This is a genomic window from Lysinibacillus sp. NPDC097231 (assembly GCF_044761885.1).
GTDB lineage: Bacteria > Bacillota > Bacilli > Bacillales_A > Planococcaceae > Lysinibacillus.
Genome location: NZ_JBIWDH010000001.1, coordinates 68,926 through 126,596, shown reverse-complemented (window position 1 = coordinate 126,596; position 57,671 = coordinate 68,926). Strand labels below are relative to the sequence as shown.

Here is a 57,671-nt window from a genome sequence, read left to right as displayed (position 1 = left end):
TGTCGATCAAATGGAACAACGCGGTATTGTCGGGCCTTCAGAGGGTAGTAAACCTCGACAAGTACTTATTCATCAATACGAATAGTTAATATTCATTAACAATAAACATCTTCTGAATTTTGAATTCAATTCAAAATTCAGAAGTAATTACGTTAAAGCGTAATTGATTTCATTCTGCAAAAATGTTATATTATGAACGATTAGTAGGAATGTTGTACATCAGATGTCTGATCTCTGATTTTGGTGGTGATATATTGACTATTAAAGCAGATCATCGTCATCTCTATCTTCAAGTAATTGATCGTTTAAAGTCTGACATTGAGACAGGCGTTTTCAAAGAAAATGAAAAACTGCCTTCAGAGTTTGAATTATCGAAATCACTAGGAGTCAGTCGAGCAACACTTAGAGAAGCGCTTCGACTGTTGGAAGAGGAAAATGTGATTGTGCGACGACATGGTGTAGGTACGTTTGTAAATCCTAAGCCGTTATTTACATCAGGTATTGAGCACTTATCAAGCATTTCTTCTATGATTGAGACAGCTGGTATGGAGCCAGGCTCGCGCTTTTTAAAGGCGACAGAAAACATACCTTCTGAGGAAGATTTAAAACGCTTCCAATGTGATGACGAAGATAAAATACTCACGATTGAACGTGTCAGAACAGCAGATGGCGAGCCAGTAGTTTACTGCATTGACAGATTACCAGCTAGCTTCTTGCCAACTGACTTTGTAGAAAAAAAAGAAGTTTCACTTTTCTCTGCACTTGAACAATCCGGTAAAATTCATGTTGCCTATGCTGTAACATATATTGATCCGATAGGATATCATGAGCAAGCGTCACCGATTTTAAATTGCGGACGTGAAACAGCACTTTTAGTATTAAAACAGTTGCATTACGATGATCAAGATCAAGTAGTGCTATATTCAAAAAATTATTTCCGAGCTGATAAATTCAGCTTCCATGTAGTTCGTAAACGGGTGTAGAACATTTCTAAATATTTTTTCCTGCTAATTACAATACCTTTGGGGGGTTACTACAATGAAAAAACGTAAATTTGGCTTAGTATTATCATCAGTGTTAGCTGCAAGTGCAATTTTAGGTGCATGTGGCGCGAAAGATGAAGAAGAACCTGCAAAAGAAAATAACAATAATGCATCAACTGAAGAAGGCAACAAAGAAAATGCATTCTCAGTAGCAATGGTTACTGACGTAGGTGGCGTTGATGATAAATCATTCAACCAATCTGCTTGGGAAGGTGTTCAAGCTTACGGTAAAGAAAATAGCCTATCAAAAGGTGACGGTGGTTTCGACTACTTACAATCAAAATCAGATGCAGACTATGATTCAAATTTAAACCTATTATTACGTCGTGACTTCAATTTAATATTTGGTATTGGTTTTATGATGGAAGACGCTATGACTGCAATAGCTGAAGAAAATCCAGATAACAAATTTGCCATCATTGACGCTGAAGTAAAAGCAGACAATGTAGTATCTGTTATGTTCAAAGAGCAAGAAGGTGCTTTCTTAGCAGGTGTAGCTGCTGCGAAAATGTCTAAATCAGGTAAAATTGGTTTTGTAGGTGGCGTAGATATTCCAGTTATTAACCGCTTCCACGCTGGTTTCGTTGAAGGAGCAAAAGCTGTAAATCCAGATATCGATATTAAAGTAAAATACACTGGTGCATTCGATAAAGCTGACCTTGGTAAAGTTACTGCAAACAGCATGTATTCTTCAGGTGTAGATGTTATCTTCCACGCTGCCGGTGCAACTGGTAACGGTGTATTTTCTGAGGCAAAGGAACGTAAGAAAAAAGATCCTAATGCAAACATTTGGGTAATCGGAGTAGACGCTGACCAATACGAAGAAGGTAAAGTAGATGATAAAACAAATGTAACTTTAACTTCTATGTTAAAAGGTGTTAACACAGCAGTAGTAGATATTTCAAATAAAGCGAAAAACGGTGAATTCCCAGGTGGTCAAACGCTTACTTATGGTATTGCTGAAGACGGTGTGAAACTTGCAGATTCTCGTGGCGCGATCCCAGCAGATGTTCAATCTGTAATTGACGAATATAAAGAAAAAATTGCTAAGGGTGAAATCGTAGTTCCAGAAAAAGTGGAAAAATAATTCATCTTTGATCATCATAAGGGACTTTTAGAAGACCCTTATGATGATTTTTCAATATATCGTTATATTTTGACTATTCGTAATACTCTATTTAACAATCACAATCTTCACAATTACCATAGAGGTAGTAATTTAATAGTTTATCGCAAGTTTAATAGTAAGTTAATAGAAGAAAGGTTTCTAACGATGACCTTTCCTGTATTAATTTATTTTCATTTGCTTGTAGTGAAAATGCAACGCTAGCTACACAATATCTATCTCAATCGGTGGGATAAGACGTAAGTGAATTTTTGTTAATTGAGTAAAAATAGTGCTTACTGAACTAAGATAGATCCTCTGGCTGATGTTATTCGTTATGACAACAGTTAGTATTTTAGATTGGTTTGTAAGGAGTAGTTAAATAACATTTCAAAAACTGGACGTATTGTTTATCTGTACAAAAGTCATAGCGCAGATACTAATACGGCAAAAATTTATATAAAAGTGCCTATTAAGGGAGTGACAAAATTGGAATATGTGATTGAGATGCTAGGAATCCGTAAAGAATTCGGTGATTTCGTGGCGAATAATAACATCACCCTCCAACTGAAAAAAGGCGAAATCCATGCATTGCTAGGCGAGAATGGTGCAGGTAAATCGACATTAATGAACGTCCTTTTTGGTTTGTATCAACCAGAGGGTGGCGAAATTCGAGTTCGAGGGAATGCAGTTAAAATTACAAACCCGAATGTTGCCAATGATTTAGGGATTGGTATGGTGCATCAACACTTTATGTTGGTGGAAAACTTTACAGTAACAGAGAACATTATTTTAGGTTCTGAACCAACAAAAATGGGGATTGTCAACATTAAAGATGCGGCAAAGAAAGTACAAGCACTTTCTGAAAAATATGGTTTAGATGTTGATCCATATGCCAAAATCGAAGATATTACTGTTGGGATGCAACAGCGTGTTGAAATTTTAAAAACACTATACCGTGGTGCAGAAATTTTAATCTTTGACGAACCTACTGCATCTTTAACACCACAGGAGATTACGGAGCTTATTCAGATTATGCGCCGCTTAATTGCAGAGGGCAAATCGATTATTTTAATTACCCATAAGCTAAAAGAAATTATGGAAGTCTCTGACCGTGTAACGATTATCCGAAAAGGTGAAGGGATTGGAACAGTTATAACTGCTGAAACAAATCCTAACCAATTAGCTGAAATGATGGTAGGTCGTCAAGTTGAGTTTAAGACGGAAAAAACAGAGGCAAAACCAACTGAAGAAGTGCTTACAATCGAAAACTTGGTTGTTACAGACTATCGAAATATCGATAAAGTAAAAGGCTTAAACTTAAAAGTACGCAAAGGTGAAATTGTTGGTATCGCGGGTATCGATGGCAACGGACAATCTGAGTTAATCGAAGCCATTACTGGTCTACGTAAAATAAAGAGTGGTAATGTTAAATTAAATGGAAAAGATATTACAAATATGAAACCTCGAAAAATTACTGAGGAAGGCGTTGGACATATCCCACAAGACCGCCATAAGCACGGTTTAGTATTAGATTTCCCAATTGGCCATAATATCGTACTGCAAACATATTATCAGTCTCCAATCGCTAAGGGCTTTGTCATGGACTACAAGAAGGTATCTGAAAAAGCACGTCAAGTCATTGAAGAATATGATGTGCGTACTGGAAATGGTGAAATGACACCAGCACGTGCGCTTTCAGGTGGTAACCAGCAAAAAGCGATTATCGGTCGTGAAATTGATCGTAATCCAGATTTATTAATCGCGGCGTTACCAACACGTGGGCTAGACGTAGGTGCTATTGAATTTATTCACTCCCGCCTTATCGAGCAACGTGATAAAGGAAAAGCAGTACTGTTAATTTCATTCGAATTAGATGAGGTCATGAATGTTTCGGACCGTATCGCTGTTATTTATGACGGTCAAATTGTTGAAGAGTTAAATCCGAAAGAAACATCAGAACAAGAGCTTGGTCTATTAATGGCAGGACAAAATAGTAAAAATCACATGAATGATGCGAAGGAGGGGAACGACTAATGTCAAATCGTGTCATTAATATACTCGTTCCTATCATCTCTATCATTATCGGTTTAATTGTTGGTGCTATCGTAATGGTAGTCAGCGGTTATGACCCAGTTCAAGGTTATATCGCCCTTTGGACAGGTATTTTTGGAGATTCATATTCAATCGGGAACACAATCCGTCAAATTACACCATACCTATTGGCAGGTCTTGCAGTGGCATTTGCCTTCCGCACAGGTTTATTCAATATCGGTGTTGAAGGTCAGCTGATTTTAGGTTGGCTAGCAGCAGCTTGGGTAGGATATGCATTTGAACTACCTAAAGTCATTCACTTACCATTAGCATTACTTGCGGCAGCAGCTGCAGGTGCATTTTGGGCCTTTATTGCAGGTTTCTTAAAAGCGAAATTTAAAGTTCACGAAGTAATTGCGACAATTATGTTAAATTACACTGCGCTTTATATTGCGAACGCAGTGATTAAAAAATTGTCTGACGGTAGCTTTAAAACAGAACGAATTCATGAATCAGCTTCATTACGTTCTCCGTTTTTAAGAGAGCTTACAGACAATTCAAGTCTTCACTATGGGATCATTGTTGCACTATTAATGGTAGTAGTTATGTGGTTCATTTTAGAAAAAACAACACGTGGATATGAGCTTAAAGCGGTAGGGTTTAACAAGCATGCTGCAGATTATGCTGGTATGAGCGTAAATAAAAATATTATTTTAGCTATGACGATTTCGGGTATGTTCGCAGGTCTTGGTGGTGCTATGGAGGCACTGGGTACTTTCCAAAATGCTTCTATTAAAGCAGGCTTTACAGGTGTCGGTTTCGATGGTATCGCCGTTGCCTTACTTGGTGCAAACACGCCACTAGGGGTTGTATTCGGGGCTTCATTATTCGGCTCACTTAAATACGGAGCACTAAATATGCCAAATGCTGCGGGTATTCCCGAGGAGATCGTATCTATTATTATCGCATTAATTATTTTCTTCGTAGCATCAGGCTATATTATTCGAGTAGCATTACAAAAGTTGAGCAAGAAAAAGGAGGGACAATAACATGAGCTTTTTAGAAATGTTATATTTCATCATCCCTTCTGCAATTTTTTATGCAACACCTTTAATTTTTACTGCAATCGGTGGTGTATTTTCTGAACGTTCCGGTGTTGTAAACATTGGACTAGAAGGTTTAATGATCGTTGGTGCCTTTGTTGGTATTTTTGTCAATCTAGAATTTGCTTCAACATTTGGGGTAGCAACCATTTGGGTGGCCATGCTTGCAGCGGTCATTGTTGGAGGAATCTTCTCTCTATTACATGCCGTAGCTTCGATTTCCTTCCGTGCCGATCAAACGGTATCAGGGGTTGCCATCAATTTATTAGGTTTAGCGGTAACTGTATTCTTAGTAAAGATGATTTATGATAAAGGTCAAACGGATATGATTACCCAACCAATAGGGCGTTTCGCTATCCCTTATTTAAAGGATATTCCGTTCTTTGGTCCATTGTTATTCCGTGATGTCTATAGTACGTCGATTTTAGCTTTTGCAGTAGCTATTGGAGCATGGTTTGTCATTTATAAAACACCATTTGGGTTACGTTTACGTGCTGTTGGTGAGCATCCAATGGCTGCAGATACGATGGGAGTAAACGTTAATAAAATGCGCTATATTGCTGTTGTCATCTCAGGCGCATTAGGTGGCCTTGGTGGTGCAGTATACGCGCAATCAATTACTGGTGATTTCTCACATGCAACAATTGCTGGTCAAGGGTTTATGGCGATTGCTGCAATGATTTTCGGGAAATGGCATCCAATTGGTGCATTGGGTGCAGCATTATTCTTTGGAGTAGCACAAACGCTAAGTATTGCGGGGAGCGAAATTCCTTATATTCAAGACATTCCTGCAGTATACCTACAAATTTTACCATATGTATTAACGATTTTTGCCTTAGCAGGTTTTATCGGTAAAGCAAGTGCACCAAAGGCTAGTGGACAGCCTTACATTAAAGGTAAACGCTAGAAAAGGACTGACAATTGTCTAAACAAAAAGACTGAGCGAAAATGCTCAGTCTTTTTCCTTGTACATATCTTAGATGTTTAGGAAAATAATATACATACTTTGGATTCTTTTTGCAATTATAGACAATAGACATGTATAGTATGTGTAGTACATTGTTATATTAAGAAAGATAGGAGGGTTCCATATGTTTAAAACAATACCTTTTGCAAAAGGTGTCAATTTGCATATCAGACAAACGACCCAATTTAAAACCGTAAATTTTTCATTTAAATGGAGAAGAGCATTAACGGCTCAAAATGCGTCTGAACGCACAGTGTTAACCAATGTATTGCAACATAGCAACGCCAAATATACGACAACAGCTGCTTTCCGAAGCTTTTTGGATGATTTGTATGGCTCAGTATTGTATTTTGACACATCCAAACGTGGCAATGAGCATACGGTACTGATGAATGTAGAAGCTGTTAATGATCATTTTTTAGCAAATACAAGTGTTTTAAACGAGGTACTTGATTTATTGCACACTGCAATATTTGAACCGAATTTAGAAAATGGTGTATTTAAGGAATCCATAGTAGAACGTGAAAAGAAAACGGTTATTCAGCGTATCGAATCCATTTTTGACGATAAATCTCGTTTTGCGCAGCAACGCCTTCAGCAAATTTTACGTCCGAATGAAGCAGCGTCTATTTCAGCAAATGGAACTATCGAGGATATTCAAAATATTACTCCTGCTTCATTGTTTGAGGCATATCAATCCATGCTTGCAAACGATGAAATAGACATTTATGTCGCGGGTGATATAAATGAAGATGAGATCGTGGCGAAGCTCAAAAAAGCGCTACCATTTACTGATCGTACACCAGAAGATATCCCTGCTGTGCTTCCGCAACAGCATCCACAGAACGATTATGTACGTGAACAACAGGATATGAAGCAAGGAAAGCTGCATATTGGCTTTAGTACACCGGTACGATTTGGTGATCCAGATTTCGCAAAAATGCAAATCTTTAACGGTGTATTTGGTGGTTATCCGCATGCTAAATTATTCATGAATGTTCGTGAAAAGGAAAGCTTAGCATACTATGCATCTAGCTCTTATGCTTCTCATTATGGCCTAGTCTTTGTTGTGTCTGGGATTGAACCAAAGAATGAAGAAAAAGCGCTATCGCTTATAAAAGAGCAGCTCGCAGTTATGCAAGCAGGCGATATGACCGATTTGGAATTAGAGCAAACAAAGGCAATGTTGACGAACCAGCTAAAAGAATCATTGGATTCCGCTCGAGGACAAATAGAAATTTTTGACCAATATAAAGATTTACCCGAGGAGTTCTCTGTTGAAACTTGGGCAAATAAATGGAAAGCTGTCACAAAAGAAGATGTTGTCGAAATGGCGAAGCAAGTACAGCTAGAAGCGGTCTATTTCTTATGTGGGAAGGAGCAAGCCGCACAATGAAAACAATTGAATTCAAGCAATTAGATGAAACACTATATTATGAAAAACTAGAGAATGGCTTAGATGTCTATATCTTACCGAAAAAAGGATTTTCAAAAACATTTGTGACCTTTACAACTAAGTACGGATCTGTTGACCGTACATTTGTGCCAATTGGTGAAAAAGAAAGCATTACAGTACCAGATGGCATCGCACACTTTTTAGAGCATAAAATGTTTGAAAAAGAAGATGGGGATGTATTCCAAAAGTTCAGTGAATACGGCGCTTCAGCCAATGCATTCACATCATTTACACGTACAGCATATTTATTTTCCTCGACAAATCATATTTATAAAAGTACTGAAACATTATTAAATTTCGTCCAAGAGCCATACTTTACAGAAGCAACGGTTAACAAGGAGAAGGGGATAATTGGTCAGGAGATTACAATGTATGACGATCAGCCAGATTGGCGACTATATTTTGGTACAATCGAAAATATGTATCATACTCATCCAGTAAAGATTGATATTGCTGGTACGATTGAATCGATTGATGGCATTACTGCTGACCATTTATATACGTGCTACAATACATTTTATCATCCATCCAATATGTTGTTATTTGTCATTGGTGCAGTAGACCCGAATGAAATGATGACGTTTATTCGTGAAAATCAAAACAAAAAAGAATTCCCTGAACCAACACCAATTCAACGCTTCTTTGATGAAGAGCCGACTGAAGTTGCTATTAAAGAGCGTACTTTGAATATGGATGTCCAAAAACCAAAGGTATACATTGGTCTAAAAGCAAAAGAAACAAATTTTTCCGGTCGTGATATGTTAAAGCATGAACTATCTGTTCAAATTGCTTTGGAGCTTATTTTTGGCCGCACATCTAAATTTTATGAACGTGTCTATGAAGATGGCTTGATTGATGAAACATATGCATTTGATTTTACATTAGAAAATGGTTTTGGCTTTGCTATGATTGGTTCAGATTCAACTGAACCAGCTGCATTGGAAAAGGCTATTAAAGAAGAATTGGCAAAGAATGAGGGAGATGCCCAATTTGCAGTTGCCGATTTAGAACGAATAAAACGTAAAAAAATTGGATTCTTTTTGCGTGCATTAAACTCTATTGAATTTATCGCTAACCAATTCACTCGCTATTCATTTAATGAAATGAATTTATTTGATGTTGTGCCTGTATTAGAGGAATTAACGATTGAAGATTTAAAAAAAGCATTTGCATCAATTCAAGGAGAATCTCAACAAACTGTTTTTAAGATTTTACCTACAGAGAAGGGTGCACAGTGAAAAAATTTGCCCTTGTTTTAGGTGCATCAGGTGAGATTGGTCGTGCTATTTGTCAGAGCCTGGCAGAAGACGGTTGGTCCATCTATGTTCATTATTCAAACAATGAGAAAACTGCTCAGGATTTATATTGTTCCCTTTCTGAAAACTTCCCTGCACAGGAGTTTATGCTTGTACAGGGGGATTTTTCAAAAATAGCCGGGGCAGATTTGTTAGCATCACAAATTTTTAATGTACAGGCGATTGTCTTTGCTAGTGGTCAGGCCCATTATTCTTTACTTGAAGATACTACTGTTGAGGATATGGATGCACTATGGCGCGTACATGTACAAAATCCGATGCGTCTAACTGCATTGCTATCATCTAAGCTTCGAGCTCACAATGTCAGCTATGTTCTTTTTATTGGCTCCATTTGGGGAGAAGCAGGATCAGCAGGTGAAGCACTTTATGCTACTGTAAAGGGTGCCCAGCATGCTTTTGTGAAGTCATATGCGAAAGAAGCTGCATTGTCACGGATTCGTGTGAATGCGATTGCACCAGGTTTTATTAATACATCGATGAACAATCATTTAAGTAAAGAGGAGCTTGATTACATTTTGGAGGATATTCCCCTAGGTATTATTGGTGAAACAATAGACGTGGCTGAAATGGTGCGTTTTTATCTTTCAGGAAAAGCTGATTATGTAACAGGACAAATAATTCGTTTAAATGGTGGTTGGTACATATAATATTCTTTTTTGCACATACTACATGTGTAAAGGAGGAGGAACATATGACCATTTTAGAAAACTGGCAAAAATGGACATCGTTTTTAGGACAAAATGTTATGAAGGCAGAATCAAGCGGAATGCCAAAGCAAATGATTCAACAAGCTGCTGTACAAATTGGTGAATATTTGGCGTCAAATGTCGATCCTAAAAACGAACAAGAGCGAGTGCTGTCGGATTTATGGGGCGTTGCCTCTGAAGATGAAAAAGAAGCATTGGCGAATTGTGTCATTAAACTTGTACAAAATAAACATGTGCAGTAAATAAAAGAGGAGAGCTTCTCCTCTTTTTTCTATATAAAGGGGAACGTATGTAAGCCTATTTCGAATGGTTAAAAAAGTTTTTAAAAATAACGCCTTAATTCCATATATTCTAACTTTCCATTACATAAAAAATCAGCTATGATGGAACTTATAAAGGATTTTTTACGTTAACTAATAGGAAGGGAACGAGTGTGTTTGAGCGATTGGTACTTTGAATATGAAATTCAGGTGAATCGCCCTGGATTATTAGGAGATATTGCTTCACTTTTAGGGATGCTTCGTGTCAATATTATTTCAATAAATGGTGTCGATGAGGATCGGCGTGGTATGTTAGTGCATTCAGACAATGATGAGGCAATTGAGCGTTTTCGTACAATTGTTTCGACAATGGAACATATTAACGTGACCAAATTTCGACAACCTAAACTCCGTGATCGATTAGCTATTAGGCATGGTCATTATATTCCTCGAGATGCAGATGAAAAAAATACTTTCCGTTTTGTACGAGATGAACTTGGTATTTTAGTTGACTTTATGGCAGAACTCTTTAAAAAAGAGGGACATAAGCTCATAGGAATACGTGGTATGCCTCGTGTTGGAAAAACTGAATCGATTGTAGCGGCAAGTGTATGTGCCAATAAAAAGTGGATTTTTTTGTCGTCTACAATGATCAAGCAAACTATTCGCAATAAACTCGCTGGTGATGAATTCAGTGACAATAATATTTTTATATTAGATGGCATTGTGACACGTCGTTCATCTGATGAGCGGCATTTACAACTAGTGCGTGAAATGATGAATATGCCTTCTATTAAGGTTGTAGAGCATCCAGATATGTTTGTTCAGCATTCAGAATATAAGATTGAGGATTTTGATTATATCATTGAACTACGTCATCACCCAGATGAAGAAATTACTTATGAAATAATGGAAAAAAATCATATGATGTCCGAATCCAATTCATTTGGAGGATTTAATTTTTAATTTGATATTAAAGTAGGTGTTATGAGTGGCAGAATTAGGGACTCGACTGAAAGAGGCGAGACTGTCTAAAGGCTACAGTTTAGACGATTTACAAGAAATAACGAAAATTCAAAAACGTTATTTAGTAGGTATTGAAGAGGGCAATTATTCGATTATGCCTGGTTCGTTTTATGTACGAGCCTTTATTAAACAATATGCAGACGCTGTTGGTTTGAATGCAGAGGAAATTTTAGAAAGCTATAAAAGCGAATTACCAAGTACACCAAACGATCAAGTAAGCCAATCAATGACAAATAGCCCAAGTAGAAGAAAAGTTTCCAAGGGCCCTTCCAATAAAATGATGGAGGCAATGCCGAAAGTAATCGTTGGTTTATTTATCATTGTCATTATTGTGGCTATTTGGGTGCTATTGCAATCTAAAAAGGATGCAGGGCCAAGCGCTACTGACAATAAAACGCCAGAAATGCAGTATGACAAACAAGTAAAACCGATCGATAGTGAAAAAGATAAAGCAGAAGCAGATAAAAAAGCCCAAGTAAATGGCGAACTAGACTCAACAGATTCAACAAAAGAAACACCTGATGAAGATGAAACTGAAGAGATTAAACAAGCGATTTCAGCGGGTACGATAGAAGCAGATGGGGCAACAACTTCTTATACGTTAACAGGTACAGACACACTTAAATTACGTATTGAAGTATCAGGTCCTACATTCGTCGGTATTCGTAACCAACAGCAACAAGAATTATTAACAGATACACGTGTATATAATGCAGGGGAAGTATTGGAATTTGATGCAACTTCTCAAAACTACGTTCGTATTCGCTTAGGTAATTCAACACAAGCTAAGATATATATTAATGACGAGCTTTTAACGTATGCACAGCAAATTGTAACGCAAAACATCGTCATCAATTTCAATAAAGAACAGTAGTCATCAGGTGATGGCTACTTTCTTTCATCATGAAAGGTGTTAGAAAAAATGAACATTCCAAATAAAATTACCATCTCTCGAATCTTACTTATTCCGTTCTTTGTCATTGTTATGATGTTTGATTTCGGCTGGGGAACAATGTCGCTTTTTGGTGCGGAGATGCCTGTTCATCATTTTGTAGGTGCACTTATTTTTATCTTTGCTTCAACAACTGATTGGGTGGATGGTTATTATGCACGTAAGTATAATCTTGTAACTACGTTTGGGAAATTTTTAGACCCGCTAGCTGATAAATTACTTGTTTCAGCTGCTTTTATTTTAATGGTAGAGCTTGATATGGCCTCTGCCTGGATAATAATAATTATTATTAGTCGTGAATTTGCAGTAACTGGCCTACGCTTAATATTAGCAGGTGGGGGAGAAGTCGTAGCGGCGAACCAGCTTGGTAAAATAAAAACGTGGGCGCAAATCGTTGCCATCGCTGCAGCACTTTTACACAATACCATCTTTACACTTATTGGCATTCCATTTGATACGATTATGTTATACATTGCATTGTTCTTTACACTATGGTCTGGATGGGATTATTTCTATCTAAACCGTCGTGTTTTACTTGACTCTAAATAAGGAAGGTCTTGTGAATCATGAATGCTGAAATTATTGCGGTTGGTTCAGAGTTATTGCTTGGTCAGATTACAAATACAAATGCAAGATTTATTTCTAGTCAATTGTCTGAGCTAGGGATAAATGTGTATTACCACACTGTTGTTGGCGATAATGTTAAACGTTTAGATGAGGCCATTTCCATTGCGGAGTCTCGGGCAGATTTAATCATTTTTTCTGGTGGGCTTGGTCCTACAAAAGATGATTTAACAAAAGAAACGATTGCTCGTCATCTTGATGTGACGCTTGAATTTGATGAAGTCGCACTGACATATATTGAGCAGTTTTTTGCAAAACGAGGACGTCCAATGACGGAAAACAATCGTAAGCAGGCATTAGTATTAGCCGGTAGTGAAGTGCTAGCAAACCACCATGGTATGGCGCCTGGTATGATGTTAACAAAAGATGGGCGTACATATATGTTGCTTCCTGGACCACCTAAAGAGCTTGAGCCAATGTTCCAATTTGAAGCAAAGCCAAAGCTCGGTGCGATGTTAAATGCCGGAGGGGTTATTGCATCCCACGTTATGCGTTTTTATGGTATTGGAGAGGCAGAACTTGAGGTATGTATCCAAGATATTTTAGATACGCAAACAAATCCAACTGTTGCTCCACTTGCATCTGACGGTGAAGTTACATTGCGTGTAACTGCCAAGGCAGAAACGGAGCAAGAAGCGCAGCAGCTTATTGCAGCAAAAGTAGCGGAGATTCAGGCGCTTGTTGGTGACTATCAATATGGTGTAAATGATGATTCACTCGCTTCTAAAACAGTAGAAATGTTACTAGACAATAAGTTAACAATATCTGCGGCAGAAAGTCTAACTGCTGGGTTATTTCAGTCAGAGCTTGCTGAGATACCAGGTGTAGGAAATGCCCTTGTTGGTGGCGTCGTTACGTATACAGAAGAGGCTAAAATAAAGCAGCTCGGTATTCCGAAAGAATTACTAGATAAATATGGTATAGTAAGTGGTGAATGTGCAGCCGCTATGGCTAGTACTGTACGCCAAAAATTCGGTACCGCAATCGGTATTGGATTAACAGGTGCAGCAGGTCCTACAGCTCATGATCATCAACCAGTAGGAACGGTTTGGATTGGTATTGCTATTGCTGACGAGGAGCCGATAACGTATCTACTTCAATTATCAGGCATGCGCAATACAAATCGACTTCGTGCTGTGAAGTTTACTTGTCATTACCTAATGCAGCTTTTGGAAGAAAGAGGCTTTACAAAGCGTTATTAAATATAGTGTTGAAAATAGGAATTTGGGTAGGGGAAAGTTGCCCAAATTTTTATTTTGAAGAAAAATAGAATAAATGTTCGCTTTTTTCTTGCGTGTTCTCTCAAAAACAAGTATAGTAGAGATAGAGAAAAACAGTGAACAGTTTTCGAAGGAGGAAAATGAATGAGTGATCGTAAAGCAGCCTTAGAACAGGCGTTAAAACAAATTGAAAAGAATTTTGGTAAAGGTTCTATCATGAAACTTGGCGAAAAGACCGATTTAGAAATCGCTACATCTTCGAGTGGTTCGTTAGCACTTGATGCTGCATTAGGAGTTGGCGGTTATCCACGAGGACGTATTATTGAAGTATATGGTCCTGAATCATCAGGTAAAACAACGGTTGCTCTTCATGCCATTGCAGAGGTACAAGCAAATGGTGGACAAGCAGCATTTATCGATGCTGAGCATGCACTAGATCCAATTTACGCACAAAAATTGGGTGTCAATATTGATGAACTATTATTATCGCAACCAGATACAGGAGAGCAGGCTCTTGAAATTGCAGAAGCACTAGTACGTAGTGGTGCTATTGATATTATCGTCATTGACTCTGTAGCAGCATTAGTTCCAAAAGCTGAAATTGAAGGTGATATGGGTGACTCCCATGTTGGATTACAAGCACGTTTAATGTCTCAAGCATTGCGTAAGCTTTCAGGTGCTATTAATAAATCAAAAACGATTGCCATTTTCATTAACCAAATACGTGAAAAAATTGGTGTTATGTTCGGAAATCCGGAAACAACACCAGGTGGACGTGCGCTTAAATTCTATAGCTCTGTTCGTTTAGAGGTTCGTCGCGCAGAAGCTATTAAACAAGGCAATGATATTATGGGGAATCGCACAAAAGTTAAAATTGTGAAAAATAAAGTAGCGCCACCTTTCCGTACAGCAGAGGTAGACATTATGTATGGTGAAGGTATTTCTAAAGAAGGCGAAACAGTCGATTTAGGTGTAGAACTAGACATCGTTCAAAAAAGTGGCTCTTGGTATGCTTACGGTGATGAGCGTTTAGGACAAGGTCGCGAAAATGCAAAACAATATTTAAAAGAAAATCCAGCTGTTATGGAAGAAATCGCAAATAAAATTCGATCTTCTTATGGTATTGCTTCTTCTTCGTATACGATCGCCGCTCATGATGATGAGGAAGAAATGGATGAAGAATTAATGCTTCTTCTTGAAGATGAATAGTATACATGCATTGTTCCTGCTCTTTAGAGTAAGAACAATGCATTTTTTTGTCTAGATTCCATATAATGGTGGGTATACTCATTAAGAGAACGTTAGGTGGAAAATTTGCTTATAAAAAAAATAAATTAAAATGAGCCTTTACGGAAATTACTACCTTTGCACTGACTGTTCCTTAATGTGTAAAATAGTTAAATTTAAATCTAGTGTAAAAGTATTAGGTAATTTATTGACCTATTGGATATGACTTACTTTTTTTCTTGAGAAGGGCGAACAGGTGCCCGACTATCCTTGACAGAGCTTGAGGCTAGCTATACAATTAAATATGTATAATTTCTGAATTATGACTTTAAATAGGCACATTTTTTGTATGCGCCGACTGAAACTGTATTACCCAAATAGCAAGAGGAGGTGTTCATATGGATGGAATTACTATCATCTCCGCTTTGCTTGGACTCATCGTTGGTGCCGCTGTTAGCTATATCTACATGAAAAAAGTGAATGACTCAAAAATCACTGGTGCTAAACATGTCGCTGAAACAATCGTTGAAGAAGGAAAACGAGAGGCGGAGGCATTAAAGAAAGAAGCACTACTTGAAGCCAAAGATGAAACTCACAAATTTCGTACTGAAGCAGAAAATGACATTCGTGAACGTCGTTTAGAACTTCAAAAACAAGAGAACCGTTTATTGCAAAGAGAAGAGAATCTTGATCGCAAGGATGATGCTCTAAATAAGAGAGAAGCAGGCTTAGAGCGCAAAGAACAAGCTCTAGCCGAAAGACAACAGCATATTGAACAGATGGAAAGCAAAGTGGACGAGCTCGTTGACGCGCAAAAAACCGAGCTAGAACGAATTTCTGCTTTAACTAGAGATGAAGCCAAGACTATTATCTTAGGAGAAGTAGAAAAAGAGCTAGCAACTGATATTGCTGTGATGACGAAGGAAGCTGAGACACGTGCAAAAGAAGATTCTGATAAAAAAGCACGTGAAATTTTATCTTTGGCACTACAACGCTTTGCAGCAGACCATGTTGCAGAAACAACAGTATCTGTCGTGAACCTGCCAAATGATGAAATGAAAGGTCGTATTATTGGTCGAGAAGGTCGTAATATCCGCACTTTGGAAACGTTAACAGGTATAGATTTAATTATTGATGATACTCCAGAGGCAGTTATTTTATCAGGCTTTGATCCAATTCGTCGTGAAACGGCTCGACTGGCACTTGAAAAACTTGTACAGGATGGCCGCATTCACCCAGCTCGAATTGAAGAAATGGTGGAAAAAGCTCGTCGTGAAGTGGATGAACAGATCCGTGAAACAGGTGAGCAAACAACATTTGAAATTGGCATTCATAACTTACATCCGGATTTAATGAAAATTTTAGGTCGAATGAAATATCGTACAAGCTATGGACAAAACGTTTTAAAACATTCAATCGAGGTCGCACATTTAGCAGGTTTGCTTGCTGCTGAACTTGGTGAAGATGTAGCATTAGCTCGTCGTGCAGGCTTATTACATGATATTGGTAAAGCGATTGATCATGAAGTTGAAGGTAGCCACGTCGAAATCGGTGTGGAATTAGCAACAAAATATAAGGAACATCCAGTCGTAATAAACAGTATTGCTTCTCACCATGGTGATACAGAAGCAACATCTGTCATCGCGGTATTAGTGGCTGCAGCTGATGCATTATCAGCAGCTCGTCCAGGTGCTCGAAGTGAGACCCTTGAAAACTATATCCGCAGACTTGAAAAGTTAGAGGAAATTTCCGAAAGCTATGATGGTGTAGAAAAATCCTTTGCCATTCAAGCAGGTCGTGAAATTCGTATTATTGTACAACCTGAAAAAATTGATGACTTGGCTTCACATCGCTTAGCGCGAGATATCCGTAAGAAAATTGAAGAGGAACTTGACTACCCAGGTCATATTAAAGTAACAGTCATTCGTGAAACACGTGCAGTGGAGTATGCGAAGTAATAAATAAAGCGCTCCTTGGACTTCGATCTGACCCAAAAAAGTTAGATAAACATCCTAAGTAGCTTTCAAGATCTAAGTTCAGTAGTCTACTGGACTTAGGTCTTTTAATTTTGCCTTTTTTCGTTTGTGATTGTAATTGAAAAATAAAGTATATTTGCACTAATTTGAATACAAACGACAAAAATAAACCGTAAAATTTGTAATCCACGATACATTCATTTCGTCTGCGAGGAAATCGTGATAATAGAGTTATAGACCGATTTTACTAACCATTGCCCCGAAAAGAAAAATATTTCTTCATATACACACTTCATACAATCCCCATATTTTTTGCATTTACGTTAACTGTTAAATTCATTAAAGCATCAAAGTATATATAAGCGAAAATCGCTATCGTGAATAAACTAAGAAGCATAATAATATAATGAAAAATAAATTAATGCTTATGTTACGGCTAACTAGTAGATGTTTAGACAAGGAGAGAGAGTTTTTGAAAGAAACTATTACCATGCAGGATGTATTAAAAATTGTACGAAAACGACTGCTTTTTATTATAAGCTTTGCACTTTTTGCAGCATTGATAACCGCTTTTATTATACTTTTTATCATTAAGCCTACTTATCAAGCAGAAACACAGCTATTAGTTAATCAAAAAAGTACAGAACCATACTTAGGTATACAGAATGTGGAAACAGATCTACGATTAATCAACACGTATAATATCATCATCAAGAGCCCAGCTATCCTATCAAAGGTTATTAGTGAGCTAGAGTTAGATATGACACCAGAAATATTGATGGAAAAAATTAATGTATCAAGTGCCAACAATTCTCAGGTAGTAAATATTAACGTCAAAGATAAGAAGTTGGAAACGGCTGTCGATATTGCTAATACATTAGCAAAGGTATTTCAAGAGGAGATTCCTATATTAATGACGGTGGATAATATTAATCTTTTATCAGTGGCAAAAGTAAGTGAAAAGGCTAAGCCTGTCGCGCCAAATAAATTATTTTATATTGTGGCAGCTTCTCTCATGGCCTTCATTGTAAGTACAGTTTTTGCAGTGTTGCTAGAAATTCTTGATACAACGATTAAGACAGAACAAGATATTGAGGAAGCAGTAGGATTACCGATTATTGGTCTAATAAGTCAAATAAGCGATCAGCACGTAAAAAGCACCAGAATGAAAACCTGAAAACAAGAAGGGAGAATAGCAATGTTTCAAAAAAAACATAAAAAATTTATAAAAAGGAATCGAAAACTTGTAACAGTTGCAAATACTAACTCTATTGTATCTGAGCAATTTCGCACCATACGTACAAATATTACCTTCTCTTTACCCAATCAAGAAATAAAAACAATTTTAGTGACATCTGCGACTCCAGGTGAAGGAAAATCTACAAATGTAGCAAATATAGGTGTTGTATTTGCACAGGAAGGTAAAAAAGTATTAATTGTTGATGCAGATTTACGCAGACCGACGATGCATTATACATTTCGAGTGCAAAATACAAAAGGTCTTTCCAATTTACTGATAGGGAAATATGATGTTTTGGAGGTGGTAGATAGTACGGAAATTCCAAATCTATTTGTCATGACCAGCGGACCTATTCCACACAATCCTGCTGAATTGCTTGCCTCTAAAACAATGGATTGTATAATGGTAGAATTAATGCGTGCTTTTGATATCATTTTGTTCGACGCACCTCCTGTTTTATCAGTGACGGATGCACAGATTCTAGCAAATAAATGCAATGGTACATTGTTAGTCGTTAATAGTGGTGCTGTAGAAAGAACAAACGTTATCAAAGCAAAAGAAAGACTAGAAGCCTCGAAAGCTAAAATTTTAGGAGTTATCTTAAATAATTACAAATTGCCGCATAGCCTCTATTATGATCAATATTACCATTGACCGGAGTGACACAGGATGATTGATATGCATAGCCATATTTTAGTAAATGTAGATGATGGTCCAAAGTCATTAGAAGAAACAATGTGTCTATTTGAACAGGCAGTTGCCGAGGGAATTACAACTATTATTTCAACCTCCCATGCTTTTCATCCTTCTTATCATGTACAGTTCGAAACAGTGAATGCACAAATTACACAATTACAAAAGGAAATAAATGAACGTAACTTATCGTTAACATTGTATCCTGGACATGAGGTCCGTTTATCAGGAAACATCCTAGAACTTTATGAAAAAAAGCAACTTCACACATTAGCGCATTCAAATTATTTACTTCTAGAGCTTCCTTCGAGCATCGTTCCAAAATATACGAGAGAAATTATTCATGCTTTATTAGCAATTGGCATTACGCCAATCATTGCACACCCAGAGCGAAATAGAGCTATTGCCGAAAATCCAAGCTATTTGGAGCAACTAATACGTGATGGGGCACTTGCACAAATAACGGCAGGAAGCCTAGCCGGTTTTTTTGGAAAATCCATTCAACAGCTTTCTATAAGATTAGTTCGTTCAAACCTTGTTCATACTTATGGTTCTGATGTGCATAACTTACAAACTCGTCCTTTTTTATTTGAAAAGGGTCTTAGATATTTAGAAAAACAAAAGGAATTAAATGCAGTAGACTGTTTTCTTGAAAATAATGCAAGAATACTAGAAAATGTTCCATTAATAATATATGAGCCAGAAGAGACTTTCACAAAAAAATGGTGGAAGTTTTTTTGAGAAAACAAGAAATGTGGTGGACATAAAAGATAGAGATTGCACATAAATTTTTAAAGATTAGATGAGAAAATTAATAGTCTGAGGGGACAGTGTCTTATGAGAGTTGTTTTTATGCGTAGTAATCCTGTTTCGCCAGATCCAAGGGTTGAAAAGGAAGTAGATTGTCTCGTGAAAAATAATTACAATGTACAAATTTTAGCTTGGGATAGGGACAGTGAATACAGGGTTAAACAACAGCAATTAACGCCCACAAACGTTATTGAAATTACAAGATTTGGAATTCCAGCGACTTATGGAAGTGGGTTTAAAGGAAACTTTTTTCCGTTATTAAAATTTCAACTAAGACTTTTCAAATGGCTGTATCGCAATAAAAATACCTTTGATGTCATTCATGCATGTGATTTTGATACAGCACTAGTAGGGATGGTATGCGGAAAACTTTTTCGAAAAAAAGTGATTTATGATATGTTCGATTCGATTACAGCACCTTTTAATGGACCGAACAGTATTGGAAAGATTGTAGCTAAAATTGATGAGGCGATGATGAATCGTGTAGATGCGGTTATTATTTGTACGGAAAAACGCCGAGAACAAATTGCGAAATCATCACCAAAGAAAGTAGAAGTCATTTATAATACCCCGCATTATGTAAATATCAAGAATACGAAAAATTTAAATCCGAACAAAATAAAACTAGTGTACGTTGGTATTCTTTCGAGAGATCGATTCATTAGGGAAATGGTAGAGGTCGTCAAGAAGAATCCTGATTATGAATTGCACATTGGTGGCTTTGGAAAGTTGGCTGATGAATTGAAGCACATCTCTGAAGAACATGAAAATATAATATTCTACGGCAAAATTCCTTATGAACAAACACTTGAATTGGCAAATAGCTGTGATATTATGACGGCTATCTACGATCCTAATGTTCTCAATCATTACTACGCAGCGCCAAACAAATTTTATGAGGCAATGATGCTAGGAAAACCCTTGATAATGGTAAAAAACACTGGGATGTCTGAAGTGGTAGCGGAGCATAATCTTGGAGAGCTCATGGATTTTAATATAGAAAGTTTACAGCAGTCCATTGAAAACTTAGTGAAACGAAAAAATGAATGGCCAGATATTTCTAAGAAGATGAAACAACTATACGAAGAACATTACAATTGGGATATTATGGAGAAAAGATTAGTTGAATTATACAGTAATTTTTCTTAGTTATAGACAGTCATGAATGATGTTAAACAATATCAAATTCTGCCATCGTTTTGATATAACAAATACCCTTGAAAAAGTTGTTCAACAATAATGATTTTCTAGGAGGGACTACATGAAAATTTTGTTTGTTGCACAGAATTTTCAGATGGGTGGTATTCAAAAAGCTCTAATTAACACACTCAAGGAAGTCAGTTCAAGTGATGAGTATGAAATAGATGTTTTCACATTTGGAAAAGGTGTTTTCATGAAGGACATACCTCCCACAGTTAATGTAATGGTAGGAAGCTTGTTATTACAATTAATTGCAACACCTTTTGCGGAGGTGAAAAAAGAGAAAAATTTACTATATATAGTATTACGTATCATGTGCATGATCATCGTTCGAATTATAGGTTCGACACGATTGTATTCTATTTTGTTAAAAAAGCATCGACTTGATGAACGTTATCATATAGCCATTTCTTATTTTAATGATGTGCCAGGCAACTATTTTAATCAAGGCACCAATTTATTTGTAGACAATTTTGTCAAAGCAGACAAAAAGTTTGCATGGATACATACTGATCCTATAGAAGCGGCTTTTGACTATGAAACATGTGTTAACGTCTATAAGAATTTTGATCGACTTCTATGTGTATCTAAAGCTTGCAAACAAAAAATGATTGATTTTATTCCACAATATAAACATAAAATACAGGTTGTCTATAATTTTTTCCCAATAAATGAAATCAACGAACAGGCATTGCAATATACACCATTCACGAAAGGAACTACAGATATCGTATCCGTTGGACGGGTTGATAATTTTACAAAAAGATTTGACCTTATCCCGCAGCTCTGCAAATTATTAAAAGATTCATCCATATGTGATTTTCGTTGGAGAGTTTTGGGCGATGGCCCAGACTTACTCTCAAATAAAAAGCTAGCTGTTACATTAGGCGTAGACGATGTGATTGAATTTATAGGACAATGTGATAATCCATACCCCTATATCAAGCAAAGCGATGTACTTATATTAACCTCTGCATTTGAAGGCTATCCAATGGTCATTGGGGAAGCGCTCATTTTAGAAACCCCAGTGATTACAACAAACTTTGCGGCAGCAAGTGAACAAATTAGTGACGGCCATAATGGATTTATAACAGGTAGACATCTAGAAGATATTTATCCGGTTGTTGCAAGTGTCATTGAGAATAAGGACATTTTACAAATGATGAAACAATATTTAGCAGAAAACCATTACACAAATCAAAAAGCGTATGAGCAACTAGTATTGGAGTTTGTGAACAATGATTAGGATAAAAAATCATTTAAGTATTATAGTTTGCCTCTTTGCCAGTATCTTTGTCGTACTAAAAATGTACACAGGTAGCAATATATTTCTTGTGATTTTTTTTCTAATTACGTGTACATCGATGCTTTTTGATAAGCAACAAAATCGTTTTGACTATTTATTATTTTTTATTTCATGGGTGTATGTCATAAAATTTGATTTAACAAGCTTTTCGCTATTTGTCTTTTTAAGTTCTTTTTATATTATTTTAAGCCTCCTAAGGATTTTGTTACGAAATGATCATATACAGACGATGCTACTCATTACATTTGTTCTTTTTTCATTATATACGGTGAATGTAACGCTGTTGAGCAATGGCAATTTAATCGGGGCAATAGGTTTTGTTTTGAATTATAGCGTCATCTTTTTTGCTGTACATGCCATTAAAGATAAAACGTATTTTCGACGATATACGTATATTTATTCACTAGGATTACTTGCGGCATCTATGGTTCGCTTCATTAGTTTTTACGTTCCTGAAATTGGTCATTTTATTGAATCGATGACCGTAGTCAATACAGTTAAAACGATGAATGATGCAGTTAATACAAGATTTGCGGGCTTAGATTTAGATCCTAATTATTTTAGTTTACAAGTTTTAATCGCCATATCATGTTTATTAGTTTTATTTTATGTGGAAGGAAAAATGGAGAAAAGATCGAGCGCCTTAATCATTAGTTTAGCTACTTTTGGTATGCTTAGTTTTTCGAAGATGTTTATTATTACATTAGTTTTCCTCATCACCCTGACCATTATTTTTTTCTTTAAACAACAAATGAAGACAGCTGTGAAATTGACTTCCTTTGTAGTTATTATTGGTGGCATTGGCCTATACTATTTTTATGAGCAGTTGTATGAAATATACTGGAATCGTTTTTTTGGAGCTGGTATCACTTCTGATGCCATTACGACGGGGCGCGTTAAGAACTGGGGGATATTTGCTAATGAAATTGTTCAGAATACGAAAATATTTGTTTTTGGGGCTGGATTTGGAACGGACTTGACCAGTGGAGTAATGGCCCATACCATGTATTTGTCAACACCGTATTATTTAGGCATATTTGGTGTAGTTTTTGCTTTATTATACATTTGGCAGTTGTATAACGCATTGCAAAAAAATATAGGTGTTATAGGAATTGGGAATTTCCGATTTTTAGCAGTAACAAACCTTCCACTCTTCATTATGTTATTTGCGAATATGGTTCTCGATTCGTTCATAATGGATTATTTTCCATTCCATATATTATTAATTATGCTTGCCTTATCTATGAAGAAAAATGAAGAATTTACATTAAGCGCGAGCTAAGGATTACACAGTTTGTTATGAGATAATAGATTATTTACTGTTGATAATGAAAAGCTAAATGACATGTCGGATTTTGTTTTGCGGTTCACCGCGAAAAAGTGGTAAACTAAAGGGTGCTAATTAATGAAAGAGTGGTTATGTAAAATGAAAGTTTTATTTATAGGTGATATCGTAGGTTCTATCGGACGAGATGCAGTGGAAAAATATTTACCACGCTTAAAGAAAAAATATAATACAGACGTTGTCATTGCTAATGGTGAAAATGCAGCAGCAGGTCGTGGCATTACTCGTAGTATTTATAATCAGCTATTGCAAATGGGTGTAGATGTAATTACGATGGGGAATCACACTTGGGATAACAAAGATATTTTTGACTTTATTGATGATGCAGATTATTTAATACGCCCTGCAAACTTTTCAAGTGAGGCGCCAGGTAAAGGTATGGTACAAATTTCAAAAAATGGTGTCACATTATCTGTTATTAATCTACATGGTCGTGTGTTTTTACCACCTCATGAGGATCCATTTGCGATGGCAGAGAAATTAATTGAAGAAGCGCATCAAACATCACCGCTTGTATTCGTGGATTTTCATGCGGAAGCGACAAGTGAAAAAATTGCACTTGGATGGCATTTAGATGGTAAGGCGTCAGCGGTTGTGGGTACACATACACATGTACAAACAGCTGATGCACGTATTTATCCAAATGGCACTGCCTATATTACAGACGTTGGTATGACTGGCCCATACGATGAAATATTAGGAATGACCAAAGAAAGTGTCATTTATAAATTCCAAACAAATATGCCAGCTCGTTTTGAAGTGCCGAAAAATGGCCGTGAAGTGTTAAGTGGCTTCTTTGTGGAAATTGATGATAAGACTGGGAAGGCTCTACAATGTGAGCGAATTTATATAAATGAAGATTATCCGTTTCAAGGATAAGGAGAGACTATTGTGTATTAAAAAATGCACAATAGTTTTTTCGTTTTGAAAACCTGTTAATTTAATGAGATTAGAGCATCATATTCAATAAAAAATGACTCTTTTTGAAGCTAAATAGGTCACTTTAATTTCATTGAAGTAATACTATTTAAGTGTATTCCGATTACTTCCACATGAATTCGTCATTATTTTTTGATTGTTCGCAATATATCGGAAATGAAAATAGTCTATTTTCTTCTTACCGAGCATAAAATGACCTACGGACAATAACTTGGGGTCCAAAAAGGGGGACATAAGTTGTTGAGCGTAAACACTATTCGCGAAACGGGGAGGAATAATTGTGGATTCATTAAAAGTATCATCACGCTCTAATCCAAATTCAGTTGCAGGTGCATTAGTCGCGGTAATCAGAGAAAAAGGGCAAGCAGAAATGCAAGCAGTTGGGGCAGGTGCACTTAACCAAGCCGTGAAAGCAGTGGCCATTGCACGCGGATTTGTAGCGCCAAGTGGCACAGATTTAATTTGCGCACCGGCGTTTGCCGATATTTTAATTGCTGGTGAGGAGCGTACAGCCTTAAAGCTTCTAGTGGAAAAACGTAATCGATAAAAAGTAATGAATTAAAATGCCTTGCACATAATATGATGCAAGGCATTTTTTCGTTTATCTTTATTCAGTAGATGTTTACTGTGCGAAAGCGAAGCGACAGCAACACGGTTTTATCTGTGCGAAAGCGAAGCGACAGCAACAACAACAACAACAAAGACTGAGTGACCAACATCAAGTTGGCCTAAAGCCTTCAGACGCAATTACCCAAGGCGAAATTGATATAGACAATATAGATGTAGATGTGGCTGCATAGTTCAGGAAAGAAGACTTTGCCCTCATATTTTACATGTTAAATGTCACTTGAAAGTAGCAAGTTAATTTTTTATACTTAATTGATTTGAAAATTACAACTTTTTGAACGGTATTTTCAGTCAAAGGTCTGATTTTCAGTTAAATCGTGGAATAACAATAGTGTAGAAGGTTTCTTCGTGTTAAACTTATGAAGGAAAAATAATAGTACACATTGGATTTAAGGAGTTGTTGACATGTTACATCAGCTTTCATGGAAAGTCGGTGGGCAACAAGGTGAAGGGATTGAAAGTACAGGTGAGATTTTCTCAATGGCAATGAATCGTTTAGGTTATTTCCTATACGGTTATCGTCACTTCTCTTCTCGAATTAAAGGTGGCCATACGAATAATAAGATTACAGTTCGTCCAACAGAAGTACGCTCTATTGCGGATGATTTAGATATTTTAGTAGCTTTCGACCAAGAAACAATCGACGTCAATTATAAAGAACTAACAGAAAAAGGCGTAATTTTAGCTGATTCAAAATTTGAGCCAGTGAAGCCAGAAGATTCTAAGGCACCATTATTTGCAGTACCATTTACAGAAGTTGCAGCAGAGCTTGGTACTTCATTAATGAAAAATATGGTGGCAATTGGCGCAACTGCATCATTGCTAAATTTAGAAAACGAAGTATTCCAAAATGTTGTCGATGATATTTTTGGCAAAAAAGGTGAAGAAGTTGTTCAGAAAAATATGGAGGCCATTGCACGAGGTCGTCAAATTATGAATGAGCTTTTAGGTGATCGTGTCGGTGAATGGGCATTAGCACCAGCTGATGGCAAACGCCGTATGTTCATGATTGGGAATGATGCAGTAGCGCTTGGTGCACTTGCAGCTGGGACACGCTTTATGGCAGCTTATCCAATTACGCCAGCTTCTGAAATTATGGAATACCTGATTAAAAAATTACCGAAATTCGGTGGTGCGGTTATCCAAACAGAAGATGAAATTGCTGCAGCAACAATGGCAATTGGTGCAAACTTTGGTGGTGTTCGTGCCTTTACAGCTTCAGCTGGTCCTGGTCTTTCATTAATGATGGAGGCAATTGGTCTTTCAGGTATGACAGAGCAGCCATTAGTTGTTGTTGATACACAACGTGGTGGTCCATCAACAGGGTTACCAACAAAACAAGAGCAATCAGATTTAATGGCGATGTTATATGGTACGCATGGTGAAATTCCAAAAGTAGTCATTGCACCTTCTACAATGGAGGAAGCATTCTTTGACACAATCCAAGCGTTTAACATTGCGGAGGAGTTACAATTACCAGTTATCTTAATGACTGATTTACAATTATCTTTAGGTAAACAATCTGTTGAACCATTTGATTACAATAAAATTGAAATTCGCCGCGGTAAAATTGTCACTGACGATATTGAAGAAGCGGCTGATAAAGCATACTTCAAACGTTATGAAGATACGGATGATGGCATTTCGCCACGTGTGCTACCTGGTACGTTAAACGGTATTCACCATGTAACAGGTGTTGAGCATGATGAAACAGGTAAACCTTCTGAAGCAACTGGTAATCGTCAAGTACAAATGGATAAACGTTTCCGTAAGCTATCTGCATTGAAATTTGATAATCCAGTATACGCAAATGTACCACACGAAGAAGCAGATATTTTATTAGTGGGCTTTAACTCGACTCGTGGAGCGATCGAAGAAGTACAAGAACGATTAAATGCTCAAGGTATGAAGGTGAACCATGCACATATTCGCTTAATTCACCCATTCCCATCTGCTGAGGTGGCACCACTTGTAGCGAAAGCGAAAAAAGTTATCGTTGTAGAAAATAACTACACAGGGCAATTAGCAAATATTATGAAGATGAATGTTGGTGGTCACGATAAAATCGAGACTATTACAAAATACAATGGTACACCGTTCTTGCCAGGTGAATTAGAAAATCGTGTGAAGGAGTTGACTCGCTAATGGCAACATTTAAGGATTTTCGTAATACAGTGAAACCAAACTGGTGCCCAGGCTGTGGAGACTTCTCTGTACAAGCAGCCATTCAGCGTGCCGCTGCTAACGTTGGCATTGAACCAAACGAGTTAGCTGTCATTTCTGGGATTGGTTGTTCCGGACGTATTTCAGGATACATTAATTCTTATGGATTCCACGGTATTCATGGTCGTGCCTTACCGATTGCACAAGGCTTAAAAATGGCAAACCGTGATTTACACGTTATTGCTTCTGGCGGTGACGGTGATGGCTTTGCAATTGGTATGGGTCACACAATTCATGCCATCCGTCGTAATATTGACATCACGTACGTAGTAATGGATAACCAAATTTATGGTTTAACAAAAGGGCAAACATCCCCACGCTCAGCTGCAGGATTTATTACTAAATCTACGCCAGGTGGTGCGATTGAGCCATCATTAAAACCATTAGAAGTAGCGTTAACAAGTGGAGCTACATTTGTGGCACAAGGCTTCTCAACAGATATTAAAGAATTAACAGCATTAATTGAAGCAGGTATTAATCATAAAGGCTTCTCGTTCATCAACGTATTCTCTCCTTGCGTTACGTATAACAAAGTAAACACGTACGATTGGTTTAAAGAGAATTTAACAAAGCTTGCTAATATCGAGGGCTATGATAATTCTGACCGTGGTATGGCAATGCGTACAGTAATGGAGCATGAAGGTTTAGTAACAGGTATTATTTATCAAGATACTGAAACAACTTCATATCAAGAAAAAGTACCAGGCTATTCAGAGCTACCATTAACGGATATTGATATTAAAATCAGCGAAAATGATTTTAATGATTTAGTGAAAGAATTTATGTAAAAATGATAGAAAAGCATTTGGGATGATGACATTCCAAATGCTTTTTTTGCATTCGCGGGTATTCAGTGCCCAATCGCGGGTAAACGGATAGCTTCCGCGGGTATTTGATGCAGAATCGCGGGTAAACGCACAGCTTCCGCGGGTATTCGCTGTTGAATCATGAGTAAGGCATAGCATTTATTGCTGATAGCAATACATATAAAGTGGTGAATCCTTATAAAATCCTTATAATCATTTTTTACACTAGAGTCATCGAAAGGATGATGACTTCAAATGAATGATATTATTTTACAAACAGAAAATCTTAGTAAAAGCTTTAAAGGACAAAAAATTGTAGAGGATCTGACATTGACGATACCCCGTAATACTGTTTATGGCTTGCTTGGTCCTAACGGTGCAGGGAAATCAACAACGTTAAAAATGATTACGGGTATGCTGCGTCCGAATGCAGGAAAGATACTTTTTAATGGACATGTATGGAATCGTAATGATTTAAAAGACATTGGTGTATTAATTGAAACACCACCACTTTATGAAAATTTAACGGCAAGAGAAAATCTCAAGGTTCGAACGATTACCCTCGGTTTGCCACAGTCACGTATTGATGAAGTATTAAGAATTGTTGACTTGACCGATACAGGGAAAAAACGAGCTGGACAGTTTTCGTTAGGAATGAAACAACGTCTAGGAATAGCTATTGCGCTATTAAACTATCCAAAGCTTTTAATTCTTGATGAACCAACGAATGGTCTCGATCCAATCGGCATTCAAGAACTTCGAAAGCTGATTCGATCTTTTCCGGAGCAAGGTATTACAGTGATATTATCTAGCCATATACTTTCCGAGGTAGAGCAGGTCGTTGATGAAATTGGTATCATTGCAGGAGGTAAATTAGGTTATCAGGGAGTTGCTCCTCAAGGTCAGGAACTAGAATCGTTATTTATGCAGGTAGTGTCTGCCAATAGAAAGGCAGGCAAGTAACATGATTTCAATTATGAAGGGTGAAAGATTAAAATGGAAAAAGACTTTTATTCCTAAATTAGTTTGGCTAGCACCCATTGTGGCGATCTTACTACCCGCCGTATTAATGGGAGGAAGCTTTTTTCAAAGTGGCGCTTATAATTGGTGGTATACAATGCTCTTACCAGGCGCACTGACGATATGTTGTGCATTGGTGATAGAAAAAGATGCTAAATTGAAATATCATAGTATTCTCGCCATGCCGGTAGACCTAAAGAAGATTTGGTTTGGTAAAATACTTTCATGTAGTGCCTGGTTGTTATTAACAACACTTATTTTCTTTGCTGGTATTACTGTTGGTGGAATACTATTTGGTAATAGCTATTCTTTCATTAATAGTCTTATAGGTAGTTTGTTAATTTTCGTCACGTTTTTATGGCAAATTCCACTTTGTTTATTCCTTGCGGCAAAATTAGGAACTTATATGGCGATTTTTATAAATATAGTTGGCAATTTTGCTGGTATGGTTGCATTTGCAAATGGAGAGTTCTGGTATAGTGTTCCTTATGCCATTACAGCAAGACTAATATGTCCGACATTAAAGATTTTACCAAATGGTCTGCCAGTGCCTGAGGGCAGCCCGTTATTAAGCATGTCGGTAATAGTTCCAGGTATATTAGTCACTTTAGCGTGGTTTGCAATAATCAGCTACCTTACTGCACGTTGGTTTCAGAAAAGGGAGGCGAAATAGTGCATGGTAATGTTAAGATTACTGAGAGCAGAGTTTCTTAAAGTAAAAAGAACGCCATTTTTACTAATTCATCTCCTTGTACCGAGTATTATTTCTGGGCTGTTTTTAGCATACTATTCTTATTCACCATGGAATTTTGATTGGAAAATATCCGGTTATTTTCAGGCTCTTTCATGTGGGTTTCCAATTATTATTGGATTAGTTTGTGCAATGGCAGCGGAGCAAGAAGCAAATGCAGGACATTTTCAGGAGATGCTAACAGCTTCTAAAACAAAAATAATTGCCTTTTTAAGCAAGCTACTACTCTTATTATTGTTTAGTTTTGGGGCAATATTATTGTCCATGGGTATTTTTAGTGTTGGTTTTATTGAACTTTTGCATGAAGATACTTTTGGTTATCAATTTTATTTCATTGCTGGATGTATTCTGTTTGTTAGCTTTGCATTTTTATATATTTTACATTTTTTTATTAGTCTTCATTTTGGTAAAGGTGCCTCAATTGGGCTGGGTATTGTGGGATCATTAATGGTAGCCTTACTCCTTACTGGACTAGGTAATGGTATTTGGTCATTTATACCTTATGGTTGGGGTGGTCACTTTGTTTCGTTATGGGAAATGAAGGCGTCAGGGCTTGATCTATCGACGGTGGAAATAGGACTACAGGAAGGTATTATTGCTTCAGTTTGCGGGACATTACTCGCATTAGTCCTATCTTGTTTATGGTTCTGGAAATGGGAAGGAAGAAAATCAGAAAGTTAGGGTATGCTGAAATGATGAGGGTAGATGTATGGCAAAAATATTAGCAGTAGATGATGAAAAAGATATTTTAGTATTGATAAAAAATGCATTACTAAAAGAAAAACATTTAGTAACGGCAGTCTCTGATGCAACAGAAGTAAGTAAAATGAATCTTGGTGCCTTCGATTTAATTTTGCTGGATGTGATGATGCCCGAAATAGACGGATTTACTTTATGTGGACAAATACGTCATGCTGTAGATTGTCCTATCCTTTTTTTAACGGCTAAATCGTTGGAGGAGGATCTAATGTATGGTCTAGGTCTCGGTGCAGATGATTATATTATTAAGCCGTTTGGAATTGGTGAGCTCCGTGCAAGAGTGAATGCGCATTTGAGACGCGAAAAAAGAGAGCGACGTAGTATTCTTTATGTAGATAACGTTCACTTCAATTTATCTGGCAAAGAGCTGTTTGTTAATGAGGAGAAGGTAATGCTGACAAAAAGCGAATATGAAATATGCGAATTTCTAGCTAGAAATCGAGGACAGGTGTTTTCTAAAGAAAAGATTTATGAAACGATTTTTGGATTTGATGGGAAGAGTGACAGTACCGCTATAACTGAGCATATTAAAAATATTCGTTCAAAGCTACATGCCTTTAATATGGACGCCATAGATACTATTTGGGGGATCGGTTATAAATGGAGACAATAAAGCCCATTAAAGGAACGCGCCTACATACTTTTTTTCTGCGATATCTCCTTTTCCTAAGTTTAGGCACCATTCTGTTAGTAGTACTGCTGATCGGTTTAACAATGTTTGCCCTTTCTACCAACATCGTATTACCAGCAAATTATGCAGAAACTCAAATTTCATTATCAAGGGATCGTATTGCGTCTAGTAGTTCGGTTACAGCTGATATTATTCCAGCCCTTGTTGATTACGCAGTCTTTTCTAAAGAAGGTAAATTCCTTACAGGGAATCTTTCAGAGAAGGACGCTTTTAAAGCTTGGGATGCAATGAAAAAAGAGCAAACTAGAGGTATCACCCAATTTTACTCATTTATAGAGCGAGAAAATGAGATTTGTATATTACGGTATGATATATTGCCAAAGTATCGTTCGGCTATTATGAGGAAGTATTTACCTAATCCACAACTATTAGAGATTCTATTATTTATTATAGGGGTTATAACTCTAGTAACTGTCCTTGCGATCCAATTTGGAAGAAAGCTTAAGAAAAAAATGTTTGGTTTGCAGGAAGCAATCGAAAAAATACAAAATCAAAATTTGGATTTTACGATAAACCCTTCAGGAATTCGTGAAGTAGATGAAATATCCTTTTCTCTTGAGCAGATGAAAGAGGCCTTAAACAGCTCTTTAACACAACAATGGGAATCAGAACAGGCACGTAGAGAACAAATTTCTGCTCTTGCTCATGATCTGAAAACACCCCTTACAATTATTCGCGGGAATGCAGAGCTTTTACAGGACACTACTCAAGACGATATACAAAGAGAATATAATGACTATATTTTGAAGAATACGATTGAACTAGAAAAATTCACGAAAGAGCTAATCGACTTAGCGAAAATGGAAAAAAGTATCGTGCGTGAAAAAACGGACGTTACAACGGATACATTTATTACCGAGGTAGACAATCAAATGAGGGCTCTTTCGTTAGAAAAACAGCTTCAAGTGAATGTACAAAAGGAAATGCTTCCTGCTTGTATTTTTATCGATAAAGAGCAGTTCTATCGAGCAATTTTAAATGTCATTGCCAATGCCGTAGAGCACACACCTGAAAATGGCGAAGTGACATTATCTGTTCAAGGTGCTGTTGATTTTATTCAATTTACCGTTACCGATAGTGGCTGTGGATTTTCTCCGAAGGATTTAAATGAGGCTACTAAACAGTTTTATCGTGGAGATCCGAGCAGAAATGCAGGAAGCCACCATGGTATGGGACTTTATATTGCTCAATCAATTGTTCAGAGTCATGGTGGAACACTGCTAATTGACAATGATATATCAGCTGGTGGAGGAAAAGTGACCATCACAATCCCGCTAAATACTCGTAAAGAATAGTTTTTTAAGAATGATGTTGGCATATGGCTGATATCATTCTTTTGTTTTTTGTCAGAAGGAAAATTAGGGAATATGTTCGGGCAATATTATTTTTGTAAAAAATGCTACAATAAAAGAAAAAAGAAGAGGCGATGCACGTGAGTAACGTCATTGATTTTATTGCAAAGAAAAGAGAACGTGAAGAAAGGCAACGTGCGCAAGATTTAGAGAGGTACGTTGCAACACAATGTAATTTTCATCAACCAGAAAATATTGATGCGCTTGTTGATGGAAAAATGATTGAAGTGAAAGATCATACGTTGTTTTTAGGCTTTCTCTCAATATTAAAAGATGAAAAAATTGATCCACTTGATATTTTTCAGGATGTCTTTACATTAGAACCTTCTCGCTTTGAGATGTCTTACAATATGAGATGGTGGTCAGTTGTACAGCTTGCATTTACATTTTTAACAATTTTAAAGGAAAACGAGCCGCATACATATGCAGATTTTCTTGGTTTATCTGAATAATCTAGTGTGTGTGCACGTCTAGGAAAGATACTCAAACGTGCGCATACATAACTGGATTCCTTCCTAATCCTCACTTAAACAAATAATCATCTTTACATTACCCCTCTTAACTCCATAATTGTTCACACATTTTCATAATGGTAAGAACCGGCGAAGCGACCGAAAGAATCATCAAAGCTATGGAAAGAAAGGTCGAAGTGACGGAAAGAATTCAAAGCGGCGGATAGAACCGGCGAAGCGACGGAAAGAATCGTCAAAGCGATGGAAAGAAAGGTCGAAGTGACGGAAAGAATTCAAAGCGACGGAAAGGATGGTCGAAGCGACAGATAGAATCGTCAAAGCGAAGGAAAGAAAGGGCGAAGGGACGGAAAGAATTCAAAGCGACGGATAGAACTGGCGAAGCGAAGGAAAGAATCGTCAAAGCGAAGGATAGAACTGGCGAAGTGACGGAAAGAATTTAAAGCGACGGATAGAACCGGCGAAGCGACCGAAAGAATAGTCAAAGCGACGGATAGAACCGTCAAAGCGAAGGAAAGAAAGGTCGAAGTGACGGAAAGAATTCAAAGCGAAGGATAGAACAGGCGAAGTGACGGAAAGAATTCAAAGCGACGGAAAGAACCGGCGAAGCGACAGAAAGAATCGTCAAAGCGAAGGATAGAACGGTCGAAGGGACGGAAAGAATTCAAAGCGACGGATAGAACTGGCGAAGCGAAGGATAGAACCGTCAAAGCGAAGGAAAGAAAGGTCGAAGTGACGGAAAGAATTCAAAGCGAAGGATAGAACCGGCGAAGCGACCGAAAGAATCGTCAAAGCGAAGGAAAGAAAGGTCGAAGTGACGGATAGAACTGGCGAAGCGAAGGAAAGAATCGTCAAAGCGAAGGATAGAACTGGCGAAGTGACGGAAAGAATTTAAAGCGACGGATAGAACCGGCGAAGCGACAGAAAAAATCGTCAAAGCGACGGATAGAACCAGCAAATTGACAGATAGAATCAACAAAGCGACGTATAGCCCCAACAAATGAAAAGACTCGTTTGCAACCTAACGAAAATATACATCTAGCTAAGTAATTAAGTCTAAACCACGACATTTAGTACGCAAACCTTGTAGGATATAGCAATCATTCAGTATAATAGTAAAATGGGAATTCATTTGTATGGAATTCGTTTGAAAGGAGTTACCTGATTGCGATGAATGAGGAACAACGCTTAGCTAATCAACAAGTCGATCAGCCAAAAAAAGAAGACAAGCCTGAAAAGGATTATAGTAAATATTTTGAAACGGTTTTTACTGCCCCTTCATTAAAAGATGCAAAAAAACGTGGAAAAGAAGAAGTGAAGTACCATAAGGACTTTAAAATTGCACAAGAATTTGCAGGTATGGGTACAGGCCGTACATTTTATATTCGTACTTATGGCTGCCAAATGAATGAGCATGATACGGAAGTAATGGCTGGAATTTTTATGCAGCTTGGCTATACGCCTACAGATGTAATTGATGAAGCTGACGTCGTGTTACTGAATACGTGTGCTATTCGTGAAAATGCAGAAAACAAGGTATTTGGAGAACTTGGTTTCCTGTTGAAATATAAACGTAAAAATCCTGAAATGATAATAGGTGTTTGTGGCTGTATGTCACAGGAAGAAACTGTTGTCAATAAAATTTTAAGAAGCTATCCACATGTTGATATGGTGTTTGGCACTCACAATATCCATCGTTTACCGCACATTTTAAAAGAGGCTTATATGTCTAAAGAAATGGTCGTGGAGGTTTGGTCTAAAGAAGGCGATGTTATTGAAAATCTGCCGAAGAAACGCCTTGGCTCCATTAAAGCGTGGGTTAATATTATGTACGGTTGCGATAAATTCTGTACATATTGCATCGTACCTTATACACGTGGTAAGGAGCGTAGTCGCCGTCCAGAGGAAATCATTGCTGAAGTGCGCGATTTGGCTGCAGCTGGCTATAAAGAGATTATGCTGCTAGGCCAAAATGTCAACGCTTACGGTAAGGATTTTGAGGATCTTAATTATCGTCTAGGTGATTTAATGGACGAATTACGAAAAATTGATATCCCTCGTATTCGTTTTACAACGAGTCATCCACGCGACTTCGATGATCATTTAATCGAAGTACTTACAAAACGTGGGAACTTAGTTGAGCATATTCACTTACCGGTACAGTCTGGTTCAAATGAAGTGCTTAAAATTATGGCACGTAAATATACACGGGAGCATTTCCTTGAGTTAGTGGCAAAAATTAAGGCTGCTATTCCTGAAGTAACATTAACAACTGATATTATCGTAGGCTATCCAAACGAGACAGAGGAGCAATTTGAAGAGACACTGTCTTTATACCGTGAAGTTGGCTTTGAGGCAGCCTTTACGTATATTTATTCTCCTCGTGAAGGTACACCTGCTGCCAAAATGGTGGATAATGTACCTGAAGAGGTGAAAAAAGAACGTCTTCAACGATTAAATGAAGTTGTAGGAGAATATTCTCGCAAAGCTTTAGAGCGCTTAAAAGGTGAAATCGTAGAAGTATTAGTTGAAGGGACAAGTAAAAAGCGCGATGATGTGTTAGCAGGCTATACGCGTAAAAATCGTCTTGTAAACTTTAAAGCACCAAAAGAATTTATTGGTCAGTTAGTGAAGGTTAAAATAGTTGAGGCTACTTCCTACTCACTGAGTGGTGAATTTATAGAAGTTGTAAAAAATGAAAAGGTGGAAGCGTAAATGACACAAGTAATTTATACAAAAGAAGATTTAATTAAGAAGTCACATGAAATTGCGCATATGATTGCCAATACATCAGAAGTTGAATATTTCAAAAAAGTAGAAGCGCAAATTAATGAAAATCAACATGTACGTGAACGTATTGCTAGTCTAAAGAGCTTACAAAAGCAAGCAGTTAACTTCCAGCACTTAGGGAAAGAAAAGGCATTGAAAATGATTGAGGATAAAATTGCTAAAATCGAAGAAGAAATCAATGCAATCCCAGTGGTACAACAATTTAAAGAATCTCAAAGTGATGTAAATGATTTGTTACAATTAGTATCGAATACTATTGCTAACAATGTTACGAATGAGATTATTCGCTCAACAGGTGGCGATGTATTACGTGGTGAAACTGGCTCATACGTAGCAAATACGAAACCAGGTAGCTGCTCATAAAAATAATAATTGAAGGAATAGCTCGAATGATTTCATCCGAGCTATTTCTATTTTTGTTGTTCAATGAAGTTGAAGTTTTATGGCTCTTCGGTAAAACAAATGGTTGATATCCATTCAGATTATCTCGGTCTTTTTTTGGTTATATTGAACAAAAAAGTGGTGGACAGATTGTTACCATTCTGATTTTTGTTATCGTAAGAGGATTATGGTGGTTATTAGAAAAATAATTAGCTTCTTTATCCGGATAGAAATATACTCTATCTGGATCTTTTATTTGGGGTTTTCCATTATCTAATGACTTTCCATGTCACATAAAATATCCATAAATAAGAAAATATAGTATAAAAAAACGAATTATGTAGTTCTCTGAAAATATATGTTCACCCAATAGGCGCTACCTGCATATGATGTTGTGAAAAGAGTCGAAGGAGGAATTGCGCTGAAACGTTTACGACAAATCGTGACGAGAGCAGTAGTTGCCAAAGGGAAGAAGAGAACGGAAGAAAAAGTAACATTAAGTCCATCAAATAAACCGACAAGTATTCTTGGTTGCTGGGTTATCAACCATACTTGCTCCGCAAAAAAGGTCGGCAAATTTGTAGAAGTATCAGGGAAATTTGATGTCAATGTATGGTATGCATATAGTAATCATTCGAAAACAGCAGTGTTTTCTGAAACGGTTCACTATAAAGACAAAGTGAAGCTTTCTTTTAGAGACGGCGAAGTTAGTGTTGGTGATGATGTTCGTGTACGTGTCATTCAAGAGCCAAACTGCATAGAAGCAATAATCTCTCCATGCGGCACGAAATTTGAAATCGTAGTAGAACGCGAAGTTGTAGTAGAGGTAATGGGTGAAACGACAATTTGCATTAGTGTACATCCACTAGATTTCGAAGAAGAATGGAACTATGATGATGAAAGCTCATCCTCCTCATCTAGCTCTAGTTCAAGCTCTTCGTCTAGCTCTAGTGGAGAAGGTAGGTTTGTTTTAGAGTCCTCATCGTTTCCTGATGAAAGGCCAAGATAATATTAATTGGATACATGCGAAACGCTAGCATCTTAAAAAAGATGAATTAGGCGTTTCGCATGTATCTTTTGTTATAATATAAATATCTATATGGCTAGAGCGAGGGAATTTTATATATGACTACTTATACACCAATGATGCAACAATATTTGCAGGTAAAGGAAGATTACAAGGATGCCTTTTTATTTTTTAGATTAGGCGATTTCTATGAGATGTTTTTTGAGGACGCTATCAACGCCTCTCAAATTTTAGAGATTACTTTAACGAGTCGAGATGCAGGCGCTAAAGAGCGTATACCTATGTGCGGTGTGCCCCATCATTCGGCGAAAAATTATATTGAAACACTTGTGCAAAAGGGCTATAAGGTTGCCATTTGTGAGCAAACCGAAGATCCGAAGCAAGCAAAGGGCGTAGTGAGACGTGAAGTCGTACAGCTTATTACACCAGGGACAATTATGGAAGGTAAGACGCTAGATGGTAAATCCAATCATTTTATCGGTGCTGTGGAGCAACTCGATGATACGACATTTGGCTATGCTTACTTAGACTTATCTACAGGGGAAGCAGTAGCCTCCTCTATTGAAGGGGATGGCAAGGCTCTTTTAATGCAAATGCAAGCATATGGTATTCGTGAATTGATTGTCACGGAAAGTTTACAGCTTCTATTAGCCGAGCATGCAGTAAATGCTGGGATTGTACTTTCTGTTGAAACTGATGAAATGACATTGAACAAAGTTGCTATTTATCTTGAAGCAGTTCCAAATGATTTACAAAGTGCTTGCCTTCGTCTGTTATCATATATCGATAAAACACAAATGCGTTCTTTATCACATATTCAAGCATTTACCTATCATGAAATGAAAAATTACTTACGTATTGACTCTAGTTCGAAGCGTAATTTAGAGCTTATTCAATCCATACGTGGTGGTGACCAAAAGGGCACGCTATTATGGCTATTAGATGACACCGTTACAGCAATGGGTGGGCGAAAATTAAAGCAGTGGTTACATCAGCCACTTGCCACACGTTCTGCTATTGACGCGAGACTAGCAATTGTTACAGATTTATTAGAAGAATATTTTGTAAGAACAGAGCTCCAAGCTTCATTAAAACAAGTATATGATTTAGAGCGTTTAGCTGGTCGTGTAGCTTTTGGTAATGTAGGTGGACGTGATTTAGCACAGCTACGTGATTCGTTACGCCAAGTACCAGCGATTGAGCAACAACTGCTTAATGCCAATAAAGAAACATTACAAAAACTAGGAACAACATTAGATAAATGTGCAGATGTAGAGGCATTATTAGCTCGTGCTATTACAGACAATCCACCGATTACGATTAAAGAGGGTGACGTCATTCGTGACGGTTATAATGATCGATTAGATGAGCTACGTTACGCGTCTCGTAATGGAAAGGATTGGATTGCACAGCTAGAGCAAGAGGAGCGGGCAAAAACAGGCATTAAAAACTTAAAAATCGGTTATAATCGAATTTTTGGCTACTATATTGAAATAACAAAATCGAATATCCATTTAGCTGATTTAACACGTTATGAACGCAAACAAACTTTGGCAAATGCAGAGCGATATATAACACAGGAGCTAAAGGAAAAAGAGGCATTAATTTTAAATGCTGAAGAAGAAAGTTTAACGTTAGAGTACAACTTATTTGTAGAAATACGTGATGAATTAAAGGCATTTATTCCACGTGTACAAGCATTAGCGGCAAGCATTAGTGAGTTAGATGTACTACTAAGCTTTGCGAGCGTTTCAGAAAAATACCGTTTTACGAAGCCTGAATTTCATAGCGGTCGTGCACTAGAAATTATTGAAGGGCGCCATCCTGTTGTAGAGAAAATGCTAAATAAGCAAATGTATGTACCCAACGATTGTATACTTGAAGAAAAGAACAATATGATGCTTATTACAGGACCGAATATGTCTGGTAAAAGTACGTATATGCGTCAGGTGGCTCTTATCGTTGTAATGGCACAAATGGGTTGCTATGTGCCTGCTGAAAAGGCTAGATTACCAATTACAGATCAGATTTTCACACGTATAGGTGCAGCAGATGATTTAGCTGCGGGACAATCAACATTTATGGTGGAGATGTTAGAATCACAGCACGCTATTATGCATGCAACGAAAAGTAGTTTGATGCTATTTGATGAAATTGGTCGAGGGACATCTACTTATGATGGCATGAGTCTTGCGCAATCCATGATGGAATATATTCATGACAAAATTGGTGCAAATACGTTGTTCTCAACGCATTATCATGAATTAACGGCACTTGAAAATGAGCTTCCTCGCCTACAGAATGTACACGTATCTGCTACTGAAAAAAATGGTGCGGTTGTCTTTTTACATAAGGTAAAAAAGGGAGCTGCCGATAAATCTTACGGAATTCATGTAGCACAGCTTGCACAGTTGCCAGAGGAAATTTTATCAAGAGCACGAGTCTTGCTTGAAAATTTCGAGGCTGGAAAGGAAGTAGCCGTATCGCCGGAGGTTGCTGAAAAGCCCGTACAAATGTCACTATTTACAGAGGAAGAACCAATTTCTCCAGCAGAGGTGGAGGTGCTTAAAAACTTAGAAAAAGTAAATATTCTTGGCACTTCACCAATGCAAGCGATGAATATTTTATACGAATTACAGCAGCAGTTATTAAACGCAAAAAAGTAAAGGAGTGATGCGCTATGGGAAAAATACAAATTATGGACGAGTGGCTGTCCAATAAAATCGCTGCCGGGGAAGTAGTTGAAAGGCCTGCCTCTGTAGTCAAAGAGCTTGTTGAAAATGCCATTGATGCAGGAAGTACGTCCATTGATGTTTTTTTACTAGAAGCGGGCCTCACTTCAATTCAAGTAATTGATAATGGTAGTGGTATGGATGAGGAGGATGCATTAATATCATTCTCTCGCCATGCGACAAGTAAAATCCATCAGGAGCATGATTTATTTCGAATTCGTACACTTGGCTTCCGTGGTGAGGCATTGGCTTCTATTGCATCGGTGTCTAAAATGACACTCATTACATCAAATGGTGAATCAGGTACTTATTTAGAGCTTGAGGGGGGACATGTCGCTTCGCATAAACCTGGCCCTTTGCGCAAGGGAACAGATATTACAGTGGCACAGTTATTTTTCAATACACCCGCTCGATTAAAATATATGAAAACAATTCAAACTGAGCTTGGGCATACAATAGACCTGATGAACCGTCTTGCACTTGGGAATCCAGATATTGCGTTTAGATTGCTACATAATGGTCAGCAGTTGTTACAAACAAATGGGCGAGGTGACGTGCAGCAAGTATTAGCTGCTATTTACGGTGTGCATAATGCCAAGAAAATGGTGCCATTCAATGGGGAATCACAAGATTATAAGATTTCCGGCTTCGTATCACTACCAGAGGTGACACGTGCTTCGAAAAATTATATGTCCTTATTTGTAAATGGTCGCTGGGTGAAGCATTACCTAGTGCAAAAAGCGATTGTCGATGCTTACCATACGTATTTGCCAATTGAGCGTTTTCCAATTGTAGCACTCTTTATTGAGGGAGATCCTTATTTAACAGATGTTAATGTTCATCCTGCCAAACATCAAATACGTTTAAGCAAGGAACCAGAGCTTCTGAAGCTAATTGAGGAAACAATCCGAGAGAAAATACGCAATGTTATTCGCGTACCACAAATGGAAAAGAAGGAAAAAATCGAGAAGCCTGCGTCGGAGCAGTTAAATATATGGAAGCCAGCACCAAAGCTTAATGTAGAGAAAATGAATGCCATCGTTGAAAAGCTTTATGATGTGCAAACTGTTCAGGAATCAAACACCCTAGATGTGAAAGTGCCAGAACCCGTTCCTACTATCATTGAAGATAGCTGGCAGCCAACACCAATGATAGAAGTAGAAATGAAGTTAGAAGAGCCAGTAGAGTCTATAGAGCCCATAGAAATTCTAAAGGATGAATCTATTCGAGAACCATTTCCAGCTCTTGAAGTAGTAGGGCAAATTCATGGTACGTACATTGTTGCCCAAATGGAGGATGGTTTTTATTTAATCGATCAGCACGCGGCCCAGGAGCGAATTAAATATGAATTTTTCCGTGAAAAGGTTGGCCAGGTAAATCCAAATGAGCGTCAGGCTTTATTGCTTCCATTGACCTTCCATTATGCAGCTGATGAGGCACTAATATTAAGAGAAAATAGCCAGGAATTAGAAGCTGTTGGCGTGTTTTTGGAGGAGTTTGGACAGTCATCATTTGTCGTGAGGGAGCATCCTAGCTGGTTTCCTAAAGGTGAAGAGCAGGAAATTATTGAGGACTTAATTGAGCAGGTGCTGACAACGAAAAAGGCTGATGTCAAAAAATTACGTGAGGCGGCAGCTATTATGATGAGCTGTAAAAAGTCGATAAAAGCCAATCATTATTTAACGAAAGAACAAATGGAAACGTTATTGCAGGATTTGCGCAATGCAGATAATCCATTTACATGCCCACATGGACGTCCTGTGCTTATTCATTTTACAACTTATGAAGTGGAAAAAATGTTCAAACGGGTCATGTAACCTAGCTATCTTAACTTCATTCAGCGGGTGTCCAAATACCTGTACCTGCTGAAATAGAGGAACTCAGGCTAAGAACTTCACATCCTGTGAAAACGCCTGAGTGACCAACATCACGTTGGCCTAAAGCCTCCGGCGGATGTCACGGAATCGGGAAGGAGTTCACATAGGATGTTAGCCTAAAATCATCGCATCCATGCGATAACGGCTAACTGACCTGCATCGGTAAAAACGCCACGTCCTGTGGCATTACCGAAATGACCGACATCGTGTCAGCCCTCGTGCAGGCCTAAGCACAAAGCCGATTCCAGACGCAATTATGCAAGAGGCATAATTGATAAAAGGGGGAGAATGAATGGGTGAGTTTATTTTAGCCATTGATCAGGGAACAACGAGTTCAAGAGCGATTTTGTTCGATAAAAAAGGTGAAATTGTTCATGTTGCGCAAAAGGAATTTCAACAATATTTTCCGAAGGCTGGTTGGGTTGAGCATAACGCCAACGAGATTTGGGGTTCCATTCTTGCAGTCATTGCGGCTGTTTTAACAGAAAGTGGACATGAAGCTAGTGAAGTGCATGCTATTGGGATAACAAATCAACGTGAAACAACGGTAGTATGGGATAAACATACGGGGCAGCCAGTTTACAATGCAATTGTCTGGCAGTCCCGACAAACACAGGACATTGTAAATGAGTTGAAGGACCAAGGCTATGAAGAGCTCTTTCAGCAAAAAACGGGATTGCGTTTAGATGCTTATTTTTCAGCAACAAAAATTAAGTGGATTTTAGACAATGTTGACGGTGCACGAGCGATGGCAGAAAACGGAGATTTATTATTTGGTACGATTGATTCTTGGATTGTTTGGAGATTATCAAAAGGAATGGCACATATTACGGATTATTCTAATGCATCTCGTACTTTACTATATAATATCCACGACTTGAAGTGGGATGAAGAACTTTGCAAGCTATTAGATATTCCAATGTCAATGTTACCAGAGGTGAAAGATTCTTCAGAAATTTATACAAAGACGACGCCAAGCATCTTCTTTGGTGAGGAAATCCCGATTGCCGGAATAGCTGGTGATCAGCAGGCTGCGCTTTTTGGTCAAACATGCTTTGCCAAGGGCATGGCTAAAAATACGTATGGCACAGGCTGTTTTATGTTATTGAATACTGGTGAGCAAGCTGTTAAATCAGAAAATGGTTTATTGACAACCATTGCTTGGGGTATTGATGGCAAAGTGACTTATGCCTTGGAGGGTAGTGTGTTTGTTGCAGGCTCAGCAATTCAGTGGCTTCGAGACGGTCTTCGCATGATTCGCACTGCAGAGGATTCTGAAACGTATGCAGAAAAGGTGGAGAACACTGATGGTGTATATGTTGTGCCTGCATTTGTAGGTTTAGGGACTCCGTATTGGGATACTGATGCACGAGGAGCCATTTTTGGATTAACGCGAGGGACTTCCAAAGAGCATTTCATCCGTGCGACCCTTGAATCACTAGCCTATCAAACAAAGGATGTACTGGATGCAATGGAGGAAGCTGCGGGTACGCCTATTGAGGTGCTAAGGGTAGATGGTGGAGCTGTAGGTAATCAATTGCTTATGCAGTTCCAAAGTGATATTTTACAGTTAAAGGTAGAACTAGCAAAGCTTAATGAGTCGACAGCGCTTGGAGCAGCTTATTTAGCAGGGCTTGCGACGAATTTTTGGCCGAATAAGGAGGCATTATCCGAATTGTGGGTGAATGGGCAAACTTATCAACCAAAAATGGAAGCAGAAATTGGAGCGGCACTTTACGTGGGCTGGCAGAAAGCAGTAGAGGCTACACGTATTTTCAAATCATAGCTAATAGGGGGTAAGGTATGTTTTCATTTGAGCATCGTCCTAAAATTATGCATTTTTTAGAGCAATATAGCTTTGACGTATTAGTCATTGGTGGTGGCATTACAGGTGCTGGCATTGCCCTTGATGCGGCATCAAGGGGATTATCTGTCGCTTTGATTGAGATGCAGGATTTTTCTGCTGGCACATCTAGCCGTTCTACAAAGCTTATTCACGGTGGACTGCGTTATTTAAAACAACTTGATGTTGGTGTAGTCGCAGAGGTTGGTCGTGAGCGTGAAATCGTATACGACAATGCTGTTCACGTGACAACGCCTGAAAAAATGCTATTACCATTATACAAAAAGGGCTCACTTGGACCGTTTACAACATCGGTGGCGTTGAGAGTATATGATCGATTAGCAGGTGTGAAAAAGCATGAGCGTAGAACAATGCTGAGCGCCCAGGAAACTGCAGCACTAGAGCCTTTACTTAATCAGGATGAGCTGGTCGGTGGTGGTTATTATGTTGAATATCGGACAGATGATGCCCGTCTGACAATGGAAGTGCTAAAAAAGGCAGTGGAATACGGGGCGCTTTGTATAAATTATACGGAGATGACAGGGTTTATATATCATAAGAAAAAGCTTGTTGGGGCACAAGTAACAGATCAAGTAACAGGGAAAATGATAGAAGTGCATGCTGCACAAATCGTCAATGCTACGGGACCTTGGGTGGATGAGGTCCGACAAAAAGATAAAGTAGTGGACAAAAAACAATTACGTCTTACAAAAGGAGTCCATATTGTTCTTGACCAAAAGGATTTTCCATTAAGCCAAGCAGTATATTTTGATATTGCGGATGGGCGCATGGCATTTGCTATTCCACGTGATGGCAAAACCTATGTAGGAACAACAGATACGGTTTATGAGGGAGATCCCGTACATCCGGTCGCTACCCAAGAGGACGTTGATTATTTAATCGTAGCTACTAAAACTGTCTTCCCAACAGCAAATATTTCAAGAGAAACAATTGAATCATCATGGGCAGGCGTGCGTCCACTTATTTTTGAAAAAGGAAAGAATCCATCTGAAATTTCAAGAAAAGATGAACTCTGGACGGCTCCAAGTGGATTAATGACAATAGCTGGTGGCAAACTAACTGGCTACCGTCAAATGGCAGAAACAATCGTTGATAAAATTGTGAAAACACATAAATTTAAGCACGCAAGTCCATGTGTGACGCGCGAGTTATCGCTTTCCGGAGCAAAAGGCATTAACGCCATCAATTTTCCGGATTATATAGCATATAAAGCAAGAGAGGGCGTTCAATATGGCCTTAATTATGATGAAGCAAAGCAGCTCGTACAAAAATATGGCACAAATGTAGATGCATTGTTCGATCAGGTGAAATATTTGCATGAGCATGGAAGTACGATGCCCCTTGCTTTACATGCAATGCTCCTTTATGGGATTGAAGCTGAAATGGTTTACACACCAAGCGATTTCTTTATTCGTCGCACGGGTTTGCTATACTTTGATATTGATGCGGTACAACGTTATAAGCAACAGGTTATTCAAGTATTGCAGCAACGCTTTCATTACACAGAATCACAAAGAAACACGTACATTGCTCAATTAGAGCAAGCTATTTTAGATGCGACTAATTTTGCTGAGGAAGGAGTGTAAGTATGGAGCGTTATTTAGAAATGTCAGATGGTCAATTTGTGTTTACTCGCACATTAAGGCCATCGGATTCTTGTATTGGCCATATTCATATTTTGCATGGGATGGCGGAACATAGTGGCCGTTATGTAAAATTTGCACATGTTCTCAATGCAGCAGGCTATGCAGTGACAATGCATGATCACCGAGGACATGGTGAAACAGCGGCTTATAATGGTACACTAGGCTTTTTTGCTGAAGACAATGGTTTTGACCGTGTTGTAGAAGACGCACACGAAGTAGTGACCACTTTACATGCACAGTTTGCAGACGTGCCCTTGATTTTATTTGGTCATAGTATGGGGTCTTTTATCACTAGAAGGTTTATTCAATTGTATAGCGATAATGTTGAATATGTGATTTTATGCGGAACAGGAAATGTAACAGCATTGCATTCAATGGGAAATTTAGTCGCAAAAGCATTGGCCAAGCAGCTTGGGAAAGAGACAGAGAGCAAGTTGTTAAATAAACTGAGCTTCGGCAGTTTCAATAAGCAGTTTCCAAATTCGAAGACCGAGTATGATTGGTTATGTTCGGTAGACGATGAAGTGCAACAATATATGGAGGATCCGTATTGTGGCTTTATCCCAACAAATCAATTTTTTGTGGATTTAACAACCGGCTTTATGGCGTTAAATAGTAAAAAGGAGATTGCAAAAGTAAAGAAAGACTTACCAATTTTATTGATAAGTGGTAGCAAGGATCCAGTCGGAGATCAGGGACGAGGCGTATATACTGTTGCTGAACAGTTTGCAGCAGCAGGTTTACAGGATGTGACGGTTTACTTATTTGAAGATAAGCGCCATGAAATCTTGAACGAGGATAATCAAGAGGCGGTCTATCAAGTTTTATTACGGTGGTTAGAAAAATATGATACAAGATAAAATACAGCAGGCAGAGGTCGTAGCAATCGTTGGGCCAACTGCTTCTGGCAAAACAGCATTAAGCATTGAGTTAGCGAAAAAATATAATGGAGAAATCATTAACGGTGATTCCATGCAAGTCTATAAAGGCTTAGATATTGGTACAGCGAAGATTACCGAGGAAGAGATGGAGGGAGTGCCACATCATTTACTTAGCTTCAAGGAGCCAACAGAGTCCTTCTCAGTAGCTGAATATCAAAAATTAGTGCGTGCAAAGATTGCAGAAATTCAAGCACGCAATAAGCTACCGATTATTGTAGGGGGCTCGGGTTTATATGTACAGGCAGTGCTCTATGATTTTCAATTTACAGAAGAGCAGGTAGATGAGGTTGCACGAAAAGCCTATTATGATGAACTGGAGAAATTATGCCCAGAAGCTATGCATGCTAGGCTTAAAAAACTTGATCCACAAACGGCGGAGACCATTCACCCAAATAATACGCGTCGTGTCATACGTGCGTTAGAGATGATTGAGCTAAGCGGTGTATCGAAAGCATCCGAGGCACAGAATCGTGGGGAAGTCCCTCTCTATAACCATGTCATTTTAGGACTTGGGCAAAATATGCCACGTGAAGAGCTTTATGATCGAATAAACCGCCGTGTCGATTTGATGATGGACAAAGGTCTTTTAGAGGAAGTAAAAGGCTTATGGCATCAAAATATTCGAGGTGTGCAGTCCATTCAAGCGATTGGCTATAAGGAAATATATGATTACCTTGATGGTAAGTGTTCTTTAGAAGAAGCGATTGACAGTTTACAACAAAACTCTCGCCGCTATGCTAAAAGACAGTTAACTTATTTCCGTAATAAAATGGATGTACAATTTCTTAGTAATGACGAACAACTTTAATCAATTACGCCTTGGCGTAATTGTGTCCGGATTTTGAATTGTGCTTGCACAATTTAAAATCCGTGACATCCGTCGGGGACTTTATCTTCATTCAGCTATATTTATACTAGGGTGAAAAGAATAATATTGCATTCAAGCATATTTTTATTAATGATATTCTTCTGTGACTAATATTTCTCCATTATTTGTAAAATGATTTTTGCTGAATGAAGAAAAATTGCTAAAAATTACTAATTGATAAATTGGTAGAACATGCTACTATAGGGATTAAGAGGTAGAAAGACAGTAGGGAGGCATTTTTGATGAAATCAATTAATTTGCAAGATACGTTCTTGAACCATCTACGTAAAAATAGTGTTTTTGTAACTGTGTTTCTGTTAAACGGATTTCAGTTAAAAGGAACTGTAAAATCCTATGATAATTTTACAGTTTTATTAGTAGATGCTGAAAGCAAACAGCATCTTATTTACAAACACGCAATTTCTACATTTGTTCCAGCAAAGCAAGTAGATTTTTTAGAAACAGAAGGCTAGAAAAAATAGTAAAACAGTTAGTGTTCATGACACTAGCTGTTTTTTTGTCTTCGGGCTATAATGTAAGAGGAAATTGACATATTGGAGGACAAGACATATGAAAGCAATGGATACAACTCAATTATTAGAATTATTAGATGCGAACGAAGACCTATACATTATTGATGTTCGTGAAGATGATGAAGTGGCACAAGGTATGATTCCTGGTGCTAAGCATATTGCTCTTGGGACAATCCCTGAGCGCTTAGATGAATTAGATGCTTCGAAGCCATACATTATCGTTTGTAAGGCTGGAGGTCGCTCAGCAAATGCTTGTGCATACCTAGAAGCGCAAGGCTTTGATGTGACAAACCTTGAAGGTGGCATGCTTGCCTATGATGGAGAGTTAGAATTTAAGTAATGGTTAATGAGAACCCTCGTGTTGAACGAGGGTTTTTTATCGTTTAAAAGTTAAAATGTGTTAATATTAGAACATATAAGGAGGGATTCGTATGTTTCGACCAATAGCACCCCCAACAATGTCTTTACAGTAGAATCTGCTGTTTAGGCATTCAATAAAAGCTTGCTAATTCTCAATAGATTCTACTGTATATCGATGACTATATACATGTAGAAAGTAGGAATTAGAAATGAGCGGTAAACTATCTTTTATTTTATCAATGATTATTTTTGGAGCTGTCGGTGTTTTTGCAAGATATATTCAGCTGCCTTCAAGTGAAATTGCCTTATGGATGAGTCTCATTGGCTCTTGTTTTTTACTGGTGATTTTCTTTTATAAGAAAGAAAGATTTGCAAAAATATCCATTTTGCAGAATATCTGGCCTTTAGTCCTTTCCAGCTTAGCCTTGTGTGGTAATTGGATTTTTCTATTCCAAGCGTATAAGGAGACTACTATTGCTAATGCTGCTTTAAGCTACTACTTTGCTCCAGTTTTAGTTATTTGTTTGTCGCCTATAATTTTGAAAGAAAAAATATCAGTGAGAAAAATTTTTTATGTTGGTGTGGCTCTAGTAGGACTGTTTTTTATAGTTCAAAGCCAAACTACTGGAACGAGCGAACATTATATCGGTATTGTATATGGACTGATTGCAGCTTGTTTCTATACAATAGTCACATTTACAAATAAGTATATTCGTGGATTGAAAGAGCCCGAAAATACGATTATTCAACTTGCATTAGCGGCGTTATTCCTTGCTCTTTATCTTTTTGGAACAAGTGGCTTCCAAGTAATGCAAATTGATATAAAATCAATTAGTTTGTTGATAGCATTGGGCATTGTCCATGCGGGAATTGGCTTCTATCTGTTCTTTTTTGGAATGCGCCATCTAAAAGGGCAAAGTATAGCTATTCTAAGCTATATTGATCCACTGACATCATTAGTGATTTCGACGATGATTATAGGAGAAAAAATGACGATCCTACAAATAATCGGCGCTATTCTTCTACTTGGCGCAACATTTCTGAGTGAAATAAATAAAACAAAGCGAATTCCACAGTAATTAATGAATAGAATAAGAAGCCCCCTTTTGTTTGGCGAAAGGGGGCTTTTCTAGATCATAATAAAGAAGTGAAAAATTAGCAATGTCAGTGACTACCCTTAAGAATCGAGTAGGGTGTGTGGGTGCAGTAGATTCAAATGTGAGCGGTCTAACTTATAACAAGAAGAAATGAAAAAACTAGCTAAGTATTACCTATTTTAGTAAAGTTCTAGAATTCCTTTATTTCATTACTGTTTGAAAAAATAGAACCATTCAAAGAATTTACAATCAAATTAAAGGTGTCAGACCTTGTCCACTGGGGAAAATGGGCAGTGTTTTTTATACTGAAATAGACTTTAGGAGATGCAATACTTCGATAAAAATCAAAAACTATTTCGGAGGAAGCATGATAATCATACTCACCTTCGATAAAAGCTATTGGAACCTTAAAATTTTTATAAGCTGAAAAATCAATTTCTGATACTTCGTGCCATAACTTAACTATGGACTGCTCAGAGCCTTTTAGTCGTTTTATACAATCCATTAATGAATAGTTTTTGGAAAAAATAAAATAGCGATATAATGATAAATACGTACTTTTTCCATAAAGAGAAACACCTTGCTTGATTAGTTGACTCATTAAAAACATTAAATCAGAATACCAATTATCTTGATTAAACTTTGTGTTTAGAGAAGAAATTCTATTTTTAAGACGATGATTATCAACATGACTTACAATGTATTCTTTACTTTTTTTAAACATTTTTTGCGAACAAATAACTTGTCCAACTCCAATATAAAAATGTATCAATTCTGGATATGAAATAATGAATTTCATTCCAATAATGCTTCCCCATGAATGTCCCATTAAGCATATTTTCTCTTGTTTGAATTCAACAAGGAGTTTTTCAATTAAGACCTTCAAGTCAAGTACAAAATCATTTATAGTAATATGTTCCTCTTCTCTAAATTTATAGTATGACTTTCCAGCACCCCTTTGCTCCCAAATGATTAAAGTATAGTTTTCGGATAAATCAAAATTAAAATGTTCAACAAGAGGTAGGGCAGCATCACCAGGTCCGCCATGTAAATATATTAAAATAGGATTATCCAAATTAGTACTTACTACTTGAACATATTGGTTAACACCATTTATGTGATACCATTTGCAGTAATTATACATTTTATCTCCCTACTTTCGTTGACACAGATGTGTCATGTAATTATAGTCTATATATGAAATAATTGATTTGCAATCAATGGAAACACATTGGTAGAAAGTGTGTCAGGAGAAAAAATGGGAAAAAAAGAAGATATAATTAATGGTCTATTTTCTGTGATGGAAAAATATGAATTTTCGCTAATTACTGTTACCCAAATATCGCAGGAAGCTAGCGTAGGAAGAAAAACCTTTTATAGATATTTTAAAAATAAAGAAGAAGTGCTAGAGGAATCTATAAATTTATTATTCTTAGAGTATTCCTCCTTTCAAGAGAATTATTTTTCTTCTAAATATGAAGTGTTAATTCATAATCATTTTTCATTTTGGAGTAATCATTTAACATTTCTTAAACTTATGTATAACAACGAACTAATGTTATATATATTTAAGCAATATCAAAGGTCTGTTCCTAAGCTTAATAAAAATTATTTAACTGATAAAGAATTGAATCATATTACTGCAAAATATGCCAATGCATTTACTGTTGGCATATTTTGGTCAATGCTTTACACATGGATAGAGAATGGAGCAAAAGAATCTCCCGCTGAATTAGCAAGTACTTGTATACAGTTTTTACAAAATAGAGTATAAGAAAACATAAACTATATTGGGGGTTGTCCATGCTGGGATCTAACTCCCCAAAGCCTTTTCTTATCGTCTGCTCCCAAAAAATTGACATTTAGACTCATGCGACTTATAGTTAAGTATAGTTAACTAAACTAAAATAGGAGTTGATTTTATTGAGGTTGTTTGAAGGTATATTAATTGCAGTACATATTTTCTGGCTTTTTTCTTTTTTGTTTAGATTTAATGCAAAGATAAAAATAATCACTAATGTCATCGCACTTATCCTATTGGTTATTCATTTGGACCTAGAGGGTTACCGATGGCAAATGGGATTAACCTATATGTTATTTAGTCTTTTAACTGTGTTCACAATGAAGCCATTCATACAAAGGAACGCGGAAAAAGGCACACTTGAAAGCGTGAAAAATAAAAGGAAGGTCAAAAAGCTTTCCTATATTTCGTTTATTGTCACTTATTCGTTCAGTAGCTTTGGTTTAGTCATTGTCATGCCTGTATTTCAACTTCCAAAGCCAACAGGTCCTTTTGAAGTAGGTATGAACTCAAGGTATTTGATAGATGAATCCAGACACGACTTAGAACAAAAAGATCGAGAATTAATGATACAAATATGGTATCCAGCAGAGGTGAAAGATGATACGAAGGATATTCATTATGAATCCTTTCCTTACGAAGAATGGTCAGGAACGATGGAATTCATTTTTTCTGTTCCTCGCTCTGTATTCGAGTATTTGAAGTATGGGCAAACTAACAGCATAAAAGATATAGCAGTATCCAAACAAGAAGTTAACTTTCCGGTTCTTTTATTTTCTCATGGATTTGGCAGTACTAGATTGCAAAATTTTTCCCAAATGGAGGAGTTGGCAAGTTATGGATACGTTGTTGTCAGCGTTGATCATACGAATGATGCAGCCTATACGAAGTTCCCAGATGGACGGGAAATCATGAATCAAACAGACGCATATTCTTATTCATTTAATATTGAAGATGAGAAAGATGTTAAAATGCGATCAAAAGATATGAGCTATGTTCTAGATCATTTAACAACGATAAATGATCAGGATCCTCATGGTTTGTTTACTGGAAAGATGGACATGGGTAGAATTGGTATATTTGGACATTCGTATGGAGGTTCAACAGCTGCTCAAGCATTGTTGGATGATAGCAGGATTTCTGCAGGAATCAACATAGATGGGCCTTTACATGAACCAGTGGCTAGCTCAGGATTTGAACAACCATTTATGTTTATTTTAGATGAAGATTATCTCTATATATCCGATGAAGAAATTCAATATACGAATATCACCCGGGAGGAATTTCAAAAGTATCACGATAAAATTACAGAGCTTGCTGATTTTCACTATAAAGAGGGAATAAAGGGAGATACTTTTATGCTTACTTTTATAGCAGGAGATCATTATACTTTTACAGATTTCCCTTTTCTATCTCCTTTATTATCATGGAATATTGATATAAATCAATTCCATCAAGTTATGAATTGGTACATATTAGCTTTCTTTGACCACTATGTGAAAGGAGAAGAGCCTAATCCATTGCTTAAGAAAGAGAAAATGGAGGATAAGTTTTACTATTATAAAACCAATATTAAAAATGATTGACAGAATATAATAATGAGCATACAGTTAAGTTTATCAAACTAAATAAATGTATCTACACGTATTTTGTTATAAAAAGCAAGCAAGCAGGGAAGTTAAATTAACGAGAAATTTGTTCTAAAATAAGCTCACCAGAGTTGCATATGATTGTTTCAAAATTTAAACACGTCGAAAAGAAAAACTCCTTTATAATAGATGGAGAGGTGATTGCTTGTCCAAATCTATTATAAAGGAGACCTTATGGGTAAAAACTTCACTAGTTATCTTAACTTCCTTGGTTATTTTTAGTCCCGACAATCTTATTTAATGTATCAAGAACATTATTTAACTCTTTTAAGCTTACTTTCGAGTAATATTTTTCTACAAGAATGTTGTCAATTTTTTTAAGAAGCTGACGAAACTCTTGCCCCCTATCCCCAAGATAAATAAAGGTCTCTCTACGGTTTATTGAATTTTCTTGACGATATATCATTTTCATTTCTTCAAGCTTTGAAATTACTTGGCTGACCGCACTTTTAGAAATATCAAAATGATTTGCAATATCTTTAGCAATTACCGGCTCATTGTGAATAATATAAGACATTATAATTTCTTGTTGAGGAGTTAAGTGAAAGTTCTCTAATTCCTCAACCTCTTTTGTTTCTTGTAAAACTAACAACCTGAATTGTTCGAATTTTTGATTAATTTTGTCTGTAATAATTAAATAATCATGCACTGATTTATCATCCCTAATTCATTTTAAAGGTTTATAATTAAGTTAATATTACTTAACTATTATATATTTGTCAATTATTAAGGATATTCGGAAAATATGAAAAAAATTTAACTAACTCTAATCATATTTATTTAAATAGAACTTTATACAATCGATCCATTACGTGATAGTGAGTTAAAATATTTAGCCCCTCTTGTCTCCGTTGATTGTTGAACCGCTTGGATAAATTTGCTTTTATATTGTATGTAGTACTAAGGAATGGTTGATATCCAGATTTTCTTTGCCAGAAAATCTTTAAAATTAATTGTGACAATGGATGTATGTAACTCAGCAATGGAAAGAAATATATAATTTCACTAATCCATTGACACTAAAAACACTTTGTCGTAAATTTAAAATAATTGCATAAAAGCATTAGGTGCCCATTGCGGGAGAATAGGGAATGAAGTGAAAAGCTTTAGCGGTCCCACCACTGTAAAAGGGAGTTTCATAGAGAATGCCACTAGCAAAGTTCTGGGAAGGTTCTATGAAATGTTGAAATTGAGCCAGGAGACCTGCCTAATTGCTTCGTATTATATAGACGATGGAAAAGTCTGTAGTTTATTTGTTATGAAATAAACTACAGGCTTTTTATTTTTTTCTCTAAATCATTCTTCGAGTAACAAGGGCAAAAAAGAAAGGGGAAATTTTCATGCAATTATTACAACAGACGATTCAAAACATTCAAAGTACTGACTACAAAATGATGGAAAAAGCAAGGGAACGCATTGATGCGCTTTGCAAGCCTCCTAGCAGCTTAGGGAAATTGGAGTCTCTTGCAGTGCAACTATCAGGAATTACAGGTGAACTATTTCCTACGATTGATAACAAAGCAATTATTGTCTGTGCGGCAGATCATGGTGTTTGTGATGAAGGGGTGACCTCAAATCCACAAAATGTGACGGTCTTTCAAACATTAAATTTTCCAAGAGGAGGAACAGGTGTCTGTGCTGTAGCGAAAATAACAAATGCAAAAATTGTTCCGGTAGACGTTGGTGTAAAAGAGGAGATTCCGCATGATGCTGGTGTCATCATAAAAAAGATTAAATATGGAACGGACAATATGGCAAAAGGTCCTGCAATGTCTAGGGAAGAAGCCATTCAATCAATTGAAGTAGGAATTGAGGTAGCTACAGAAGAAATAAAAAAAGGAGTCAATGTACTTGGGACAGGTGAAATGGGGATTGGTAATACAACACCGAGTGCTGCAATATTATCGGTCCTTCATGGTTGTCATCCACTTGAAGTGACAGGATTTGGTGCAGGTGTTGGGCCAGGGGGCATTGAGCATAAAGTAGAGGTCATTCACAATGCCATTCTATTAAACAAACCAAATCGCGAGGATGCTATTGATATTCTTGCAAAAATTGGTGGCTTAGAAATCGGCGCTATGGCAGGAGTCGTACTTGCCGCTGCGGCAAACCGCAAACCTGTTGTTATTGATGGTTTTATTTCTACCATTGCTGCCCTTATTGCCTACGAGTTAGAGCCAAAAGTAAAAGACTATATCATTCCATCTCATGCCTCTGAAGAACCAGGTGCTAAAATTGCTGCTGAATTACTTGGAGTTGAACCAATGCTTCATATGAATATGCGATTGGGAGAAGGCTCTGGTGCAGCTTTGGCCTTTCCTATTTTAGATGCAGCTTGCTCTATGATGAAAAATATGGCTACATTAGAGGAATCTATGGCTTTATTAAATCATTGCAGATAATGTATTTTTCATCAGTATGAAAAAATAAGCCCAAATCGCTATTTGGGCTTATTGGTTATGCTCGATTCAATTTCCGCAATGGCAAACGCCATTTCTTCATATATGAAAGTATTCTCAATGCTGTTATCACACCAAATAATACATATAAATAAATATCCCCTGACATCATTTCAAGCCCTACGATTAGCCCTGCTAGTGCTGCCCAAACACCATAGACTTCATCACGGAGTACTAATGGTTTTCGTCTAGCCAATAAATCTCGAACAATTCCACCACCGGAACCAGTTAAGACAGCAGCGACAATAACTGCACTAATAGGCATGTCGAGCTTCACTGCATAGAGGGCACCCTGAATGGCAAATGCCGATAAACCAATGGCATCTGTGAAGTTTCCCCAGCGATGCCAATGCTGAATAAGATGGTGTGGAAAGATAAAAAATATTGTAATCGCCGCCAGGGCAATTTGAAACATCATATCCTGTCCCCATAACGTTGTAACAGGCAGGCCTATGAGTAAGTTACGTATTGCTCCTCCACCAAAGGCAGTGACAATACCGAGTATATATACACCGAATAAATCGTATTCTTCCTCCATTGCAATTATTGCCCCGGAAATAGCAAAGGCAATTGTTCCGATAATACTAAAAACCTCCCAAGCCATCCCTTTCACCCCTTTTAGCAAATAATCATAAAGTTAAAGAAACTTCCAAACACAACAGAATCTATGAATTTTACAGCCAAAATCAGTAGTTAAACACTTTTTATGAAATATGTCCGCACATTAGCTTAGCGCATATTACGGATAGAAACAATAGGCAAGTTTTGCAGACGCATCTACAAATTGTTAAGATAATATAGGAATAAAGTGAATACTTCAATTAGAGGGTATATGTGCCCGCAATTGAACAAGTGAATGGAGAAAAATTAATGACTTTTACAACGAATTTAACAGAAGAAACATTAGCATTAGCTGCCAAAATAGAGAACAAGGTCCGTCCTTTTCATGCGAAGGTAGAGGAAATGGCATTCTTCAATCAACAAAAGGTGCTTGCGGCTTTTAGGAAGCATCAAGTAAGTGACTATCATTTACACCCTTCTAATGGATATGGTTATGATGATGAGGGGCGTGATAATTTAGAGCGTGTTTATGCAGAGGTTTTTGGAGCGGAGGCTACCATTGTACGTCCACAGATTATTTCGGGGACACATGCAATTACGCTTAGTCTATTCGGAGTGCTACGACCAGGTGATGAATTACTGTATATTTCAGGGCAACCGTACGATACATTACAATCCATTGTAGATGGTGGTGACAAGGATACTGGCTCATTAAAGGATTATAAAATCGGTTATCGTCATGTGGATTTAATTGATAATCAAACGATTGATTGGAACGGAGTAGCAGCTGCCATTACAGAGAATACAAAAATGATTGCGATTCAGCGTTCAAAAGGCTATGCCACACGCCCATCGTTTACAATTTCAGAAATTACGGAGATGTGTGCCAAGGTGCGTGAATTGGCGCCGCAGGCAGTTATTTTTGTAGATAACTGCTATGGTGAATTTGTAGAGGATCAGGAACCGACGGAGGTAGGTGCTGATTTAATGGCAGGCTCTCTGATTAAAAATCCAGGCGGGGGCTTAGCGAAAATTGGTGGTTATATTGCTGGCCGTGCAGATTTAGTAGAGAAATGTGCTTATCGTATGACATCACCAGGGATTGGTGCAGAAGCAGGTGCAACATTAAATACTCTTGGTGATTTCTATCAGGGCTTTTTCCTTGCACCACATGTAGTAGCACAAGCATTAAAAGGCGCTATTTTCACAGCTGCAATGCTAGAAGAAATCGGTATGACTACATCACCAAGCTATGAAGCTAGACGTACTGATTTAATTCAGTCTGTATCATTCCAAACAGCTGAACAAATGATTGCCTTTTGCCGTGAAATTCAAGCAAATTCACCAATCAATGCGCATTATGCACCTGAACCAGCGTATATGCCAGGTTATGAGGATGATGTCATTATGGCCGCAGGAACTTTTATTCAGGGCTCAAGTATTGAACTTACAGCAGACGGTCCCATCCGTCCACCATTTACGGCATTTATTCAGGGTGGTCTCACATATGAGCATGTAAAATTTGCGATTTGTAGCGCAGTACAGAAAATTCAGAAATAGGTAGGAGAAAATTATTGTGTCAATAAAAGAAGTGACCTATTGAATAAAATATGGTACTTCGGCAAAAAGAGGGGGGTGATTTCCGTTCCGACCGGGTGCTTAAGCAGAGGAAACGGCTCGGCGCTCGCTCACAGGAAGCTTTGCTCTGTGCGAAAGCGAAGCGGCAGCAACAAATGTTTTACTGTGCGAAAGCGAAGCGGCAGCAACAAATGTTTTACTGTGCGAAAGCGAAGCGGCAGCAACAAATGTTTTACTGTGCGAAAGCGAAGCGGCAGCG

At 37.5% G+C, this 57,671-nt stretch carries 52 protein-coding genes and 1 riboswitch (1 of these 53 running past the window's edge); of the genes, 49 read left to right on the top strand and 3 right to left on the bottom strand.

Going from position 1 to position 57,671, the window contains the following annotated elements; all coding sequences use genetic code 11:
* The 44 genes from ACIQXF_RS00665 to ACIQXF_RS00445 all read left to right on the top strand — a co-directional run.
* Window positions 1-85 carry the end of an FtsK/SpoIIIE family DNA translocase gene (locus ACIQXF_RS00665; RefSeq protein WP_402777677.1) on the top strand. Its footprint begins 2,201 nt before the window's first position, so only the last 85 of its 2,286 coding nucleotides appear in the window; the start codon falls outside the window, past its left edge; the stop codon is at window positions 83-85.
* Between the two features lie 169 nt (window positions 86-254).
* Complete coding sequence (locus ACIQXF_RS00660; RefSeq protein WP_402777674.1) at window positions 255-983, top strand: GntR family transcriptional regulator; 729 nt, start codon at window positions 255-257, stop codon at window positions 981-983.
* Between the two features lie 55 nt (window positions 984-1,038).
* Window positions 1,039-2,130, top strand: a complete 1,092-nt coding sequence (locus tag ACIQXF_RS00655; protein ID WP_402777671.1) for a BMP family lipoprotein — start codon at window positions 1,039-1,041, stop codon at window positions 2,128-2,130.
* A 507-nt stretch (window positions 2,131-2,637) separates the two neighbouring features.
* Window positions 2,638-4,185 (top strand): ABC transporter ATP-binding protein, encoded by a 1,548-nt coding sequence (locus ACIQXF_RS00650; protein WP_402777668.1) that lies wholly within the window; start codon window positions 2,638-2,640, stop codon window positions 4,183-4,185.
* Window positions 4,185-5,231: an ABC transporter permease gene (locus ACIQXF_RS00645; protein WP_402777665.1), complete on the top strand. Its 1,047-nt coding sequence runs from the start codon at window positions 4,185-4,187 to the stop codon at window positions 5,229-5,231. Before ACIQXF_RS00650 ends, ACIQXF_RS00645 begins: the two co-directional genes overlap by 1 nt.
* A 1-nt stretch (window position 5,232) precedes the next feature.
* On the top strand, window positions 5,233-6,192 hold the full coding sequence (locus tag ACIQXF_RS00640) for an ABC transporter permease (RefSeq protein WP_402777662.1): 960 nt from the start codon (window positions 5,233-5,235) through the stop codon (window positions 6,190-6,192).
* Window positions 6,193-6,376: 184 nt separating this feature from the next.
* On the top strand, window positions 6,377-7,648 hold the full coding sequence (gene yfmF, locus ACIQXF_RS00635; protein WP_402777659.1) for an EF-P 5-aminopentanol modification-associated protein YfmF: 1,272 nt from the start codon (window positions 6,377-6,379) through the stop codon (window positions 7,646-7,648).
* A complete protein-coding gene (gene yfmH / locus ACIQXF_RS00630; RefSeq protein WP_402777656.1) occupies window positions 7,645-8,946 on the top strand; it encodes an EF-P 5-aminopentanol modification-associated protein YfmH in 1,302 nt (433 codons plus the stop codon). Before yfmF ends, yfmH begins: the two co-directional genes overlap by 4 nt.
* A complete protein-coding gene (ymfI, locus tag ACIQXF_RS00625; RefSeq protein WP_402777653.1) occupies window positions 8,943-9,671 on the top strand; it encodes an elongation factor P 5-aminopentanone reductase in 729 nt (242 codons plus the stop codon). The genes yfmH and ymfI overlap by 4 nt, the downstream gene beginning before the upstream one ends.
* Before the next feature lie 44 nt (window positions 9,672-9,715).
* A complete protein-coding gene (locus tag ACIQXF_RS00620; RefSeq protein ID WP_402777650.1) occupies window positions 9,716-9,973 on the top strand; it encodes a DUF3243 domain-containing protein in 258 nt (85 codons plus the stop codon).
* 195 nt (window positions 9,974-10,168) lie between these two features.
* Window positions 10,169-10,957: a DUF3388 domain-containing protein gene (locus ACIQXF_RS00615; RefSeq protein ID WP_402777647.1), complete on the top strand. Its 789-nt coding sequence runs from the start codon at window positions 10,169-10,171 to the stop codon at window positions 10,955-10,957.
* A gap of 25 nt (window positions 10,958-10,982) precedes the next feature.
* Complete coding sequence (locus tag ACIQXF_RS00610; RefSeq protein ID WP_402777644.1) at window positions 10,983-11,891, top strand: helix-turn-helix domain-containing protein; 909 nt, start codon at window positions 10,983-10,985, stop codon at window positions 11,889-11,891.
* Between the two features lie 48 nt (window positions 11,892-11,939).
* Window positions 11,940-12,518, top strand: coding sequence for a CDP-diacylglycerol--glycerol-3-phosphate 3-phosphatidyltransferase (pgsA, locus tag ACIQXF_RS00605; protein WP_402777641.1), 579 nt, complete (start codon window positions 11,940-11,942; stop codon window positions 12,516-12,518).
* Between the two features lie 17 nt (window positions 12,519-12,535).
* On the top strand, window positions 12,536-13,795 hold the full coding sequence (locus ACIQXF_RS00600; protein ID WP_402777638.1) for a competence/damage-inducible protein A: 1,260 nt from the start codon (window positions 12,536-12,538) through the stop codon (window positions 13,793-13,795).
* A 162-nt stretch (window positions 13,796-13,957) separates the two neighbouring features.
* Entirely contained in the window at window positions 13,958-15,022 is a 1,065-nt protein-coding gene (gene recA / locus ACIQXF_RS00595) for a recombinase RecA (RefSeq protein ID WP_402777635.1), read from the top strand.
* Between the two features lie 416 nt (window positions 15,023-15,438).
* Window positions 15,439-16,998, top strand: a complete 1,560-nt coding sequence (rny, locus tag ACIQXF_RS00590; RefSeq protein WP_402777633.1) for a ribonuclease Y — start codon at window positions 15,439-15,441, stop codon at window positions 16,996-16,998.
* A gap of 490 nt (window positions 16,999-17,488) precedes the next feature.
* Window positions 17,489-18,193: a YveK family protein gene (locus ACIQXF_RS00580; protein ID WP_402777630.1), complete on the top strand. Its 705-nt coding sequence runs from the start codon at window positions 17,489-17,491 to the stop codon at window positions 18,191-18,193.
* A 21-nt stretch (window positions 18,194-18,214) separates the two neighbouring features.
* The gene (locus tag ACIQXF_RS00575; RefSeq protein ID WP_402777627.1) at window positions 18,215-18,910 is read left to right on the top strand and encodes a CpsD/CapB family tyrosine-protein kinase; all 696 of its coding nucleotides are present in this window, start codon (window positions 18,215-18,217) and stop codon (window positions 18,908-18,910) included.
* Window positions 18,911-18,925: 15 nt separating this feature from the next.
* Complete coding sequence (locus ACIQXF_RS00570; RefSeq protein ID WP_402777625.1) at window positions 18,926-19,690, top strand: tyrosine-protein phosphatase; 765 nt, start codon at window positions 18,926-18,928, stop codon at window positions 19,688-19,690.
* Window positions 19,691-19,786: 96 nt separating this feature from the next.
* Complete coding sequence (locus ACIQXF_RS00565; RefSeq protein WP_402777622.1) at window positions 19,787-20,908, top strand: glycosyltransferase family 4 protein; 1,122 nt, start codon at window positions 19,787-19,789, stop codon at window positions 20,906-20,908.
* 112 nt (window positions 20,909-21,020) lie between these two features.
* Window positions 21,021-22,205 (top strand): glycosyltransferase, encoded by a 1,185-nt coding sequence (locus tag ACIQXF_RS00560; RefSeq protein ID WP_402777619.1) that lies wholly within the window; start codon window positions 21,021-21,023, stop codon window positions 22,203-22,205.
* Between the two features lie 289 nt (window positions 22,206-22,494).
* A complete protein-coding gene (locus ACIQXF_RS00555; RefSeq protein WP_402777616.1) occupies window positions 22,495-23,547 on the top strand; it encodes a hypothetical protein in 1,053 nt (350 codons plus the stop codon).
* 144 nt (window positions 23,548-23,691) lie between these two features.
* Entirely contained in the window at window positions 23,692-24,489 is a 798-nt protein-coding gene (locus ACIQXF_RS00550) for a TIGR00282 family metallophosphoesterase (RefSeq protein WP_402778251.1), read from the top strand.
* A gap of 340 nt (window positions 24,490-24,829) precedes the next feature.
* Entirely contained in the window at window positions 24,830-25,096 is a 267-nt protein-coding gene (locus ACIQXF_RS00545; protein WP_008178903.1) for a stage V sporulation protein S, read from the top strand.
* A 485-nt stretch (window positions 25,097-25,581) separates the two neighbouring features.
* Window positions 25,582-27,321, top strand: a complete 1,740-nt coding sequence (locus ACIQXF_RS00540; protein WP_402777613.1) for a 2-oxoacid:acceptor oxidoreductase subunit alpha — start codon at window positions 25,582-25,584, stop codon at window positions 27,319-27,321.
* Complete coding sequence (locus ACIQXF_RS00535) at window positions 27,321-28,187, top strand: 2-oxoacid:ferredoxin oxidoreductase subunit beta (RefSeq protein WP_402777610.1); 867 nt, start codon at window positions 27,321-27,323, stop codon at window positions 28,185-28,187. The genes ACIQXF_RS00540 and ACIQXF_RS00535 overlap by 1 nt, the downstream gene beginning before the upstream one ends.
* Before the next feature lie 273 nt (window positions 28,188-28,460).
* On the top strand, window positions 28,461-29,168 hold the full coding sequence (locus tag ACIQXF_RS00530; RefSeq protein ID WP_402777607.1) for a lantibiotic protection ABC transporter ATP-binding protein: 708 nt from the start codon (window positions 28,461-28,463) through the stop codon (window positions 29,166-29,168).
* Between the two features lies 1 nt (window position 29,169).
* Window positions 29,170-29,898 (top strand): lantibiotic immunity ABC transporter MutE/EpiE family permease subunit, encoded by a 729-nt coding sequence (locus ACIQXF_RS00525; protein ID WP_402777604.1) that lies wholly within the window; start codon window positions 29,170-29,172, stop codon window positions 29,896-29,898.
* A 3-nt stretch (window positions 29,899-29,901) separates the two neighbouring features.
* Window positions 29,902-30,657 carry a lantibiotic immunity ABC transporter MutG family permease subunit gene (locus ACIQXF_RS00520; protein WP_402777601.1) on the top strand — a complete coding sequence of 252 codons (756 nt, stop codon included), beginning with the start codon at window positions 29,902-29,904 and terminating at the stop codon, window positions 30,655-30,657.
* A 28-nt stretch (window positions 30,658-30,685) separates the two neighbouring features.
* Entirely contained in the window at window positions 30,686-31,348 is a 663-nt protein-coding gene (locus ACIQXF_RS00515) for a response regulator transcription factor (protein WP_402777598.1), read from the top strand.
* A complete protein-coding gene (locus ACIQXF_RS00510) occupies window positions 31,336-32,721 on the top strand; it encodes a sensor histidine kinase (RefSeq protein WP_402777595.1) in 1,386 nt (461 codons plus the stop codon). Before ACIQXF_RS00515 ends, ACIQXF_RS00510 begins: the two co-directional genes overlap by 13 nt.
* Window positions 32,722-32,852: 131 nt before the next feature.
* Window positions 32,853-33,230: a 2-oxoglutarate ferredoxin oxidoreductase subunit beta gene (locus ACIQXF_RS00505; protein WP_402777592.1), complete on the top strand. Its 378-nt coding sequence runs from the start codon at window positions 32,853-32,855 to the stop codon at window positions 33,228-33,230.
* A 1,188-nt stretch (window positions 33,231-34,418) separates the two neighbouring features.
* Window positions 34,419-35,963, top strand: a complete 1,545-nt coding sequence (gene miaB / locus ACIQXF_RS00500; RefSeq protein ID WP_402777589.1) for a tRNA (N6-isopentenyl adenosine(37)-C2)-methylthiotransferase MiaB — start codon at window positions 34,419-34,421, stop codon at window positions 35,961-35,963.
* The gene (locus ACIQXF_RS00495) at window positions 35,964-36,401 is read left to right on the top strand and encodes a YlbF/YmcA family competence regulator (protein WP_402777586.1); all 438 of its coding nucleotides are present in this window, start codon (window positions 35,964-35,966) and stop codon (window positions 36,399-36,401) included.
* A gap of 412 nt (window positions 36,402-36,813) precedes the next feature.
* Entirely contained in the window at window positions 36,814-37,428 is a 615-nt protein-coding gene (gene cotE / locus ACIQXF_RS00490; protein ID WP_402777583.1) for an outer spore coat protein CotE, read from the top strand.
* A 116-nt stretch (window positions 37,429-37,544) separates the two neighbouring features.
* Window positions 37,545-40,112 carry a DNA mismatch repair protein MutS gene (gene mutS, locus ACIQXF_RS00485; protein WP_402777580.1) on the top strand — a complete coding sequence of 856 codons (2,568 nt, stop codon included), beginning with the start codon at window positions 37,545-37,547 and terminating at the stop codon, window positions 40,110-40,112.
* Window positions 40,113-40,126: 14 nt separating this feature from the next.
* On the top strand, window positions 40,127-41,995 hold the full coding sequence (gene mutL / locus ACIQXF_RS00480; protein ID WP_402777578.1) for a DNA mismatch repair endonuclease MutL: 1,869 nt from the start codon (window positions 40,127-40,129) through the stop codon (window positions 41,993-41,995).
* Window positions 41,996-42,347: 352 nt separating this feature from the next.
* Window positions 42,348-43,841, top strand: coding sequence for a glycerol kinase GlpK (gene glpK, locus ACIQXF_RS00475; protein WP_402777575.1), 1,494 nt, complete (start codon window positions 42,348-42,350; stop codon window positions 43,839-43,841).
* Between the two features lie 17 nt (window positions 43,842-43,858).
* Window positions 43,859-45,505, top strand: coding sequence for a glycerol-3-phosphate dehydrogenase/oxidase (locus ACIQXF_RS00470; protein ID WP_402777572.1), 1,647 nt, complete (start codon window positions 43,859-43,861; stop codon window positions 45,503-45,505).
* 2 nt (window positions 45,506-45,507) lie between these two features.
* Window positions 45,508-46,425 (top strand): alpha/beta fold hydrolase, encoded by a 918-nt coding sequence (locus ACIQXF_RS00465; RefSeq protein WP_402777569.1) that lies wholly within the window; start codon window positions 45,508-45,510, stop codon window positions 46,423-46,425.
* Window positions 46,412-47,314 (top strand): tRNA (adenosine(37)-N6)-dimethylallyltransferase MiaA, encoded by a 903-nt coding sequence (gene miaA, locus ACIQXF_RS00460; protein WP_402777566.1) that lies wholly within the window; start codon window positions 46,412-46,414, stop codon window positions 47,312-47,314. The genes ACIQXF_RS00465 and miaA overlap by 14 nt, the downstream gene beginning before the upstream one ends.
* A gap of 302 nt (window positions 47,315-47,616) precedes the next feature.
* Entirely contained in the window at window positions 47,617-47,847 is a 231-nt protein-coding gene (hfq, locus tag ACIQXF_RS00455; RefSeq protein WP_402777563.1) for an RNA chaperone Hfq, read from the top strand.
* A 97-nt stretch (window positions 47,848-47,944) separates the two neighbouring features.
* Window positions 47,945-48,247 (top strand): rhodanese-like domain-containing protein, encoded by a 303-nt coding sequence (locus ACIQXF_RS00450; RefSeq protein WP_402777560.1) that lies wholly within the window; start codon window positions 47,945-47,947, stop codon window positions 48,245-48,247.
* 229 nt (window positions 48,248-48,476) lie between these two features.
* Window positions 48,477-49,346 carry a DMT family transporter gene (locus tag ACIQXF_RS00445; RefSeq protein ID WP_402777557.1) on the top strand — a complete coding sequence of 290 codons (870 nt, stop codon included), beginning with the start codon at window positions 48,477-48,479 and terminating at the stop codon, window positions 49,344-49,346.
* Window positions 49,347-49,554: 208 nt separating this feature from the next.
* Here ACIQXF_RS00445 and ACIQXF_RS00440 read toward each other — a convergent pair whose 3' ends face one another.
* A complete protein-coding gene (locus ACIQXF_RS00440) occupies window positions 49,555-50,439 on the bottom strand; it encodes an alpha/beta fold hydrolase (RefSeq protein ID WP_402777554.1) in 885 nt (294 codons plus the stop codon).
* A gap of 183 nt (window positions 50,440-50,622) precedes the next feature.
* Between ACIQXF_RS00440 and ACIQXF_RS00435 the strand changes: the two genes are divergently transcribed.
* Together ACIQXF_RS00435 and ACIQXF_RS00430 are read left to right on the top strand one after the other, a co-directional pair.
* Window positions 50,623-51,138 (top strand): TetR/AcrR family transcriptional regulator, encoded by a 516-nt coding sequence (locus ACIQXF_RS00435; protein ID WP_402777551.1) that lies wholly within the window; start codon window positions 50,623-50,625, stop codon window positions 51,136-51,138.
* A 149-nt stretch (window positions 51,139-51,287) separates the two neighbouring features.
* Complete coding sequence (locus tag ACIQXF_RS00430; protein WP_402777549.1) at window positions 51,288-52,751, top strand: alpha/beta hydrolase family protein; 1,464 nt, start codon at window positions 51,288-51,290, stop codon at window positions 52,749-52,751.
* A gap of 262 nt (window positions 52,752-53,013) precedes the next feature.
* Here the strand turns inward: ACIQXF_RS00430 and ACIQXF_RS00425 are convergent, their stop codons facing one another.
* Window positions 53,014-53,463 carry a MarR family winged helix-turn-helix transcriptional regulator gene (locus ACIQXF_RS00425; RefSeq protein WP_402777546.1) on the bottom strand — a complete coding sequence of 150 codons (450 nt, stop codon included), beginning with the start codon at window positions 53,461-53,463 and terminating at the stop codon, window positions 53,014-53,016.
* 399 nt (window positions 53,464-53,862) lie between these two features.
* A riboswitch (cobalamin riboswitch) is annotated at window positions 53,863-54,039 on the top strand.
* Window positions 54,040-54,154: 115 nt separating this feature from the next.
* On the opposite strand from ACIQXF_RS00425, the gene cobT reads away from it, so the two are divergent.
* Window positions 54,155-55,216 (top strand): nicotinate-nucleotide--dimethylbenzimidazole phosphoribosyltransferase, encoded by a 1,062-nt coding sequence (gene cobT, locus ACIQXF_RS00420; protein WP_402777543.1) that lies wholly within the window; start codon window positions 54,155-54,157, stop codon window positions 55,214-55,216.
* A gap of 55 nt (window positions 55,217-55,271) precedes the next feature.
* Here cobT and ACIQXF_RS00415 read toward each other — a convergent pair whose 3' ends face one another.
* Complete coding sequence (locus ACIQXF_RS00415; RefSeq protein ID WP_402777540.1) at window positions 55,272-55,877, bottom strand: trimeric intracellular cation channel family protein; 606 nt, start codon at window positions 55,875-55,877, stop codon at window positions 55,272-55,274.
* 266 nt (window positions 55,878-56,143) lie between these two features.
* Between ACIQXF_RS00415 and ACIQXF_RS00410 the strand changes: the two genes are divergently transcribed.
* Together ACIQXF_RS00410 and ACIQXF_RS00405 are read left to right on the top strand one after the other, a co-directional pair.
* Window positions 56,144-57,394: a methionine gamma-lyase family protein gene (locus tag ACIQXF_RS00410; RefSeq protein WP_402778248.1), complete on the top strand. Its 1,251-nt coding sequence runs from the start codon at window positions 56,144-56,146 to the stop codon at window positions 57,392-57,394.
* Between the two features lie 95 nt (window positions 57,395-57,489).
* Window positions 57,490-57,671: hypothetical protein (locus tag ACIQXF_RS00405; protein WP_402777537.1), on the top strand; the 182-nt coding region annotated here is incomplete at its 3' end.

What these genes read in the sequence shown, in the direction of transcription:
- ACIQXF_RS00655 (WP_402777671.1), top strand. Translation starts at nt 1,039, where the DNA reads ATGAAAAAACGTAAATTTGGCTTAGTATTATCATCAGTGTTAGCTGCA.
- ACIQXF_RS00645 (WP_402777665.1), top strand. Translation starts at nt 4,185, where the DNA reads ATGTCAAATCGTGTCATTAATATACTCGTTCCTATCATCTCTATCATT.
- ACIQXF_RS00640 (WP_402777662.1), top strand. Translation starts at nt 5,233, where the DNA reads ATGAGCTTTTTAGAAATGTTATATTTCATCATCCCTTCTGCAATTTTT.
- yfmF (WP_402777659.1), top strand. Translation starts at nt 6,377, where the DNA reads ATGTTTAAAACAATACCTTTTGCAAAAGGTGTCAATTTGCATATCAGA.
- yfmH (WP_402777656.1), top strand. Translation starts at nt 7,645, where the DNA reads ATGAAAACAATTGAATTCAAGCAATTAGATGAAACACTATATTATGAA.
- ACIQXF_RS00620 (WP_402777650.1), top strand. Translation starts at nt 9,716, where the DNA reads ATGACCATTTTAGAAAACTGGCAAAAATGGACATCGTTTTTAGGACAA.
- pgsA (WP_402777641.1), top strand. Translation starts at nt 11,940, where the DNA reads ATGAACATTCCAAATAAAATTACCATCTCTCGAATCTTACTTATTCCG.
- ACIQXF_RS00600 (WP_402777638.1), top strand. Translation starts at nt 12,536, where the DNA reads ATGAATGCTGAAATTATTGCGGTTGGTTCAGAGTTATTGCTTGGTCAG.
- recA (WP_402777635.1), top strand. Translation starts at nt 13,958, where the DNA reads ATGAGTGATCGTAAAGCAGCCTTAGAACAGGCGTTAAAACAAATTGAA.
- rny (WP_402777633.1), top strand. Translation starts at nt 15,439, where the DNA reads ATGGATGGAATTACTATCATCTCCGCTTTGCTTGGACTCATCGTTGGT.
- ACIQXF_RS00575 (WP_402777627.1), top strand. Translation starts at nt 18,215, where the DNA reads ATGTTTCAAAAAAAACATAAAAAATTTATAAAAAGGAATCGAAAACTT.
- ACIQXF_RS00570 (WP_402777625.1), top strand. Translation starts at nt 18,926, where the DNA reads ATGATTGATATGCATAGCCATATTTTAGTAAATGTAGATGATGGTCCA.
- ACIQXF_RS00565 (WP_402777622.1), top strand. Translation starts at nt 19,787, where the DNA reads ATGAGAGTTGTTTTTATGCGTAGTAATCCTGTTTCGCCAGATCCAAGG.
- ACIQXF_RS00560 (WP_402777619.1), top strand. Translation starts at nt 21,021, where the DNA reads ATGAAAATTTTGTTTGTTGCACAGAATTTTCAGATGGGTGGTATTCAA.
- ACIQXF_RS00555 (WP_402777616.1), top strand. Translation starts at nt 22,495, where the DNA reads ATGCTACTCATTACATTTGTTCTTTTTTCATTATATACGGTGAATGTA.
- ACIQXF_RS00550 (WP_402778251.1), top strand. Translation starts at nt 23,692, where the DNA reads ATGAAAGTTTTATTTATAGGTGATATCGTAGGTTCTATCGGACGAGAT.
- ACIQXF_RS00540 (WP_402777613.1), top strand. Translation starts at nt 25,582, where the DNA reads ATGTTACATCAGCTTTCATGGAAAGTCGGTGGGCAACAAGGTGAAGGG.
- ACIQXF_RS00535 (WP_402777610.1), top strand. Translation starts at nt 27,321, where the DNA reads ATGGCAACATTTAAGGATTTTCGTAATACAGTGAAACCAAACTGGTGC.
- ACIQXF_RS00530 (WP_402777607.1), top strand. Translation starts at nt 28,461, where the DNA reads ATGAATGATATTATTTTACAAACAGAAAATCTTAGTAAAAGCTTTAAA.
- ACIQXF_RS00525 (WP_402777604.1), top strand. Translation starts at nt 29,170, where the DNA reads ATGATTTCAATTATGAAGGGTGAAAGATTAAAATGGAAAAAGACTTTT.
- ACIQXF_RS00520 (WP_402777601.1), top strand. Translation starts at nt 29,902, where the DNA reads ATGGTAATGTTAAGATTACTGAGAGCAGAGTTTCTTAAAGTAAAAAGA.
- ACIQXF_RS00515 (WP_402777598.1), top strand. Translation starts at nt 30,686, where the DNA reads ATGGCAAAAATATTAGCAGTAGATGATGAAAAAGATATTTTAGTATTG.
- ACIQXF_RS00510 (WP_402777595.1), top strand. Translation starts at nt 31,336, where the DNA reads ATGGAGACAATAAAGCCCATTAAAGGAACGCGCCTACATACTTTTTTT.
- ACIQXF_RS00505 (WP_402777592.1), top strand. Translation starts at nt 32,853, where the DNA reads ATGCACGTGAGTAACGTCATTGATTTTATTGCAAAGAAAAGAGAACGT.
- miaB (WP_402777589.1), top strand. Translation starts at nt 34,419, where the DNA reads ATGAATGAGGAACAACGCTTAGCTAATCAACAAGTCGATCAGCCAAAA.
- ACIQXF_RS00495 (WP_402777586.1), top strand. Translation starts at nt 35,964, where the DNA reads ATGACACAAGTAATTTATACAAAAGAAGATTTAATTAAGAAGTCACAT.
- mutS (WP_402777580.1), top strand. Translation starts at nt 37,545, where the DNA reads ATGACTACTTATACACCAATGATGCAACAATATTTGCAGGTAAAGGAA.
- mutL (WP_402777578.1), top strand. Translation starts at nt 40,127, where the DNA reads ATGGGAAAAATACAAATTATGGACGAGTGGCTGTCCAATAAAATCGCT.
- glpK (WP_402777575.1), top strand. Translation starts at nt 42,348, where the DNA reads ATGGGTGAGTTTATTTTAGCCATTGATCAGGGAACAACGAGTTCAAGA.
- ACIQXF_RS00470 (WP_402777572.1), top strand. Translation starts at nt 43,859, where the DNA reads ATGTTTTCATTTGAGCATCGTCCTAAAATTATGCATTTTTTAGAGCAA.
- ACIQXF_RS00465 (WP_402777569.1), top strand. Translation starts at nt 45,508, where the DNA reads ATGGAGCGTTATTTAGAAATGTCAGATGGTCAATTTGTGTTTACTCGC.
- miaA (WP_402777566.1), top strand. Translation starts at nt 46,412, where the DNA reads ATGATACAAGATAAAATACAGCAGGCAGAGGTCGTAGCAATCGTTGGG.
- hfq (WP_402777563.1), top strand. Translation starts at nt 47,617, where the DNA reads ATGAAATCAATTAATTTGCAAGATACGTTCTTGAACCATCTACGTAAA.
- ACIQXF_RS00450 (WP_402777560.1), top strand. Translation starts at nt 47,945, where the DNA reads ATGAAAGCAATGGATACAACTCAATTATTAGAATTATTAGATGCGAAC.
- ACIQXF_RS00445 (WP_402777557.1), top strand. Translation starts at nt 48,477, where the DNA reads ATGAGCGGTAAACTATCTTTTATTTTATCAATGATTATTTTTGGAGCT.
- ACIQXF_RS00435 (WP_402777551.1), top strand. Translation starts at nt 50,623, where the DNA reads ATGGGAAAAAAAGAAGATATAATTAATGGTCTATTTTCTGTGATGGAA.
- cobT (WP_402777543.1), top strand. Translation starts at nt 54,155, where the DNA reads ATGCAATTATTACAACAGACGATTCAAAACATTCAAAGTACTGACTAC.
- ACIQXF_RS00415 (WP_402777540.1), bottom strand. Translation starts at nt 55,877, where the DNA reads ATGGCTTGGGAGGTTTTTAGTATTATCGGAACAATTGCCTTTGCTATT.
- ACIQXF_RS00410 (WP_402778248.1), top strand. Translation starts at nt 56,144, where the DNA reads ATGACTTTTACAACGAATTTAACAGAAGAAACATTAGCATTAGCTGCC.